This is a genomic window from Aquabacter sp., from assembly GCF_965279295.1.
Classification (GTDB): Bacteria; Pseudomonadota; Alphaproteobacteria; order Rhizobiales; family Xanthobacteraceae; genus Aquabacter.
Genome location: NZ_CBDIHQ010000017.1, coordinates 629,275 through 686,522, shown reverse-complemented (window position 1 = coordinate 686,522; position 57,248 = coordinate 629,275). Strand labels below are relative to the sequence as shown.

At 63.2% G+C, this 57,248-nt stretch carries 51 protein-coding genes and 1 pseudogene (2 of these 52 only partly in view); 27 read left to right on the top strand and 25 right to left on the bottom strand.

Annotated features, from left to right (window positions below; genetic code table 11):
• Both ADADO0_RS17755 and ADADO0_RS17750 read right to left on the bottom strand, forming a co-directional pair.
• Nucleotides 1–35, bottom strand: partial view of a CobW family GTP-binding protein gene (locus tag ADADO0_RS17755; RefSeq protein WP_511306518.1) — the 5' end (the start) only. Its footprint begins 1,021 nt before the window's first position; the window shows 35 of its 1,056 coding nt (coding positions 1–35); the start codon lies at nt 33–35; the stop codon falls past the left edge of the window.
• A 37-nt stretch (nt 36–72) separates the two neighbouring features.
• Nucleotides 73–1,044 (bottom strand): ABC transporter substrate-binding protein, encoded by a 972-nt coding sequence (locus tag ADADO0_RS17750; protein ID WP_511306517.1) that lies wholly within the window; start codon nt 1,042–1,044, stop codon nt 73–75.
• A 157-nt stretch (nt 1,045–1,201) separates the two neighbouring features.
• Between ADADO0_RS17750 and ADADO0_RS17745 the strand changes: the two genes are divergently transcribed.
• A complete protein-coding gene (locus tag ADADO0_RS17745; protein ID WP_511306516.1) occupies nt 1,202–1,960 on the top strand; it encodes an IclR family transcriptional regulator in 759 nt (252 codons plus the stop codon).
• A 94-nt stretch (nt 1,961–2,054) separates the two neighbouring features.
• Here ADADO0_RS17745 and ADADO0_RS17740 read toward each other — a convergent pair.
• Together ADADO0_RS17740 and ADADO0_RS17735 are read right to left on the bottom strand one after the other, a co-directional pair.
• Nucleotides 2,055–2,263 (bottom strand): annotated as a pseudogene (locus tag ADADO0_RS17740) (IS5/IS1182 family transposase); the annotation flags it as partial.
• Between the two features lie 95 nt (nt 2,264–2,358).
• Nucleotides 2,359–3,243, bottom strand: a complete 885-nt coding sequence (locus ADADO0_RS17735) for a LysR family transcriptional regulator (RefSeq protein WP_511306515.1) — start codon at nt 3,241–3,243, stop codon at nt 2,359–2,361.
• 97 nt (nt 3,244–3,340) lie between these two features.
• Here ADADO0_RS17735 and ADADO0_RS17730 point away from each other — a divergent pair, with 97 nt between their 5' ends.
• A complete protein-coding gene (locus tag ADADO0_RS17730) occupies nt 3,341–3,748 on the top strand; it encodes a tautomerase family protein (RefSeq protein WP_511306514.1) in 408 nt (135 codons plus the stop codon).
• A 265-nt stretch (nt 3,749–4,013) separates the two neighbouring features.
• Here ADADO0_RS17730 and ADADO0_RS17725 read toward each other — a convergent pair whose 3' ends face one another.
• From ADADO0_RS17725 to ADADO0_RS17700, 6 genes are all read right to left on the bottom strand, one after another.
• The gene (locus tag ADADO0_RS17725; RefSeq protein ID WP_511306513.1) at nt 4,014–5,516 is read right to left on the bottom strand and encodes an MFS transporter; all 1,503 of its coding nucleotides are present in this window, start codon (nt 5,514–5,516) and stop codon (nt 4,014–4,016) included.
• Between the two features lie 181 nt (nt 5,517–5,697).
• Nucleotides 5,698–6,234: a hypothetical protein gene (locus tag ADADO0_RS17720; protein WP_511304659.1), complete on the bottom strand. Its 537-nt coding sequence runs from the start codon at nt 6,232–6,234 to the stop codon at nt 5,698–5,700.
• 390 nt (nt 6,235–6,624) lie between these two features.
• Nucleotides 6,625–6,981 (bottom strand): circadian clock KaiB family protein, encoded by a 357-nt coding sequence (locus ADADO0_RS17715; protein WP_511306512.1) that lies wholly within the window; start codon nt 6,979–6,981, stop codon nt 6,625–6,627.
• Entirely contained in the window at nt 6,965–8,734 is a 1,770-nt protein-coding gene (gene kaiC, locus ADADO0_RS17710; protein ID WP_511306511.1) for a circadian clock protein KaiC, read from the bottom strand. The genes ADADO0_RS17715 and kaiC overlap by 17 nt, the downstream gene beginning before the upstream one ends.
• Nucleotides 8,731–10,923: a putative bifunctional diguanylate cyclase/phosphodiesterase gene (locus tag ADADO0_RS17705; protein ID WP_511306554.1), complete on the bottom strand. Its 2,193-nt coding sequence runs from the start codon at nt 10,921–10,923 to the stop codon at nt 8,731–8,733. The genes kaiC and ADADO0_RS17705 overlap by 4 nt, the downstream gene beginning before the upstream one ends.
• A 411-nt stretch (nt 10,924–11,334) precedes the next feature.
• On the bottom strand, nt 11,335–12,018 hold the full coding sequence (locus ADADO0_RS17700) for an aspartate/glutamate racemase family protein (RefSeq protein ID WP_511306510.1): 684 nt from the start codon (nt 12,016–12,018) through the stop codon (nt 11,335–11,337).
• 285 nt (nt 12,019–12,303) lie between these two features.
• Between ADADO0_RS17700 and ADADO0_RS17695 the strand changes: the two genes are divergently transcribed.
• The 9 genes from ADADO0_RS17695 to ADADO0_RS17655 all read left to right on the top strand — a co-directional run bounded on the left by ADADO0_RS17695 (nt 12,304) and on the right by ADADO0_RS17655 (nt 21,551).
• On the top strand, nt 12,304–13,956 hold the full coding sequence (locus ADADO0_RS17695) for an ABC transporter substrate-binding protein (protein ID WP_511306509.1): 1,653 nt from the start codon (nt 12,304–12,306) through the stop codon (nt 13,954–13,956).
• A 54-nt stretch (nt 13,957–14,010) separates the two neighbouring features.
• Entirely contained in the window at nt 14,011–14,955 is a 945-nt protein-coding gene (locus ADADO0_RS17690) for an ABC transporter permease (protein ID WP_511306508.1), read from the top strand.
• A 3-nt stretch (nt 14,956–14,958) separates the two neighbouring features.
• Complete coding sequence (locus ADADO0_RS17685) at nt 14,959–15,846, top strand: ABC transporter permease (RefSeq protein ID WP_511306507.1); 888 nt, start codon at nt 14,959–14,961, stop codon at nt 15,844–15,846.
• A complete protein-coding gene (locus tag ADADO0_RS17680; protein ID WP_511306506.1) occupies nt 15,846–16,886 on the top strand; it encodes an ABC transporter ATP-binding protein in 1,041 nt (346 codons plus the stop codon). Before ADADO0_RS17685 ends, ADADO0_RS17680 begins: the two co-directional genes overlap by 1 nt.
• Nucleotides 16,887–17,121: 235 nt before the next feature.
• The gene (locus tag ADADO0_RS17675) at nt 17,122–17,322 is read left to right on the top strand and encodes a hypothetical protein (RefSeq protein ID WP_511306505.1); all 201 of its coding nucleotides are present in this window, start codon (nt 17,122–17,124) and stop codon (nt 17,320–17,322) included.
• The gene (locus ADADO0_RS17670; protein WP_511306504.1) at nt 17,319–18,746 is read left to right on the top strand and encodes an amidase; all 1,428 of its coding nucleotides are present in this window, start codon (nt 17,319–17,321) and stop codon (nt 18,744–18,746) included. The genes ADADO0_RS17675 and ADADO0_RS17670 overlap by 4 nt, the downstream gene beginning before the upstream one ends.
• On the top strand, nt 18,746–19,762 hold the full coding sequence (locus ADADO0_RS17665) for an ABC transporter ATP-binding protein (RefSeq protein ID WP_511306503.1): 1,017 nt from the start codon (nt 18,746–18,748) through the stop codon (nt 19,760–19,762). Before ADADO0_RS17670 ends, ADADO0_RS17665 begins: the two co-directional genes overlap by 1 nt.
• Nucleotides 19,759–21,012 (top strand): Zn-dependent hydrolase, encoded by a 1,254-nt coding sequence (locus tag ADADO0_RS17660; RefSeq protein WP_511306502.1) that lies wholly within the window; start codon nt 19,759–19,761, stop codon nt 21,010–21,012. The genes ADADO0_RS17665 and ADADO0_RS17660 overlap by 4 nt, the downstream gene beginning before the upstream one ends.
• Nucleotides 21,009–21,551, top strand: coding sequence for an ureidoglycolate lyase (locus tag ADADO0_RS17655; RefSeq protein WP_511306501.1), 543 nt, complete (start codon nt 21,009–21,011; stop codon nt 21,549–21,551). The genes ADADO0_RS17660 and ADADO0_RS17655 overlap by 4 nt, the downstream gene beginning before the upstream one ends.
• A 40-nt stretch (nt 21,552–21,591) precedes the next feature.
• On the opposite strand, the gene ADADO0_RS17650 is transcribed toward ADADO0_RS17655, so the two are convergent.
• The 6 genes from ADADO0_RS17650 to ADADO0_RS17625 are packed head-to-tail and all read right to left on the bottom strand — an operon-like array spanning nt 21,592 to nt 27,064.
• A complete protein-coding gene (locus ADADO0_RS17650; RefSeq protein ID WP_511306500.1) occupies nt 21,592–23,001 on the bottom strand; it encodes an amidase in 1,410 nt (469 codons plus the stop codon).
• A complete protein-coding gene (locus ADADO0_RS17645) occupies nt 22,998–23,207 on the bottom strand; it encodes a hypothetical protein (protein WP_511306499.1) in 210 nt (69 codons plus the stop codon). Before ADADO0_RS17645 ends, ADADO0_RS17650 begins: the two co-directional genes overlap by 4 nt.
• Nucleotides 23,208–23,221: 14 nt before the next feature.
• Nucleotides 23,222–24,337 carry an ABC transporter ATP-binding protein gene (locus tag ADADO0_RS17640; protein WP_511306498.1) on the bottom strand — a complete coding sequence of 372 codons (1,116 nt, stop codon included), beginning with the start codon at nt 24,335–24,337 and terminating at the stop codon, nt 23,222–23,224.
• A gap of 5 nt (nt 24,338–24,342) precedes the next feature.
• A complete protein-coding gene (locus ADADO0_RS17635; RefSeq protein ID WP_511306497.1) occupies nt 24,343–25,119 on the bottom strand; it encodes an ABC transporter permease in 777 nt (258 codons plus the stop codon).
• Nucleotides 25,119–25,997: an ABC transporter permease gene (locus ADADO0_RS17630; protein ID WP_511306495.1), complete on the bottom strand. Its 879-nt coding sequence runs from the start codon at nt 25,995–25,997 to the stop codon at nt 25,119–25,121. The genes ADADO0_RS17635 and ADADO0_RS17630 overlap by 1 nt, the downstream gene beginning before the upstream one ends.
• An 8-nt stretch (nt 25,998–26,005) precedes the next feature.
• Nucleotides 26,006–27,064 (bottom strand): ABC transporter substrate-binding protein, encoded by a 1,059-nt coding sequence (locus ADADO0_RS17625; protein WP_511306494.1) that lies wholly within the window; start codon nt 27,062–27,064, stop codon nt 26,006–26,008.
• A gap of 379 nt (nt 27,065–27,443) precedes the next feature.
• Between ADADO0_RS17625 and ADADO0_RS17620 the strand changes: the two genes are divergently transcribed.
• Nucleotides 27,444–28,130, top strand: coding sequence for a GntR family transcriptional regulator (locus tag ADADO0_RS17620; RefSeq protein WP_511306493.1), 687 nt, complete (start codon nt 27,444–27,446; stop codon nt 28,128–28,130).
• 28 nt (nt 28,131–28,158) lie between these two features.
• The gene (gene hydA, locus ADADO0_RS17615; RefSeq protein WP_511306492.1) at nt 28,159–29,580 is read left to right on the top strand and encodes a dihydropyrimidinase; all 1,422 of its coding nucleotides are present in this window, start codon (nt 28,159–28,161) and stop codon (nt 29,578–29,580) included.
• 278 nt (nt 29,581–29,858) lie between these two features.
• Here the strand turns inward: hydA and ADADO0_RS17610 are convergent, their stop codons facing one another.
• Nucleotides 29,859–30,632 (bottom strand): SDR family NAD(P)-dependent oxidoreductase, encoded by a 774-nt coding sequence (locus ADADO0_RS17610; protein ID WP_511306491.1) that lies wholly within the window; start codon nt 30,630–30,632, stop codon nt 29,859–29,861.
• Nucleotides 30,629–30,832 (bottom strand): tautomerase family protein, encoded by a 204-nt coding sequence (locus ADADO0_RS17605; protein ID WP_511306490.1) that lies wholly within the window; start codon nt 30,830–30,832, stop codon nt 30,629–30,631. The genes ADADO0_RS17610 and ADADO0_RS17605 overlap by 4 nt, the downstream gene beginning before the upstream one ends.
• 210 nt (nt 30,833–31,042) lie before the next feature.
• On the opposite strand from ADADO0_RS17605, the gene pxpA reads away from it, so the two are divergent.
• Genes pxpA through ADADO0_RS17580 form a run of 5 tightly spaced genes read left to right on the top strand, consistent with a single transcriptional unit; the run spans nt 31,043 to nt 35,262 of the window.
• Complete coding sequence (gene pxpA / locus ADADO0_RS17600; protein WP_511306489.1) at nt 31,043–31,774, top strand: 5-oxoprolinase subunit PxpA; 732 nt, start codon at nt 31,043–31,045, stop codon at nt 31,772–31,774.
• Between the two features lie 17 nt (nt 31,775–31,791).
• The gene (locus ADADO0_RS17595; RefSeq protein WP_511306488.1) at nt 31,792–33,183 is read left to right on the top strand and encodes an acetyl-CoA carboxylase biotin carboxylase subunit; all 1,392 of its coding nucleotides are present in this window, start codon (nt 31,792–31,794) and stop codon (nt 33,181–33,183) included.
• A complete protein-coding gene (locus ADADO0_RS17590; RefSeq protein WP_511306487.1) occupies nt 33,180–34,049 on the top strand; it encodes a 5-oxoprolinase subunit B family protein in 870 nt (289 codons plus the stop codon). The genes ADADO0_RS17595 and ADADO0_RS17590 overlap by 4 nt, the downstream gene beginning before the upstream one ends.
• Nucleotides 34,050–34,059: 10 nt before the next feature.
• Nucleotides 34,060–35,034 (top strand): 5-oxoprolinase subunit C family protein, encoded by a 975-nt coding sequence (locus ADADO0_RS17585; protein ID WP_511306486.1) that lies wholly within the window; start codon nt 34,060–34,062, stop codon nt 35,032–35,034.
• 12 nt (nt 35,035–35,046) lie between these two features.
• The gene (locus ADADO0_RS17580) at nt 35,047–35,262 is read left to right on the top strand and encodes an acyl-CoA carboxylase biotin carboxyl carrier protein subunit (RefSeq protein WP_511306485.1); all 216 of its coding nucleotides are present in this window, start codon (nt 35,047–35,049) and stop codon (nt 35,260–35,262) included.
• 51 nt (nt 35,263–35,313) lie between these two features.
• On the opposite strand, the gene ADADO0_RS17575 is transcribed toward ADADO0_RS17580, so the two are convergent.
• The 5 genes from ADADO0_RS17575 to ADADO0_RS17555 form a co-directional block, all read right to left on the bottom strand.
• A complete protein-coding gene (locus tag ADADO0_RS17575; protein WP_511306484.1) occupies nt 35,314–36,069 on the bottom strand; it encodes an SDR family NAD(P)-dependent oxidoreductase in 756 nt (251 codons plus the stop codon).
• An 89-nt stretch (nt 36,070–36,158) separates the two neighbouring features.
• Nucleotides 36,159–37,394 carry an LVIVD repeat-containing protein gene (locus tag ADADO0_RS17570; RefSeq protein ID WP_511306483.1) on the bottom strand — a complete coding sequence of 412 codons (1,236 nt, stop codon included), beginning with the start codon at nt 37,392–37,394 and terminating at the stop codon, nt 36,159–36,161.
• 63 nt (nt 37,395–37,457) lie between these two features.
• Entirely contained in the window at nt 37,458–38,516 is a 1,059-nt protein-coding gene (locus tag ADADO0_RS17565) for an ABC transporter substrate-binding protein (RefSeq protein WP_511306482.1), read from the bottom strand.
• Between the two features lie 137 nt (nt 38,517–38,653).
• A complete protein-coding gene (locus ADADO0_RS17560; RefSeq protein ID WP_511306481.1) occupies nt 38,654–39,421 on the bottom strand; it encodes an ABC transporter permease in 768 nt (255 codons plus the stop codon).
• Entirely contained in the window at nt 39,418–40,272 is an 855-nt protein-coding gene (locus ADADO0_RS17555) for an ABC transporter ATP-binding protein (protein ID WP_511306480.1), read from the bottom strand. The genes ADADO0_RS17560 and ADADO0_RS17555 overlap by 4 nt, the downstream gene beginning before the upstream one ends.
• A gap of 262 nt (nt 40,273–40,534) precedes the next feature.
• Between ADADO0_RS17555 and ADADO0_RS17550 the strand changes: the two genes are divergently transcribed.
• The 9 genes from ADADO0_RS17550 (at nt 40,535) to ADADO0_RS17510 (ending at nt 49,742) form a co-directional block, all read left to right on the top strand.
• Complete coding sequence (locus ADADO0_RS17550; protein WP_511306479.1) at nt 40,535–41,455, top strand: IclR family transcriptional regulator; 921 nt, start codon at nt 40,535–40,537, stop codon at nt 41,453–41,455.
• Between the two features lie 71 nt (nt 41,456–41,526).
• A complete protein-coding gene (locus ADADO0_RS17545) occupies nt 41,527–42,564 on the top strand; it encodes a CobW family GTP-binding protein (protein ID WP_511306478.1) in 1,038 nt (345 codons plus the stop codon).
• 305 nt (nt 42,565–42,869) lie between these two features.
• A complete protein-coding gene (locus ADADO0_RS17540; protein ID WP_511306477.1) occupies nt 42,870–43,346 on the top strand; it encodes a GAF domain-containing protein in 477 nt (158 codons plus the stop codon).
• A 150-nt stretch (nt 43,347–43,496) separates the two neighbouring features.
• Nucleotides 43,497–44,192: a TetR/AcrR family transcriptional regulator gene (locus ADADO0_RS17535; RefSeq protein WP_511306476.1), complete on the top strand. Its 696-nt coding sequence runs from the start codon at nt 43,497–43,499 to the stop codon at nt 44,190–44,192.
• 534 nt (nt 44,193–44,726) lie between these two features.
• Nucleotides 44,727–45,539, top strand: a complete 813-nt coding sequence (locus ADADO0_RS17530; RefSeq protein WP_511306475.1) for an ABC transporter substrate-binding protein — start codon at nt 44,727–44,729, stop codon at nt 45,537–45,539.
• A 17-nt stretch (nt 45,540–45,556) separates the two neighbouring features.
• Nucleotides 45,557–46,300, top strand: a complete 744-nt coding sequence (locus ADADO0_RS17525) for an ABC transporter permease (protein WP_511306474.1) — start codon at nt 45,557–45,559, stop codon at nt 46,298–46,300.
• Nucleotides 46,297–47,067: an ABC transporter ATP-binding protein gene (locus ADADO0_RS17520; protein WP_511306473.1), complete on the top strand. Its 771-nt coding sequence runs from the start codon at nt 46,297–46,299 to the stop codon at nt 47,065–47,067. Before ADADO0_RS17525 ends, ADADO0_RS17520 begins: the two co-directional genes overlap by 4 nt.
• Before the next feature lie 39 nt (nt 47,068–47,106).
• Entirely contained in the window at nt 47,107–47,706 is a 600-nt protein-coding gene (locus ADADO0_RS17515) for a GAF domain-containing protein (protein WP_511306472.1), read from the top strand.
• Between the two features lie 806 nt (nt 47,707–48,512).
• Nucleotides 48,513–49,742: a CaiB/BaiF CoA transferase family protein gene (locus ADADO0_RS17510; protein WP_511306471.1), complete on the top strand. Its 1,230-nt coding sequence runs from the start codon at nt 48,513–48,515 to the stop codon at nt 49,740–49,742.
• A gap of 44 nt (nt 49,743–49,786) precedes the next feature.
• On the opposite strand, the gene ADADO0_RS17505 is transcribed toward ADADO0_RS17510, so the two are convergent.
• Nucleotides 49,787–50,914, bottom strand: a complete 1,128-nt coding sequence (locus ADADO0_RS17505) for a TIGR03032 family protein (RefSeq protein WP_511306470.1) — start codon at nt 50,912–50,914, stop codon at nt 49,787–49,789.
• Nucleotides 50,914–57,248: the 3' portion of a hypothetical protein gene (locus ADADO0_RS17500; RefSeq protein WP_511306469.1), read on the bottom strand. Its footprint extends 5,350 nt past the window's final position; the window shows 6,335 of its 11,685 coding nt (coding positions 5,351–11,685); its start codon lies off the right edge, out of view; it ends in the stop codon at nt 50,914–50,916. The genes ADADO0_RS17505 and ADADO0_RS17500 overlap by 1 nt, the downstream gene beginning before the upstream one ends.

Genomic DNA, 57,248 nt, shown 5'->3' with positions numbered 1-57,248 from the left:
GTCACCGGCGTCCGCATGTCGCTGAAGTGGGCCATGGGTCAGGCCTTTCTGTTGAGCGTGTCGCTCAGCCGCTCACTTTCCGGCGAGGAAGCTGGGATCGTAATAGCGGTTGAGCACGAAGGCCTGGGCCGGGGGCTCGCCGCCCACCGCCGCATCGATCTTGAACAGGTTCTCAAGCCCGGCTGCGGGCACCGAGAGGTCGGCCGGGATCGCCTTCTGCTCGTCGACGATGAAGGCATAGGAATCCACACAGACGTCGCGCGGCGTCTTGGTGTAGCTGGCGAGGACGTCGATGGCGGCGTCCTTGTTGGCGGGATCGGAGATGAAGGCCGCGGCCTCTTTCAGCGCCTGCGTCAGCGCCACGGCCGTCGGGCGGGTCGCGGGGGCGTTCGCCCAGGTCTTGTTGAGCACCAGGGGGGTCTGAACGTAGGGCTCGCGATAGACGTCGAGCAGCACCGCGCCTTCCTGGCCGGCCAGCGTATCGAACGGCGCGATCAGGAGCGCGCCGGCCACCTGGCCGTTGCCCATGGCGATGATGCGGTCGCGCGAATTGGCGATGGACACCATCTGCACGCCGGCCGGGTCCACGCCGGCCTGGAGCAGTTGGTACTTCAGGAGGTTTGCGGTCCCGCCCTTCACCGCTCCGGCGGTGAGCGGCTTGCCGGCGAGGTCCTTGATGGATTTCGTGCCCTTCGCGCCGTAGAGGCGCAGGATGGTCTTTTCCAGCATCGCGCCCGAGATCACCACCGGGGCGCCCTTATCCACCGCGCGCACCGCAAGGTCGCCCAGCGAAACGCCGGCGTCCGCGCTGCCGGATGCCACCGCCTGGAGCAGCGCCGGGCTGTCGGACGCGCGCAGTTCGCGCACATTGAGATTGCGCTTCTCGTAGAAGCCCTTCTGCTCGGCGATGGCGTGCAGCCATAGCAGCGCGCTCGGCGCCAGGACCGCGAGCTTGACCTCGGTCTTCGGGGCCTGCGCGGACGCGGACGCGAACGGGGCCGCCGCCAGCGCCAATGCGCACAACAAGGTGCTGATCCGTTTCATGGGGACTGTCTCCGGAAGAAGGGGAGAGGCGCATCTGCGTGCGCCTTTGCGAAAAAGATAAATCCTGTTCACCGGGCAGTTCAAGCAGTATTATCACCTATTGCGAATTTTGATATTTTCTCTCATTGAGACAATATATCAATAAGGGGAGGCGGGTTTGGCCAGTCGCGTGCTCAAGGTTCTGGGGCTGTTTCGAGATCGGCAGGGTCCCTGGACCGTGGAGGAGATCGCCCGCGAGACCGGCGTGTCGCAAAGCTCCGCCTATCGCGATGTGCAGGACCTCTATGGCGCGGGCTTTCTCGATCCGGTCATCGGCGCGGGCTACGTGCTGGGGCCCGCTTTCATCGAATACGACCGCCTCTTGCGGCAGGGCGACACGCTGATCCCGCTCGCGTCGCAGGCGCTGAAGACGCTACTGGACGAGACAACCCAGGAGGCCACCGCCATCCTCTGCCGGCGCTACCGGGACACGGTGATGTGCGTGCACCAGGAGCACGGCACGGCGCCGCATCCCATCACCACCTATGAGCGCGGGGTGGCTATGCCGTTGTTCGCCGGTGCCTCTTCCAAGGTGGTTCTGGCGCATCTCGACGACCGGGCGCTGAAGCGGGTCTATCTCGACAATGAGGACACCATCCGCGCCCGGCTGGGCCACGGCGACTGGAAGGCGTTCAAGGCCGAAGTGCGGGCCATTCGCAAGGCCGGCATCGTCGAAACCGTCTCCGAAGTCGCCCCCGGCCGCGCCGGCATCGCGGCGCCGGTGCTGGTGGACAAGCAGGTGATCGCCGGGGTCAGCCTGGTGCTGGGCGAGGACGCCCTGAAAGGCGAAGCGGCCCGCTTCCGCGATGCCGTGATCCGCGCCGGACGCACCATCTCGGCCGCCATCGCCCGCAGCGGAACCTGGGTCGCCCGCTAAGGCTTTCGCAGAGCCCTCATCGTCTTCATGCGTGAGCGAGAGGGCGGGCTTCAGACCCGGCAACGCGCCGCGCCGCCAATGGCTCCGCTGTTGCCAGCGTCCGCCAGCCGCACCCCGAAGGGCACCAGAAGCGCACGACGCTGATCACATCCGGAACTCACCCTCCCGGGGTCGACCGCGACGCCGGGGAGCCGGCATCAGCGGCGCCGTCCGCTCCCTTTCCTCATCCGTCAGATCCGACGGATCGCGCTTCGTTTTCCGGGCGATCCTGGCCATTCGGCCACGGTGCTCTGGTGTCCACATCCAGAGCTTGAATCATAATACGGGCGTCTCTTGAATCCTACGGCGTCCGAGTTTCAAAACAGACGCTTAGGCCGCCGCAGTATAAACATCGCTAATTACTGCTCTGGAAACGCAGCGATTGCTTCTTTCAGCCACTTGACGAAATGCTCTGTCTTGCGACGACCAGGGCGAGCTACCTTTACGACATACCGATAATCGCTATACAGGAATCCATAAGGCGCGATCAACCGACCGGATGCTACGTCTCCCGCGACCAGATGCCATGGCGCTATTGCGGCACCGAGGCCACTCAGAGCAGCCTCGATAGTGAGGTGATAGTGGTCAAAAATTCTGGTTGCGGAGGGCATATCCGGCTCATCCTGCCGCGTGAGGCGCGACCACTCATGCCAGATGAGAGGGCGTGTTCGAGTTTCCAGTCGAGGATAATTGACAGTATAAGCTCTGCGTCCATTCACATTTGCTTCAGCAACTGACGGCGCAACGATCACCCCCAATTTCTCCTGAAACAAGAGGGAGGCATTATCCGGTATTGGATCGCCTGGCGATAGAACCGATATATGAACATCGATCTGCGTGCGTGGGGGGCGATCATCAGTTGCAAGGCGCACATCATACTGCGGATACTTCGCGGCAAAATCGTAAAGGCGCGGAATAAGCCACCGCATGGCGAAAGTGCTGAGGCATGCCACATCCAGAATGTGGTCATCACCCTTCCCTACAATGCGGAGCGCGTCCTCTATCTGGTCGAACGCTGCAGTTAGTGCGAAGCCGAACACGCGGCCTTCCGCCGTCAGTTTCGGGCGATTGCGAGCACCCTCGAAAAGCTGCGTGCCGATGAATGCCTCAAGATGGCTGACATGCCGGCTGATCGCCCCATGGGTCACGGCGAGTTCCTCGGCGGCTGCCGTAAGCTGGCCATGGCGCGCAGCGGCTTCAAAGGCGCGGAGCGCTGCGACAGGTATGTTCTTGCGACTTCTCATGTGAGTTATAGTCACAATAAAGCTGCCAATATGTCAATATATTCAGTGGTTTGTACGTGATAAACGGCACCATCGTCAAAGACGCCGAGGTGGAACCATGCCATTTGTTAGAACCGCATTGCCCCAAGGAACTGAGCCCGCCCGCAAGATGAATATTGTACAAGGCATTCATGACGCTCTGGTCGAAAACATCGGGATGCCCAAGGACGAACTGTTCAACCTCGTGACCGAGTATCGGGAGGGAGAGTTCTTTTTTGACCGCGGTTTCAACGGAATCGCTCGTTCAAGTGAGTTGATCACCGTGGAGATCACCATGCGCAGAGGGAGAAGCGATGCCATGAAGCGCTCCCTCTATGCCGCGATTGCGAGGAACCTGGAGGCGAATGCAGCCGTGTCCCCCAAGGACATTTTCATTTTCATGCACGAAAATGACTATTCGGACTGGAGCGTTGGAAACGGCGTATTCGCCATGGCCCTCGCCCAGCAACGCGGCACAGACGGCTGATCCCAACCCTATTGCCTGACAATAGAAAGTTGTTTGTATTCCCGTGGCGATGGCTCGCTGACAACGCTGATCATGAAGAAACCCCGCTCGGCCGAGCGGGGTTTCTTGAGGTGCCCGGTCTCAGTCCGCTGCGGCGGCGGGACCAGATGAGATTATGGCCTTCGCCGCCCTCTCCCGTGGTGGTGCTCCCACTTTTTCAACAACATCGGTGCAACACAAGTCCTATCAAACGCCACCCAATTGCCCGACCCCTTGCATTGATCGATCAGCCAACCTTGGCGGACGTCGCCTTGGGGCGCCTGTCGAGACACGCCATCTTCCGTGCGGCAAACCACGCTGCCACGCCGGCCAGCACAACAATGCCTGCGAGCAGCGGCAGGGTGTGGCGGACCGCGATGACCATGTCGGTGCCGCTGGAAGAAAGCCATGTGCGTGGTGCCCCATCGGCGCTGTCCAGATTCAACGCCAGCATGGTCGCGCCGCCGGCAACGCCGAGACTGGTTCCCAACGCGCGCATGAGGTTGAGCAGCGAACCGGCGGGGCCCGACAAGGCCGGCGGTACAGCCGCAATCGCCACCTGATTGTTGGGGGCGATGAAGAGGCCGATGCCGGCGCCGAACAGTGCATAGGCCATGCCGTCGAAAAGACGGTGATCCTCGACCCGTCCGAGCGTGCAAAACAGCAGAGCAATCGCCATGAAGCTCAGCGTCATGCCCGCCAGACCGACCCAGCGCCCCCCTAGTCGCTCCTTCACCATGTTGCTGAACGGAGCGGTCAGCCCGATGGAGACTGGAATGATGGCCAGGTGCAGGCCGGCCGTACCGGGAGGCTCGCCGAAGCCGTGTCCCTGCGCGAAGGACATGAGAAAGAACATGCCGAACAGCAGCGCGTAGCCAAGCGTCACCCCGGCCGCAGCGCTGCAAAACGACCAGCTCCGGAACAGGGCAGGATCGATCAGCGGCGCGGCGAAGGTGCGCTCGCGCCGCACCAGCAGCCCGAGCAACAGGGCGGCCATGGCGAGGCTACCGAGCGTCGCGGGGGAGCCCAGCCCCCAGGTGGAGACATAGTTGAGCACAGTCACGGTCAGGATCAGAGCCGGCCCGATCAGCAGGGACCCACCCCAGTCGAAGGCGCGGTTCGGCTGCGTGTCGGTGCTACGAGGCAGGGCCAGCCAGCCAAGGACAACGGCCAGCGCGCCGAAAGGCACGGTGAGCCAGAAGATCCATTGCCATCCGAGCGTCGCGAGCAGAAGCCCGCCCAGTACCGGGCCCGCGCTCATGCCCACCGCCTGAGCCGCCGCAAACAAGCCAAGTGCCCGTCCTCGCTGCGCCGGCGAGACCGTTTTAACCAGGATCGAAATGCTGTTGGCGCCGAGGAGCGACCCGCCCACCCCCTGCAGAAAGCGGAAGATCACCAGTTGCTCAAAACTGGACGCAAAGCCGCACAGGGCGCTGGCGGCGATGAAGATAAGGTACCCGAAGATATACAGCGTCTTGCGGCCAAACATTTCGCACAGGCGGCCGCAGATCGGCAGAAAGGCAACGAAGGCCGCGAGATACGAAAGCGCGATCCAGCTCACATGCTGAAGCGACACATCGAACTGGTGCCCAAGAGTTGGCAAGGCGAGTTGGACGATCGTGGCGTCGAGTTGCCCGATAAATGCGCCCATAGAGACGAGGCCGACGACAAGCCAGATATGCCAGGACCGACGTTCAAGCCAGGCGAGTGGAGCGGGCTCTGTCATCAGCCGGGCCATGAGACGAGACATTCAGGTTCCGAATGACTGGGAGACGGCATCTGTGCCGGCCGATCACGTTCGATCCGGTCGGCAGGCCACTGTGGGGTCCGTCGGAGCATCCTGCGAGAATGATGCACGCGCCTGCATGGACTGAAGCAGAAAGGCCCGCCTCACCCGAGGGGGAGGCGGGGCCGCCGCCGCAGGGAAGCAATCAGCGTTTCGTCACATCGTTGCAGGTCGCGACGGCCGGCTTATCATTGACCTGCCGGGCGCCGGCCTGAAGATAACAATAGGAAAGCGTGGTGCCGGACAGGTCACCGAGAAAATAGCCGTCCGTGTCCGTCATCATCACCCTGTCGCCACCTTTTGAGAGGGTTCCGATGAAGGGTTCTGACGTCACCGCGCCGCCCGAGGCCGCGTCGCCGGCAATGACGCTCTCGCCCCAGAAGCGGCGGTCGTCCTGACCGACAATGCGGAGCGTGATGTCCCGCTGCGCCAGCAAAGGCTTTGCCCATGTGCCCTTGCTGTCCGGCCAGTGCGGGCCACCCACGCCGGCGACGATCGTATTGGTCTTGCCGACCCAATCACCTTTCATGTCGGGCGCCTGAGCGGAGGCGACAGAAATGGTCATGGCATTGCAGAGCAAAATCAAACTCAGCGTTTTCATCGTGTCGGTGCCTATTGTTCGTTCTTGAAATCGAACGGAGTTGTATCGCAACGACACATTGACGGGAATGACAAACCACATGGCCGCGTCGTCGCGAACCGCGCGGCACGATGCTGTGGGCGCCGATAGGGCCGTGCCGACCCTGACCGCCCAACTCCGGTCGCGCGCAACATCGGCGGCACCATCGAATTCGCTCGCCTGACCTAGGGCATGCCAACACCGATCGAACATTTGAGATCGCCGGAAGCCCCCGACACCGGCGTCACCAGTGTACGCAAAACTTGGATACCGCATTGGCAGCGGCGGCTAGGCGCCGAGAACCGCTGCGTGGTGCCAGCGACAGCCTTCTCAGAATATGGATAGGGATAGGCCCCGCCGCCAAGCGTGAGCCGCTCTATTGGTTCGGTCTGATTATCGCGGCCATTCTTTCTGACGTATTGGGCTTCATAGCCGGCACCACGATGTAAAATATTACTGTTTTAAATCCTGGATGAAACACCTTATTTGTGCGTGATCGCCGAGGTCTCCCATCAATACAACCCGCTTATTGAGATTAAAGCCGATAAGTGTGGGTGTAACGACGACGCCATCTTTAATCGCGCGCTTTGGATGCAAGAAGACGTCGATGATCTCCACCGTTGGCGGAGCAACGCCATCTCCCAGACTCTCCATTATCACTGATAAATTATGCTCAGCGCGGACCGAGTTTGGGGTCGCGCGCGCGACATATAGCCGAAGGCTAGGGGGCCTCGCTCCGCCGTTAGAAGTCGCGGACGCAGCGGCGGCAGAAGTGAGGGGGGCGGGTTCCACGCTATCGTCCGCCTGCATCTGGCGTCAAAAGCGGATCAAACGCCGGGTGGTCGTCGCCGACACGCCTCAGGTTCAGCCGCTGCCTTGCCGCGACCCGCCCACCTTCGAGGCGGCTTTTCTGTGCGGTCTTCGCCAGTTCGACCTCGCGCTGTTTCCAACCGAGTTCCAGCGTCGCCGCCTCCACCTCAGCACGGGCCTGCGACAATTCCCGCTCAAGATTGAGTGCCTGCCGTTCCGCCGCGATCTCCTCTGCGGCATGAAGGCGTTCAGCCTCCGCTTCCTTCTGTGACCGCGCGCTGCCCATGAGCACTTCGCCCTCCACCACATACACGTCGACAAGATCGATGCCCGATGAATTCAGCACCAACTCGCGGACCTGATTGGAATGACCGGTGCCGCGAGACTTGATGATGGTGAGGGCACGGTTTCGTTCGCCGTCCCGCGCCACATAGGACACATGCAGCCAAGTGTCCGCGATTGTTGAAACCTCACTGGCCGAAAGCTCGGCGTTGCCGCTGACGTGGTCCAGCAAGGAGGTGCAAACAACCGTGGTTCCTTGAGACTTCGCCATGTCGAGGAGATTCTCGCAGATCATTCCGGAGAACGGATAATCGGCCTTCATCAAGGCAGAAATCGGATCCACCACGAGACAATCCGGCCGCTCCACCTTCATCAGGTTTCGGATGTTGGTGAGATGCTCTTCCGGACTGCGCCCGGCAGACAGCAGAGAGGCAATGGTGAGGAGCCCGGATTTGAGATGCGGCGCCAGATCGATCCCTATGGATCGCATGTTCGCGACGATCTGCGAGACGCTCTCGTCAAAGCTAACCAGCAGCGCCCGTTCGCCGCGGGCGCAGGCCGTGGTCGCGAAACTCACGCCCAGGCTGGTCTTCGAGGTGCCCGGGGAGCCGGAAATCAACGTGCTGCTGCCGCGGATGTATCCACCGTTGAGAAGCGCATCCAGCCGCCCGACGCCGGTGGAGAGGCGGTCCTCAAAGGTGGGATAGCCGATGCGCGCGGCCTTGAAGGCGATGACGTCGATACCCGACTCTCCGATCACCACCGGCACGGGGTTGGCCGCGAAGCCGGACCCGCGATATTTCGCGATGCGGATTGTCCGGGACGACCCCGTGGCGGTGACGGTCTCCACCAGGATGACCGAGCAGTCCGTCATGTATTGCAGGAAGTCGGCGCGAGCCTGATCCCGGTCGCCGGTCCCGAAGCTCTTGACCGTCACGATCGCCGACACATCTGATCGTTGGATCCAGGCATCCAGACGGAGCAACTCCTGCCGCTCCAGCCGCTCGTCGCGCAAGCTGCTCAGCAGCATATCGATGCCGTCGAAAACGATGTTGCGCGCGCCGATCTCGTCCTTCAGCGCCGTCAGCCCGGCCAGCAGGCCCAGCAAATCGAATGCCCCCGCGACAACCGCATCTTCTGGGACGCGCGCGTCAATGAAATAAAAGCGATCCTCGTCCAGGGCTTCCGCCGGCCAGTCGAACGATGTGACATTGGCACGGATGCGGCCGACCGGCTCCTCGAAGGTGACAAAGATGCAGGGCTCGCCGAGGTGCGCGAGCCGATTGGCGAGAGTCTGTAAGGCGAAGACCGTCTTGCCCGCGCCGGGGGCGCCGATAATTGCCGTCAGCCGGCCGCGTGGAAGCCCGCCGCGGCTGATCTCGTCGAACCCCTCGATGCCGGTGATCACCTTGGGGATCGCCTGACTTCGGACCGTGGGCTGGGGATGGTCGCTGGATGCCAGGGCACTCATGCTGTCTCCGCTCCCAATTCTTCCCGCATTCCCAAGTCTTCCCTCATCCGCGTGTCTTCCCTCGTTTCCTCGCCTCTTTCCGCAGGGGGGTATTGCGCAGGCCCGCGCAACGGGAGGCGGAGTTTGTTGGCAAGCATCCAGGTAAAGTCCTCCGCGACGAGGGGCATGCTGAAGAAATAGCCCTGACCGATCGGGCAACCCTCTTGGTGGAGGAAATCGCGTTGCGGCTCGGTTTCGATGCCCTCGGCAACGAACCCTATTCCCATGCTACGCGCCAATGAGATGACAGCCCGGATGATCAAAGCATCTGCGGATTCCAGCACCAGCTTTCGGACGAAAACCTGATCAAGTTTGACCTTATCGACCGGAAAGTCGCGCAGATATCTGAACGACGCATGCCCGCTGCCGAAATCGTCGATGGTGATGGTGAAACCCATGCTGCGCAGAGCGTGAAGCGATGCCAGGATCGGTGGAGACGGCTCGATCAGAAGCCCCTCCGTCAGCTCGAGTTCAAAATCGCTGGCTCTCGCGCCGATGGCGTTCAACGCGTCCTCAACGGTGGCTGCGAACCCCGGCTCGATCAGTTGATTGCCCGATACGTTGATCGAAATGGGCGGAGGCGACAGCCCGGCGTCGTGCCACGCCTTGTGCTGCCGCAAGGCCTGCTCAAGCACCCACCGGCCCAGCGGCACGATCAACCCCTGCTTTTCCGCCATTGGAATGAACAGATCGGGCCGTTGCATCCCTAAGGTCGGATGCTTCCATCGGACCAAGGCCTCGGCGGCGACGACGCGGCCGGAGGCAAGATCGACGAGAGGCTGATAATGGAGTTCGAGCTGATCGCTCTCGATGGCATTTTTAAGCGAGCGGGCCAGGATGGCCTGATTTTGAAAGCGGTCGTCCCGCTCGGGTGTATACAGAACAAGAGACCCGCTGCCTTCCTGTTTCGCCAGGCGCAACGCAAGCTCAGCTTGCGCGTTCAGTTCGCTCGCAATGTCGGTGTCGGATGCGTCGTTGATCTCGCTGTAGGAATAGACGGTACCGCCTATGCAGGTGCTGATGGCGATGCTCTCGCCGTCGACCCCGATGGGGTGGCCCAGTATCTCGCCAGAAGACTGGGCAAGAAGAGAAAGCGCGTCGTTTCCCGTGCAGCCAGGGACCAATAGTGCGAATTCGTCTCCCGCGAGACGGGCAGAAATGCCGGCCACGGATTCGGCGATCGTGGCGAGCCTGTGCGCGGCTTCACGCAAAATCTCGTCTCCGGCGCGGGCGCCAAGTCTCGCGTTGAGTTCGTGGAAAGCGACGATATCGATATAGAGCACGCCGCACTGCCGGGAGGCGCCAACGCCGCCACAGAGTTGCATCGCAATCGCTTGCCGCCAGGTCTGCCGCGTCAGAAGGCCTGTCAGATGATCGCGCAAAGCAAGGTTAGCGATTTCGCTTTCCCATTTTTTTTCGGCGCTGAACTCGATAGCCAGGCCATCCCAAAAGACCTCACCGTTTGCCATTCGCCGAGGCGGCGCATCGCTGCGAAGCCAATGCACGGTACCGTCGGATGAAATGAGCCGGAACTCTTCCCGGAATATCGACATATTTGCCGCCGAACTTCGAATGGCGGCGAGTAACGCAGCGCGATCGTCGGGATGGACATGCTCATAGACCAAGCGCGAGACATCGGGCGCCTCGATACCAAGGAGCTTGCCGATCGACGGGCTGCAATAGACCAGTTCGACGGTGCCATCGGTCCGCATGACACGCCGATAGAGATAGCCGGGAATATGGTCGGCGATGCTTTCGAGGCGGATTTCCGCTTCGGCCTTTTCCTCCATCGCCACATGGACGGCGTCCGACCGGTGCTGGATACCTATGAAACCGGTCACTCGACCTGCCGCGTCCTTGATGGGATCAATGGTCAGATCGTTCCAGAACGGCGTCCCGTCCTTGCAATAGTTGAGTATTTCGCGCCGGATTCCTTCGCCAGCTTCAATCGCGAGACGGATTTCCGCTTTTGTCGCGGGGTTGGTATCCGGGCCCTGGAGGAAACGGCAGTTTCGTCCGACGATCTCCGCCATATCGTAGCCAAACAGAGCGCTGAAGGCTGCGTTCGCATATGTTATCGGATTATCCGATTGGGTCGCATCCGTCAGCAGAACGGGGCACGAGGTCGCTGCCAGCGCATTCCAACTCATATGGAGTGAGGGGTCTATCACGGTGCCGGTCGTGGGCAGGCGGTCTTGGCGGCTCCAAGCCGGGCGATATGGCAAGATCTATGCCTCGCGCTGCTCATGATAGTTGCCGCTCAAAATGTTGGAAAATAAGTGAAGTCCCAGGCCAGCGAGGTCATCGACCGACCATCAGTCGCCGGCTACCAAAAACCCCATCAGTGATAATAAATGCTAGGCGATTTATTTTAGCAACGCAAACTTCCTGCGAATGAAGAGCTGATTGGATCAGAAATCGCCGGCGACAGGAAAACTTTTTATGAATTCGAGAATGAGTTGAGATAGCATTTAGGTGAAATGGCGGAGTGACACAAACCAATGGACTCCAGTGAACCCGGGGCGGTTCACTTAGCTGGTTTTTAGGCAGTGCTCGTTGGTTCAATTGAACCTTCTCAGCCGCCCCAGGGCCAGCGCCTGTTCGAACCCTGCTATAAGCGAATCCAGGACGGGAACCGACAGTTCTCCCGACAGGACCTGGGCATGACCGGCAAGGGCGGCGCCTGCCACGATCACCACATCCGGCCCCTGAGCGGCGAGCACATGCCCCACCACCGCCCGCACCGCCTGCGTGCCCTGCTCCCGGCTGCCCGCCAGCGAAAGCGCCTCTCCAGGCACGACCGCGATGCCGGCACAGCGCGCGTCCAGGGCCAGTCGCCGCATCAGATCGCGCAGCATGGCCGGCCAGGCCGCACCCACCGTGACGATGGAAAACCGCGCGCCGAGCTGGAGGGCCGTGAGAATGGAGGCCTCCGCCATGCCGACGACAGGAAAACCCGCCACCTCCCGCAGTGATTCGATGCCCGGCTCGCCGAAGCAGGCGTAAAAGCACACGTCGAACGGCGCGCGCCCGGCAACCCTCTCCTGTTCCACTGCCGCCCGCATCGCTTCCAGCGATGCATGTGCGGCGACCGCGACCGTGGCGGGGGTGGCGATATAAGGCGCGCCGAAGGGCGCCGTCGCGCCAAGCACCTGCACATCCGGCGGGCAGCGGGCGCGTACCAATTCCACCATCCGCTCGGTGACGCTTGCAGTGATATTGCCGTTAAGAAGTAGGACTTTCAAGGACGCCCTTTCTCCATCCGCTACATCGGGGGCTTAGAGAAGCATGCGCAACGGCCCGCCGGAAGACCGCTTCACCCTCAGCGCAGATTAGATTGCATACAAAATGAGCAGTTAATAGAATTCGATGACGAAATACCGACGTTTCGTAGCGGACATTCCGTAGGGAAAATCAGCACAGACGGTGTGGGGAAGCGTGGCACGGCAGTTGCTAGACAACTTCGCCGTGCTCACAAGGGATGCCCCGAGATGCCGCTTCTCCCATTTTCGCTTCGCTCTGGATCGCGCATGAAGGCCGCCGCGCTGTTGCTTGCAACCTCCGCCGCCTTCGCCGCGCCGGCCCTCGCGCTTCCAGGCGCGGCCTTGGCCCAGAGCACCTTGCGTATCGGCATGACCGCTGCGGACATCCCCCGAACGCTCGGTCAACCCGACCAGGGCTTCGAGGGCAACCGCTTCACCGGCCTCACCATGTACGACCCGCTGGTGAATTGGGATCTGTCCTCCGCGACGAAGCCCAGCGTGCTCATTCCAGGCCTTGCCACCGAGTGGAAGGTGGACGACGCCGACAAGACCAAATGGACCTTCAAGCTGCGCCCCGGCGTCACCTTCCATGACGGCTCGCCGTTCACCGCAGATGCGGTGGTGTGGAACGTGGACAAGGTGCTGAACAAGGAGGCGCCTCAGTTCGACGCCAGCCAGGTGGGCGTCACCGCCTCGCGCATGCCCACGCTGGTCTCCGCTAAGAAGATCGACGATTTCACGGTCGAACTCACCACCAAGGAGCCGGACAGCTTCCTGCCCTACAATCTCACCAACCTATTCATGGCGAGCCCGGCCAAGTGGCAGGCGCTCTATGACAAGGCAGACGGCGCCGACGCAAAGGCCAAGGCTGCCGCCGCATGGACGGCCTTCGCCTCCGACGCCTCCGGCACCGGGCCTTGGAAGATGACCAAGCTCTCGCCGCGCGAGCGGCTTGAGCTGGCGAAGAACGATGGCTATTGGGACAAGGCGCGGGTCCCCAAAACCGACAAGATGGTCCTCCTGCCGATGCCAGAGGCCAACGCCCGCACCGCAGCCCTTCTCTCAGGGCAGGTGGATTGGATCGAGGCGCCCGCACCCGATGCGCTGCCGCAGATCAAATCGCGCGGCTTCCAACTGTATCAGAACGAGCAGCCGCACGTCTGGCCCTGGCAGTTCTCCCGCGTCGAAGGCTCGCCCTGGAACGACATCCGGGCACGCAAAGCAGCGAACCTCTGCGTGGACCGCGAAAGCATGAAGGATGGCCTGCTCGGCGGCCTCATGGTGCCAGCCACCGGCACGTTCGAGCCCGGCCATCCCTGGCGCGGCGATGTAAAATTCCAGATCAAATATGATCAGGCTGCAGGACAGAAGCTGATGAAGGAGGCCGGCTTTGGCCCCGACAAGAAGCTGAAGGTGAAGATCCAGACCTCGGCCTCCGGCTCCGGCCAGATGCTGCCGCTGCCGATGAACGAGTATCTCCAGCAGGCGCTGGGCGAGTGCTATTTTGACGTTCAGTTGGACGTTATCGAGTGGAACACGCTCTTCACCAACTGGCGACGCGGCGCGAAAGACCCCACCGCCAACGGCTCCAACGCAATCAACGTCACCTACGCAGCCATGGATCCGTTCTTCGCCATGGTGCGCTTTCTCCAGTCCGGCATGGCACCGCCGGTCTCAAACAACTGGGGCTTCAACAACAATCCGCAGTTCGATGAACTGGTGAAAAAGGCCCGTTCCACCTTCGATCCTGAAGCCCGCGACAAAGCGCTGGCCGAACTTCATGCAGCGTCCGTGGACGATGCCGCCTTCCTCTATGTCGCCCATGACGTCGGGCCGCGTGCCATGAGCCCGAAGGTGAAAGGCGTGATCCAGCCCAAGAGTTGGTTCATCGACTTCTCGCCCATCACCATCACGCCCTGAGCGTTACCGCGCGGGGCGCCCTGCCCCGCGCGTTCCCCTGTTTCAAGGTGGCCCGTGCTCGTCTACGTCGCCCGACGCATCGTCTATGTGATCCCGATCGTGATCTCGGTCGCTTTGGTGTGCTTCCTGCTGGTGCACATCACCCCCGGAGATCCTCTGGTGGCGGTGCTGCCGCCGGACGCCTCGCAGGAACTGGCCGCCCAGCTTCGGGCTGCCTATGGCTTCGACCGGCCGCTGCCTGTGCAATTCGGGCTGTGGATGTGGAAGGCGGTGCACGGCGATCTCGGGACCTCCATTGCCACCGGGCGTCCGGTGTTCACCGAGGTGATGCGGGCGGTGGGAAACACCTTCATCCTCGCTTGCACCGCCTCGCTCATCGGCTTCGTTCTGGGCGTCTTCTTCGGCCTGGTGGCCGGTTATTTCCGCAACACCTGGGTGGATAAGCTTGCCACATCTATCGCCGTTACCGGCGTCTCCGTGCCCCATTACTGGCTCGGCATGGTTCTGGTCATCATCTTCTCCGTGACGCTTAATTGGCTGCCGGCTGTGGGCGCCGGCCCTGGAGGCTGGGCATGGGACTGGGAGCATATTCGCTTCCTGATCCTACCCGCCGTCACCATGTCGGTGATCCCCATGGGCATCGTTACCCGCACCGTGCGGGCACTGACGGGCGACATCCTCTCGCAGGATTTCGTCGAAGCGCTGCGCTCCAAGGGCCTGCGGGAACGGCAGGTGTTCCGCCACATCGTAAAGAATGCCGCCCCCACGGCGGTGGCCGTGATGGGCCTGCAGCTCGGCTATCTCTTGGGCGGGTCGATCCTGATCGAGACAGTGTTCTCCTGGCCGGGCACCGGATTCCTGCTCAACTCTGCAATCTTCCAGCGCGACCTGCCGCTGCTGCAGGGCACGATCCTGGTGCTGGCGCTGTTCTTCGTCTTCCTCAATCTCATCGTGGACGTGGCCCAGGCGGCCATTGATCCGCGCATCAAGCGGAGCTGAGGCATGAGCGCTGTATCAGACGCCAGCCTCCAGGCGGCCCCCGTGCACAAGGCCCGCGGCTATTGGGCGACGGTGGGACGCCGCATTTCGCGAGATCCCGTCAGCATGGTGTGCGCGGCGATCCTGCTGCTGATCCTCCTTGCGGCAATCTTCGCGCCCTATCTCGGCCTGGCAAGCCCCTACCAGGGCTCCATGGTCCGCCGGCTGCGCCATATCGGTACCCCGGGCTACCTTCTCGGCAGTGATGAACTCGGCCGCGATATGCTCTCACGGCTGGTCTACGGCGGGCGCCTTTCGCTGCTCATCGGCATCCTGCCGGTGGTCCTCGCTTTCTGCATCGGCACCACGCTGGGGCTGGTGGCGGGGTATGTCGGCGGCTGGGTGAATACCATCATCATGCGCACCATCGACGTGTTCTACGCCTTTCCCTCAGTGCTGCTGGCCATCGCCATCTCGGGCGTCCTGGGCGCCGGCGTCGTAAATTCCATCGTATCGCTGACCATTGTCTTCATCCCGCAGATCACGCGCGTCGCGGAGAGTGTGACCACCGGCGTGCGCAATCTCGACTTCGTGGATGCCGCGCGCGCCTCGGGGGCGGGGCCGATCACCATCATGCGCGTGCACATGCTGGGCAACGTACTCGGCCCGATCTTCGTCTATTCGACGGGGCTCATCTCGGTCTCCATGATCCTGGCGGCCGGGCTCTCGTTTCTTGGTCTCGGGACAAAGCCGCCGGAGCCGGAGTGGGGCCTCATGCTGAACACCCTGCGCACGGCCATCTACGTCAATCCGGGCGTTGCGGCACTGCCCGGCGTGATGATCTTCGCCGTCTCCATCTGCTTCAATATGCTCAGCGACGGGCTGCGCAGTGCCATGGACATCCGCAATTGATGAGCCTTGAGCCGATCCCAGACCTCGGAGGCGCCGCCCAGCCTCTGCTGGACGTCAAAAACCTCACCAAACACTTCCCCATCGGCGGCGGTCTGTTTGCTGAGAAGAAGATCGTGCGGGCGGTGGACGATGTGTCCTTCGCCGTGGGCAAGGGCGAGACGGTGGGCATCGTGGGCGAAAGCGGCTGTGGCAAGTCCACCACCGCGCGACTGCTCATGCACCTGATGCCGCGCAATTCCGGCGACATCCTTTTTGACGGGCAGCTGGTGGGCGAAAACCTCAGTCTGCGCGAGCTTCGGCGCGGCATGCAGATGGTGTTTCAGGACAGCTATGCGTCGCTGAACCCGCGCCTCACCATCGAGGATTCCATCGCCTTCGGCCCGAAGGTGCACGGCATCGCGGACCAGGCCGCGCGTGATCTCGCCCGCGAACTGCTCAGCAAGGTCGGCCTGCGCCCCGAGGTGTTCGCAAACCGCTATCCCCACGAGGTCTCCGGCGGCCAGCGCCAGCGCGTCAATATCGCCCGCGCGCTCGCCCTCAAGCCGCGCCTCGTCATTCTGGACGAGGCCGTGTCCGCGCTGGACAAGTCAGTGGAGGCGCAGGTTCTCAACCTGCTCAGCGACCTGAAGCGCGACCTCGGCCTCACCTATCTCTTCATCAGCCACGACCTGAACGTGGTGCGCTACATCTCGGACCGCGTGCTGGTCATGTATCTCGGGCAGGTGGTGGAGTTGGGGCCGGTGGATGCGGTCTATGACGCGCCTGCCCACCCCTATACCCGCGCCCTGCTCGCGGCCATGCCGGCGATGGACCCGAGCAATCGCACCATGGTTCCGCCCATCTCAGGCGACCCGCCCAACCCCATCGACCCGCCCTCCGGCTGCCGCTTCCACACCCGCTGCCCTTTCGCAGAGCCGGTGTGCGCGCAGACTGCTCCGGCACTGTCACCGGTCTATGCCGCAGGGCACAGGGCGGCATGCTTCATGGTGATCCCGAACTCCGGCCACAGCCAGGCCCCGCAGATGGGGGCGGTGGCGTGAGAGGGCGCGCGCTGCTGAAAGAAACTCCGTGCCGTCATGCCCGGGCTTGTCCCGGGTATCCACGCCCATCCCTTAAGCACAATCCCAGCGGAGCCGCGTGGATGGCCGGGACAAGCCCGGCCATGACGGCATTCAAAACGCTCCGCCATTTTCGCAAAAAACGTCCCGTTTGCCTTGCCCATCCCCCGTCGGCGAGGACTGGCGTGCACCTCGCCGAAACTCGGGAGCATCGCCCATGACCACCGCCCCCACCCCTGAATCTGTGGCATCCACCGCGCGGACCGCCGGCCTGGACCTTACGCCCGAGAAGGGCGCGCGCATTGCCACCGCCATCGGCCCCGCCTTCACAGGGTTCGCGGCCATCTCCGGAACGCTGCCGCTCGACCTCGAACCCGCCACCTTCCAGGTCGTGCAAATGCGCGAGGTGCACAGGTGAGCGTGCCGACCAAAATCGACAACCCAGCCCTGTTGACACTTACTGAGGTCGCTGACGCGATCGCCACGCGCCGCGTGTCGTCCCGCGAAGTAACCCAGGCATGCCTTGCACGCATCGAGGCCGCCCAGCCGCGCCTCAACGCCTTCATTTCCATTGAGGCAGAAACGGCGCTGACAGCCGCTGACGCTGCCGATGCAGCGCTTGCGCGGGGCAAGAGCCGGGGTCCGCTCCACGGCGTACCGCTTGCGCACAAGGACATGTATTACGACACCGGCCATGTGGTGACGTGTGGCTCGGACATCCGCCGCCATTGGGTCGCCACAACCACGGCGACCGCGCTACAGCGCATCAAGGATGCCGGCACGGTGCGGCTCGGGTCGCTGCACATGGTGGAGTTTGCCTATGGCCCCACCGGCCACAACCCACATTTTGGCCCGGCCCGTAATGCCTGGAACCCGGAGCATGTGACGGGCGGCTCATCGTCCGGCTCGGGCACGGCCGTTGCGGCGCGCCTGACCTACGCCGCCTTGGGTTCGGATACCGGCGGCTCGATCCGCCTGCCGGCGCATTTCTGCGGCGTCTCGGGCCTGAAGACAACGGTCGGCCGCATCAGCCGCGCGGGCGCCATGCCGCTCTCCCAATCCCTCGACACAGTCGGGCCCCTCGCCCGCACAGTGGAGGATTGCGCCCTGCTTCTCGGCCTGATGGCCGGCCCAGACCCTGCCGATCCAACCGCCATTGGCGGAGCGGTGCCGGATTATCTTGCCGCCACCCGCCTCCCCCTCGCCGGGCGGGTTATCGGCATCCCCACGGCATTCTACGTTGACGACCTCGACCCCGATGTGGCCGAGGCCATGGATGCGGCGATGATCACGCTGGCGAGGGCCGGCGCGCGCATCGTTCCCGTCTCCCTCCCCGATCAGGCACGGCTTTCGGCGGCCTCCCAGATCGTGCTGGCCGCCGAGGCGGCGGCTCATCACGCCCAGTGGCTGAAGGAACGCCCCGACGATTATGGCGCTCAGGTGCGCGCCCGCCTGGAAAACGGCTTCGCCGTACCGGCGGTGAGCTATCTCGAAGCCATGCGCTGGCGTGGTCCCGCGCTGGCCGCGCATCTCGACGCGGTTGAGGGCATCGATGCCGTTCTGGCTCCTGGCGCGCCCATGCCCGCCCCGACCATCATCGAGAGCGACGTGGGCGGCGCGCCCGATGCGGAAGCCATGATCCAGCGCCTGACCCGCTTCACCCGGCCGGTGAACTATCTTGGTCTGCCCGCCGTCTCGATCCCGGCCGGCTTTACCACATCGGGTCTGCCGGTCGGCCTCCAACTCATCGGCCGCCCGTTCGAGGAAGCGATGATTCTGTCCATCGGCGCCGCGTTCCAGCGCGAAACCGACTTCCACGCTCGCATGCCGCAGGAGCCGTGATGGCGCAGCCCTCTCCCGCCCCCGACCTTTCGCCGTCGTCGCCCATGGTGGAGGTCAACAACCTCAACATCCGCTTCACCGGCGAACGCACCGTCCACGCGGTCAACGGCGTTTCGCTGGCACTAGGCCAGGGCGAGGTGCTGGGGCTGCTGGGGGAATCCGGCTCTGGCAAGAGCGTGACATTGCGCGCGCTCATGCGCCTGCTGCCGAAGAAGCGCACGGTTATATCAGGCACCGTGAAGGTGGCAGGACATGATGTGCTCGCCATGAACGATGCCGCGCTCTCTGATTTTCGCGGACGCACTGTCGCGATGATTTTCCAGGAGCCCGCGCTGGCGCTCGATCCGGTTTATACGATCGGACACCAGATCGCCGAATCCGTAATGCGCCACGAGGGCAAGAGCGCCGCAGAGTGCAAGGCGCGGGCGCTGGAAATGCTGGAGTTGGTGCGCATTCCCTCCGCGAAGCGCCGGCTCGATGCCTATCCCCACGAAATGTCCGGCGGCATGCGCCAGCGCGCCATGATCGCGCTGGCGCTGGCCTGCAAGCCGAAAGTACTTCTCGCGGACGAGCCGACCACCGCGCTCGATGCCACCGTGCAGATCCAGATCCTCCTGTTGTTGCGGGAGCTTCAGCGCGAGATGGGCATGTCGGTGATCTTCGTGACCCATGACATCGGGGTTGCCATCGAAATCTGCGACAAGGTCGCGGTGATGTATGCCGGGCAGATCGTCGAGAGCGGTTCGCTGTCGGATATTGTGCGCCGCGCGGTTCATCCCTATCCGCGCGGGCTGCTGGCATCTACGGTGCATGGCGCCAAGCGCGGAGCACGGCTCGAGACTATTCCCGGCACGCCTCCCTCGCTCGATAAGGCGCCGATCAATTGCTCGTTCGCGCCGCGCTGCGGCTTCGTCCAGCCGCGCTGCCTGGAAGCGCCGCCGCCCCGCGTCGAACTTTCGCAAGGACGGGTGGTCCGGTGCATCCTGGCCGAACAATCCGTGCCGGAGACTGCATGACCGCCTCGCTTCCCAATCTGCGTATCGACGCCGACCGCCTTTGGGACACCATCATGGAGACCGCCCGCTTTGGCGCGACCCCCAAGGGTGGCGTCCGGCGCCTCACGCTGTCGCCAGAGGACAAGCAGGTGCGCGACTGGTTTCGCGCGGCCTGCGAACAGGCCGGCCTGAGCGTGCGCGTTGATACTCTTGGCAACATGTTCGCCCTTCGGGCCGGACGCGACATGACAAAGGCGCCGCTCGGCTTCGGCTCACACCTTGATACCCAGCCCACCGGCGGCAAATTTGACGGCATTCTCGGCACGCTGGCCGCCCTGGAGGTGGTCCGCACGCTCAACGATGCGGGCATCGAGACCGAGACGTCGCTGTGCGTGTGCAATTGGACCAACGAAGAAGGCTCGCGCTTCGCACCCGCACTGATGGGTTCGCTGGCTCATGTGGGCGACTTCACCGTCGAGCAGATCCTCGCCCGGAAGGATGCAGAGGGCATCAGCGTCGGTGCGGCTCTGGACGCCATCGGCTATCGCGGCGACGCCCCCGTGGGCGCCCAGCCCCTCTCAGGCTTCGTCGAACTGCATATCGAGCAGGGACCGATCCTGGAGGCTGAGGGCGACACCATCGGTGTGGTGGAACATGGGCAGGGCATCATCTGGTATGATGGTCGCATTACCGGCTTTGAGAGCCACGCTGGCTCGACGCCCATGCGGCTACGGCGCGACGCGCTTGCGGCCCTCTCCGAACTCGTGCTCGCCATCGAAGGGCTTGCCGTCACACACGGCCCCAATGCGGTGGGTACCGTGGGCGAAGCGGTGATCGCCACGCCTTCGCGCAATGTGATCCCCGGCGAAATCGCCTTCTCCGCCGAATTCCGCAGCCCAGACGCCGAGATTCTGGAAACTCTGCACCAACATCTTCAGGAGGTCGTGGTGGAGATCGCGGCACGGCGCCGCGTCGATATCGCGCTCGATCTCAACTGGCGCAAGGCGCCGACCCATTTCGACGCGGCGATCATCTCGGCGGTGCGCGGTGCGGCGCAGGCGCTGGGCTTAAGCAACCGGACGATGGTCTCAGGCGCCGGGCACGATTCCTTCTCGCTAGCGCCCCATGTTCCCACTGCCATGATCTTCGTGCCCTGCAAGGATGGGGTCAGCCATAACGAACTGGAATCGACAGAAAAATCGGACTGCTCAGCCGGCGCCGACGTGCTGCTCCACACCGTGCTGTCGCTTGCCGGGGCATACGTGCGGTGAGCGGACGAATCATCGCCCGCCCCCTCACCGCAGCAGCATTCGCGCCGTATGGCGAAATATTGCGGCTGCCCGAAGCCGTGGGGCGACGCGACTATTTCGACACCGCGCTGGCGAACTTGCGCACGGCGGCCCACGCCAGCCTGTCCCTGGTCCTGGCAGCACACAGCCCTGAGGTCGCGGAAAGCACGGCCAATGCTGTTGAAGCCGGTATTGAGGACATTCAAAGCCTCGTTGAGGTCTCTCAATTCGAGCGCCACGCGTTTTCCTCGCAGAGCTTCATCCCCATGGCCGCGTGCCGCTGGGTGGTCGTCGTCGCACCCCACGCGCCCGCGGGCGGCCCGGATATGGCACGAGCCAGCGCCTTCCTGCCTGCCCCTGACTCGGGCGTGACGCTCCACGGCGATGTCTGGCATGCCCCGCTGACGGTGCTGGATGCGCCCGCGCCTTTCGCCATTCTGATGTGGCGCGACGGGGGATCGGGGGATGAGGAATTTGCGCCCATTACTCCCTTCTTCGTGGATGTAGGCACAACCTGCTGATCCCGCTTTGGAAGCACTTCCTTCGAAGCGCAAGAGCCATTCAGTTCGGCTCTCTGAGATGCCAGTCGGTCGCCATCTGATAGGCGTGAGATGCCTTCAGCAGATTGGGTTCGCTCAGCGGGCGGCCGATGAGTTGGAACGAGGTCGGCAGGCCATTGCCGGTGAAGCCGCACGGGACGCTGATCGCCGGAAATCCCAGATAATTGACCACTTTGGTGTTGCGGGTCAGCGAGACTACCATGTCGAGATAGTCCTTTCCCTGCTTGGCCATCGTGTCTGCAATCCGCGGCACCGGCGTTCCCAAAGTGGGGGTCATGAGCAGGTCGACTTTGGAAAAAACGCTCGCCGCGAATGACCGGGCATAGGCTGCACGAAGCTTCAAAGCGCGCAGATAAGCGGTCGCCGGAATGAAGAAGCCGGCCTGGAGGCGCCGTCCCACTTCGGGCGTGTAGAGATCCATGGCATCGCGCATGTCGCTCATGTGATTGGCGGCGCCTTCCGCCTTCATGACCAGCGGGTGCAACTCTGCCGCTTCGCAGAGAAGGTCGATGGGGACGTCGACAATTTCCACACTCATGCCAAGGCCGGATAGGGTGTCCGCCGCGGCAGCGATTGCAGCCTCCACCTCCGGGTGCAGCCCGTCGTCGAAATAGCCCCTCGCCAGTCCGATGCGAGGCAGGGGCGCGTCGCCGTCAAGGAAGGCTTCGTAGTCCGGCACAGGTGCCGACAGGCTGGTCCCGTCCTCGGGATCCTGGCCGGCAATCACGTTCATCATGCGGGCGCAATCCCGCGCTGTGCGCGCGAGAGGGCCGAGGGCATCGAGAGAGAAGGACATCGGCATGGTGCCGTGCCGACTGACGCGGCCATAGGTGGGAAGAAGCCCAACCACCCCGGACACCGATGCCGGACAGCGGATGGACCCGCCGGTGTCCGAGCCCATGGAGCCATGGACGAGGCGCGCCGCAACGGCAACGCCAGAGCCGCTGGACGAGCCGCACGGGATATAATCTGGGTTCCAGGCGTTGCGGCAGACGGGGTAATTGGCGTTATAGCCATGCGGCCCCATGGCAAATTCCACCATGACGAGGCGCCCCATCTCGACCGCCCCTGCGGCGTCAAAGCGTGAAAGGACCGTCGACTGCGCTGTCTGCGGTCCATCCCGAAGGCGGGATCCGCAATGGGAGACCTCGCCGGGTCGGTAGTACATGTCCTTGTGAGCGAGGGGGACGCCATGGAGCGCGCCGAGCGGACCTCCGCTTTTCTGCGCGGCATCCGCGGCATCCGCGGCGGCTCGTGCCTTATCCACGTCGAGTTCGACGAAGCACGCAAGACGGTCTGCCACGCTCGATGCGCGGTCGAGGCACGCTTCCATGACCTCACGCGACCGCACCTGTCCTGCGGCGATCGCGTCGGCCGTATCAACCAAAGTTGCCGTTGCCCAATCGGTCATGATCCCTGCTCCCCGGCGAGTGCCAGAAGTGCGGCCTGGAAGTTCGATGGCTCGCTGTCGAAATCCACCTTCCCCGCGACGCCCTCGATGGCGGCGCGCAGCTGCTCCAGTTCGATCGTCAGCTCTTCCATCCGTTCGTCGGTCAGCGCCAATCCCGCGCCGGTTTCATTGGTGGCGCGCACATGCGCCCCGGTGATCGGTGCCATGGTATTCCTCCAGGTTATGATGAGCGGGAGCCGCTACGGGGGTCGGCGCGTAGCACCACGACGGCATCGCGATCCCACTGCGCGGTCACGAAGCTGCCGGGGGCGAAGGCGCCGGTGCCGACCGGGCTGGTCTTGGCGTGGCGGCACACCAGCACGCCGCCACTCGGAAGGCGGATTGTGAGGGCAAGGAATGCGCCTTGGTCGATGCGGGCGCAGACCTCTCCGCTCGCCACATTCGGGCCGGTGCCGCTGCCCTCTGCGGAGGTCAGGCGGATCAGTTCCGGCCGCAACGCCAGGGCGACCGGCTGGGTGCTGGACAGCCAGTAATCGGCCGGCGCGCGGGCCGTCATATTTATACCCTCCCAGTCGAGCATCAGGCTGTCGCCGGCCTGTTCCAGCAGCCGCGCATTGAGGATGTTTCCGATCCCCATGAAGTCGGCTGCGAACGGGGTTTCCGGGCGGGCGTAAACGTCGTCCGGGGTGCCGACCTGCTCGATCCGGCCGGCATTCATCAGCACCACCTTGTCGCTGAGGGTCAGTGCCTCTTCCTGATCGTGGGTGACGAAGATGGCGGTGATGCCGACGCGCCGTGTCAGCTCGCGCAACTCCATCTGCATCTCCTGCCGGAGCTTTCGGTCGAGCGCCGCGAACGGCTCGTCCATCAGCAGGACGGCGGGATTGATGACCAAAGCACGGGCGATGGCGACACGCTGCTGCTGGCCGCCGGAGAGTTGATGGGGAAAGCGATCGCCAAACGACCCGAGCCGCACGAGGTCCAGCGCGTCGGCGACGCGCTGCTTGCGCGCGGCACCGCCGATCCCGCGCATCCTCAGCCCGAAGCCGACGTTGTCCGCGACGCTCATGTGGGGAAACAGGGCGTGGTTCTGGAACACCATGCCGATGTTGCGGCGGTGGATCGGCAGGTGTGTCACATCCCTCTCGCCCATCAGGATGCGGCCGCTGTCGATGGAGGTGAGACCCGCCACGGCCCGCAGCGTCGTGCTTTTCCCGCATCCGCTCGGGCCAAGGAGGGTCGCGAATTCGCCCGCCGCGATCTCGAGGCAGATCTCGTTGAGGGCGAGGCTGCCGGCGAAGCGTTTGGTGATCTGATCGATGACGACACGGGACATGGATTTCACCCGATGGCGCGCCGCAGGCCAACCAGCCGCTCCAGCCCGAGGGCCAGCGCGAGGGACCCGACGGTGACGAGGGAGGACATGGCCGCCACGGAGGGGTCCACGCTGTATTCGAGGTAGGACATGATCGCGAGCGGCAGCGTGTTGTTGCGCGCGTCGGTCAGGAACAGCGAGATCGGCACGTCGCCGAAGGACTGGAGGAAGCCGAAGATCACGCCCGCGATGATGCCGGGCCGGGCCAGCGGCAAGGTGATGTGCAGGAAGGCGCGCCAATTGTCGGCCCCCAGCGTCCAGGCGGCCTCGGATAGCGTGCCGTCGAGCCGGGCAAGGCTGGCGTGAATGGTCCGCAGGCAATAGGGAAACGCAATCAGCACATGGGCGACCACCAGCCGAAGCTGGACATCGCGCATCTGGAGCATGCTGGACGACAGCAGCAGCGAGATGCCGATGACGATGCCAGGCACCACCAGCGGGGCGAGAAGCAGCCCTTCGACGGTCGCCTTGCCGCGAAACCGCGCGCGAGACAAGGCGACGGCCGATGCGAGGGCAAGCGGGGTGGCGATGGCGGTCGCCACCGTGGCGAGCCACAGGCTGGTCCACAGCGCGTTGGTGAACGCCGCCGTCTCGATGGCGCGGACATACCAGCGTAGCGACCAGGATTCGATCGGCAGCGAAGCGACCGTTCCGGCGTTGAAGGACACCACCACGACGACAAGCAGCGGCGCGAAGATGAAGCCGTAGAGCGCCGCGATGATGAGGACGAACACCGCGCGCATCATCGCCCCCGAACCAGATGGCGATAGCGCCGGCCGAGGGCGCCGAACACCAGCACCAGGGAGAGGGCGGTGAAGGCGAGGAGGATGGCGGCAAGCGCCGCGCCGCGGGGCCAATTGAACATGGAAACGAACTGCTGATAGAGCAGCGTCGCCGCATATTTCGCACCCGACGGGCCCATCAGGGCGGGGGTGACGTAGGACGACATGGCGACGCAGAACACCAGCACCCCGCCGGCCAGGATGCCCGGCATGCTGAGCGGAAAGGCGATGAGGACGATCGCCTTCAGGCGGCTGGCGCCAAGGGTTTGCGCCGCTTCCACCAGATTGTCGGGGACGCGCTCCAGGGCCGCCAGAACCGAGAGCACAACGAACGGCATCAGCACATGGGTGAGGCCGATAATAACCGCGAGATCGGTGAACATCAGCTTGACCGGTGCTTTGACCAGCCCGAGGCTCATCAAGGCCGTGTTCAGCACCCCGGTATCCCCAAGGATGACCATCCAGCCGTAATTGCGCACCGGAATGCTCACCAGCAGCGGCGCCACCACCGCCAGGGTCAGCAGCGATTTGAACCGTGCCGGGGCGTGCCACAGGAAATAGGCGAGCGGCCAGCCCACCACGATGCTCCACAGGGTGGTCAGCAGGCTCATCCAGATGGTCTTGGCGATGATGGAGAGGTAGAAGCCATCAGCCAGAAGCTCCTGGTAATTCTCCAGCGTCAGCCCGTCGGTGAAGTCCGCGCGCGTCGAGCCGCCCGGCGCGAGGCTGTAGGACAGCAGCAGACCGAGCGGGCCGGCGAGAAGAATCCCCACCACCAGAACGGCGGGCGCCAGAAGCGCCAGCCGCCAGGCCGGGGACAGCCGATCTTCGCTTTCCATGCGCCGCCTCAGCCGGTGATTTCGCGGTTCCAGCGGTCGATCCACTTTGGCGCGTAGCGCACGATCTTGTACCAGTCCGGAAAGATGATGCTGTCGAGCTTGGGTACGCGCGTCAGCGCAGGCTCGGAGAGCACGGCCTTGGTATTGGTTGGACCGGCGGTGATGGCGTTGCAGAAGCCCTCATTGGCTTCCTTGGAGATCGCGAAGTCCACGAACTTCTTGCAGAGGTCGAGGTGCTTGGTCTTCGGCGCGATGTGCAGCGAGACCATGCCGACCAGCGCGCCTTCCTTCGGCACCGTCCAGCGGATCGGCTTGCCGGCGTCGGTCATGTACCAGGTGGCGTTGTCGTACATCGCCCCCACCACGGCGTCGCCCCGCTCCATGAGCTGCCCGGCCTCGGGGTTGGACAGGTAGAACTTCCGGATGCTCGGCTTCAGGCGCTTGATGGCCTCGAAGCCAGGGTCGATATTGTCCTCGCTGCCGCCGTGCAGCTTCGCCATCATCACCAGCGTCTGGAAGCCGCCTGAGGACGTGAGGTTGGGCAGGATGACCTTGCCGGCATATTCCGGCTTGAACAGATCGAGCCAGGACGTCGGTGCGGGAATGCCGCTGTCGGTCCGGTAGGACAGACCCCAGCTCGCATAGTCGAGCCCGACCGCCTGCTTCTTGTAGCCATCGTACCAGACCGGGGCGAGGTTCGCGACGTTCGGCACATCCTCGGGGGTGATGACCATGCCGAGGCCCTCGTTCACCGCGCGGATGGAATCGGGATAGGCAAGGAAAATGACGTCGATCTCGGGGGCCTCGCGATTCAGCAGCGAATTCGCCACCCATTCGCTCGACGTGCCGTACTTCAGCAGGACCTCGGCATTGTACTTCTTCTGGAACGGCTCGACGACGTGCTTGCGATACGCCGCCTCGAACGCGCCGCCGAAGATCGTGGACACGATGGTCGCCTGCTGGGCGAACACCGGCTTGGGAAGGGCGACGGTGATGGTCGCGCCCGCCGCACCTGCAATGAAACTCCGCCGCGATATCGACGGCCCCTGTGTGCGCCCCTTGGTCATGACCCAAAATCCTTCTAAAGTGAAAACATAACTGTCGACACTTATGCAAACGATATGCCAATCTGCAAGCCTGCTTCCGATGCGCAATTTTCTCCGGCAAAGGCTTGCAGAACCAAGGGGGGCCGCAGCGTTTGCCAAAGCTCCGCGACCTGGGTGATCGATCCGGCGTTGAACAAATAGCTGCTGATGTGATGAAGGTTTGGGCACCATGAGGTTCGAAGGCTGGGGTAAGCATCCCTTCGGTGCGTGCATCGCCTGCGCGCCACCTGATGACGGTGGAGCAATGAAACGGTCGAGTTTGAAGTCGGCACCTTCAAATGTGCCGGATGGGGTGTCGCGGACGCGCGGGGCAAGCGCGCCCGAGGAAGACGAGGCCGCCGTGGCGCCCGCGCTGCGTGGCCCAGCGCCGGAGGAAGATGAGATCTACCGCATCATCACCGATGCGATCTTTGCCAAACAGTTGCGGCCCGGCAGCCGGCTGAAGGAATCGGCACTTGCGACGCAATTCGGTGTCAGCCGCTCGCGGGTCCGGCGTGTGTTCCAGCGCCTGGCGGAGTTGGACATCGTCGAGTTCAAGCTCAACCATGGCGCCCTGATCCGCCGGCCGAGCCCCAATGAAGCCCGCGCGGTGTTTGCGACGCGCCGTGTGCTGGAGGCGGAAGCCGTGCGCGCGACGATAGCGGCGGCCTCCAAAGGCGATATGCGCCGCCTCCGCAAGATCGTCCAGCAGGAGCACATGGCCTATGCGGCGCCCAGGGGCGGCCTCGCGCCGTTGAGCAGCGAATTCCACCTTGTGCTGGGCCAGCTCTGCCGCAACCCGGTGCTCAGCCGCATCCTCAACCAGCTGATTCATCAGTGCGTGCTGATCCAGTCGCTCTACGAGCGCGAGAGCCAACACACCATCTGTCTCATTCATGAGCACATGGAGATCGTCGACCTCATGGAGAGGCGGGACGCGGACGCTGCGGTCCGGGTGATGGCGGCGCACATGGATCATATCGAGCAGAGCCTCGACTACGAGAAGCTGCCCGCGCTCGACGACCGCCTGGCCCGCGCGATCGGGTGACGGGCTTCCTGATACCAAGGGACTAGCAATGATGTTCGACACCATCATCAAGGGCGGCACCGTGGTCACGGGCAGCGACCGCGTCCGGTGTGATATCGGCATTTCAGGCGGCCGGATCACCGCACTCGGAGCGGATCTCTCGGAGGCGCGCGACATCATCGATGCCACCGACATGCTGGTGCTCCCCGGCGGCGTGGATGCCCATGTGCATGTGGCGCAGCCTTCGGGCGAGGGCATCGTCATGGCCGACGATTTCGAGAGCGGCACCCGCTCCGCGGCCCTGGGCGGCACCACCACCATCCTGCCCTTCTGCCTCCAGGAAAAAGGCGTGCCGCTGCGCGAGACGCTGCGTGCCTACCATGCGAAGGCCGAGGGCGAATGTCATGTCGATGTCAGCTTCCACCTCATCATCAACGAACCCACGCCCCAGTTGCTTGGACAGGACTTGCCGGCGCTGGCGCAGGATGGCTACACCTCCTTCAAGGTCTTCATGACCTACGAAGGCCTGGCGCTCAACGACCGCGAGATTTTGGAGGTGATGGCGTCGGCGCGCGATTGCGGCGCCCTCGTCATGGTCCATGCCGAGAATTACGACGCCATCCGCTTCATGACCGAGCAATTGGAGAAGGCGGGCCGCACGGCCCCTCGCTTCCACGCCACCTCCCGTCCCATCGTTGTCGAGCGGGAGGCCACCCACCGGGCGATTTCCCTGGCCGAACTCAGCGACGTGCCCCTCATGGTGGTCCATGTCTCGAACCGCGAGGCCATGGAACAGATCCGCTGGGCGCAGCAGAAGGGCCTGAAGATCCTCGGCGAGACCTGCCCGCAATATCTCGTTCTCACCGAGCGGGATCTCGATGGCCTTGGCATGGAGGGCGCGAAATATGTCTGTTCTCCCCCGCCCCGCGACACCGCCAGCCAGGAGGCCTGCTGGGAGGGGTTGCGCACCGGCGTGTTCACCGTGTTCTCCTCGGACCATTGCCCGTTTCGCTATGAGGACGAGGCCGGCAAGCTCGCGCCCCGCGGCCGCACCAGCTTCAGGTGGGTCCCCAACGGCATTCCCGGCGTCGGCGCGCGGCTCCCGATCCTGTTCTCGGAGGGCGTGATGGGGGGACGCATCGATCTGGAAACGTTCGTGCGGGTGACGGCGACCAACCCGGCCAAGATCTATGGCCTGTATCCGCAAAAGGGCACCATCGCGGTGGGAAGCGACGCCGACATCGTGATCTGGGACCCGACGCGGCAACAGCGCATGGCGCATGATCTGATCCGAGACGGGTCGGACTACACCCCTTACGAAGGCATCGCGATTACCGGCTGGCCGATCCGAACACTGGTGCGTGGTTTGACAGTTGTCGATGACGGTTTGGTCGTTGGCGGCAAGAGCCATGGAAAATACATCGTTCGCTCAAAGTCATCTGAAATTGAAAAGCCCTCAACCATGAAGTAAAATCAGCAAGTCTTAAAATTAGTAAGCTGATATGTGCCCGGTAGTCGCCTTTCTAACGGCCCATGATCCGCGAGATTTGCCTGACCTTCTCACCCTTGGCTCTCATACGAGCGGTTAGGGAGGAGTTGCACACACGCTCACGCTTCGGCGCGAGCGGGTTTGTGCGCCATGCAACCCCGTACGGCCCTGCCCTATATTCCGATATTCTTCGCTCATCTCCTGATGATCGGCTTGTTTAATTCGGGATGTCATTCCCGCATGCGCGCGTGAAGCGCTTGTCAGTGAATGGTATATCCGCCGTCGACCACGAGGTTGTGGCCCTGGATGTATGTTGAAGTCGTCGACGCGAGGAACACGACCGCCTCTGCGACCTCATCAGGCGTTCCGAGACGCTTTGCGGGTACGGCAGCGAGGCGGCGCGTGAGCAAGTCGGGCTCTTCTTCGATGCGCTGGAGGTAATAGTCGGTACCGATCGGACCGGGGCTGACGGCATTTACCAGGATATTTTCCAGCGAAAGCTCCAACGCCATGACGCGGGTCAAGTGAATGAGAGCGGCTTTGCTCATTCCGTAGAGAGCTGCACCGGGGTCGGCGACCATGCCGAGCTGGCTGGCCATATGGATGATACGGCCACCACCCACTTCCCTCATGAAGGGAAGCACGGCTTGGCTCAGCAGGACGACCGCGCGAAGATTGATCGCAAACAGCAGATCGAAATCGTCACTCGAAAACGTACCGAATGGCTGCCGGATACGGATGCCGGCGTTGTTCACGAGCACATCGATCCGGCCCATGGTTTCCCGGGCGCTGGAGGCGATGCGAAGGGCGCTTGAAGGGTCTGCGAGGTCGAAGATTCCAAAGTGGCAGCTGCCCCCGTCAGGGTGCGCCTTTTCACACGCCGCCGTCACGGCGCGCAGTTCATCTTCGGTGCCCTCCGCAACCAGAAATACACGGAAGCCCGCCTTGGCGAGGGAGATCGCACAGGCGGCGCCGATGCCCCGCGATGCGCCGGTTACAATGGCGACCTTTGATGATGTCATGGTGCTGCTCACGACTTTGCTGCCGCGCGTTGGTCTTCAACGCTTTGCGCACCGATATACCATTCAGCGGCCGGGATATCTTCGAATGTGATCCAGATAAAATTGCCGGGGATCTGCGTCTCCTCGGAGATCACCGATGTGATGCGACGCGCAATCGCATCCTTGCGTTCCTTCGAGTGACCCTCAACGATCCGGATGCTGACAAATGGCATCGCATTCTCCTGTGCCCCCGCAACTCCGCAGGGCTCATCGCGCGCGTTTCTACGTTGATATTATATCAACATTGTTGCGTTTGAAACCGCGCAAAGATAGATAGTTAGGTAGGATTTTTCGGCTTTCGCTTGCGTGTGGCGCATCGCTCGGCAAGGCGCGGATCGATGGCCGCAATGCCTAGTGGATCAACCTCGTTGGGGGCTCGTGGTATGACCGCGAAGGTGACCATCAACTGCGATATGGGAGAGAGCTTCGGCCTCTTTAAGATGGGCGATGACGACGCGATCATGCCGTTCATCACGGAGGCCAATCTCGCGTGTGGCTTTCATGCCGCCGACCCTTCAGTGATGCACCGCGCGGTGCGCGCCGCCAAACAGGCCGGCATTCGCATTGGCGCCCATCCCTCACTGCCCGATCTTCAAGGTTTCGGGCGCCGTGAGATGAAGGTGGAGCCGGAGGAACTCGCCGATATCTTCATCTATCAGATCGGGGCGCTTAAGGCGTTTCTTGATGCCGAAGGCGTTGCGCTGAACCATATCAAGCCCCATGGGGCGGTCTATGGCATGGCTGCCCGGTCTCTGCCTCTCGCGCACGCCTTCTGCGATGCGGCAGCGTTGTTCAAGGTGCCGCTTTACGGTCTGCCAGGCACCGCGCATGAGACAGCGTGCCTGGAGCGGGGCCTTCCGTTTGTGGCCGAATTCTTCTCCGACCTCGCCTATGACGACGACGGCAATCTCGTTATCACGCGGGTTCATCATGCTGTCGATCCCGTGGACGCCGCCAATCGCTGTGTTCGCGCGATCCAGGAAGGCAAAACGCGCGCGATCAGCGGGCGCGACGTCCCCGTCCGGGCCGATACGATCTGCGTGCACTCGGACACCCCTGGGGCCATCGACCTTGCCAAGGCGGTGCATTCCGCGCTTCGCCCGTATCTCGCGTGAAGAGAGCACCGCCTCCGATGTCAAAGCTTCTCATTGCCAACCGCGGTGAGATTGCCTGCCGGATCATCCGGTCCGCACATGCCTTGGGTCTATCGACGGTTGCGGTTCATTCGGCTGCGGACGCGCAGGCCCTGCATGTCTCGCTTGCCGATGAGGCGGTCGACATCGGTGCAAGTCCGGCCCGCGAAAGCTATCTGGTCGGCGAGAAGATCATCGCTGCGTGCAAATCGACCGGCGCCGGCCTGGTCCATCCCGGCTATGGGTTTCTCGCGGAGAACAGCGACTTTGCGCGGGCTGTCGCGGCTGAAGGGCTGACGTTTGTCGGCCCTGATGCAGATACCATCGAGAGGATGGGCGATAAGGCGCGGGCGCGCGAGGCGGCGCAACGGGCTGGGGTGCCGGTGCTTCCCGGGAGCCGAAGGTTCCCATACGGAGAACTTGAAGGAATCGAAGCTGCGGCTGCCGACATCGGGTTCCCCTTACTTGTAAAGGCGGCGGCCGGTGGGGGCGGCATCGGCATGCGGCGCGTTGATGCCGCCGATCAACTCATTGCCGCGGCAAAGGCGACGCAAGAGCTTGCATCACGCGCCTTCGGCGATGGCGCGATCTATCTCGAGCATTATGTCGCCTGTGCGCGCCACGTCGAAGTTCAGGTATTCGGCTTCGGCGATGGACGGGCCGTGCATCTTCACGAGCGCGATTGTTCATTGCAACGACGGTTTCAGAAGGTGGTGGAGGAAAGCCCCGCGCCTGTGCTGTCGACCTCGGCGCGTGACGGGATGCGACAGTCCGCGATCGATCTTGCATGCGCGGTTCAATATCGGGGCGCAGGAACGGTCGAGTTCATAGTCGATGCCGTCACTCACGCATTCTTCTTCCTGGAGATGAACACCCGCATCCAGGTGGAGCACCCGGTGACCGAGATGGTCACCGGCCTCGATTTGGTCGCCCTTCAGCTCAAGCAGGCGCTGGGCGGTCTCCAGGTGAATGATCTGCCCGATCCAATCCCGCAGCATGGCCACGCCATCGAGTGTCGCATTTACGCTGAGGACCCGAGCCGTAACTTTCTGCCCTCCCCTGGGCGGTTGACCGTATTCCGCATGCCGCAGGAAACAGCCGATGTGCGCGTCGATACCGGGGTGCGGGAGAACGACGCCATCACGCCTTTCTATGACCCGATGATCGCGAAGATCATCTGCCGGGGCGCCGATCGTACAGCGGCCTTGGCGACCGCAACGCGGGCGCTCGACCAGGTGGAGATATCAGGCGTGCGCACCAATGTCGCATTCCTGAAAGCGATCCTCGGGCATCCCGCGTTTCGAGCGGGTGACGTTCATACGGGCTTTCTGGCGCAGCATGCGAACGACCTCCTGGCCGCATCCGCCCAGCACCTGGAGGTGCGCGCATGATCTACGAGGTTCCCAGTTTCCGGCCTGCCGGCGACCGCTATGTGCTGATCGAGTTGGGCGACGAGATGAATCTCGCCCTCAACTTCAAGGCGCAAGGGCTGGCTTCGGCGCTGCGGGTCGCGGGCACGGCCGGAGTGATCGAAACAGCACCATGCTTCGCCTCTCTGCTGGTGCATTACGATCCTGAACAAATCGGCTTCGAAGACCTGCGGACCGAGGTGATCCGGCTCAGTTCACAACTTGGACCTACCCACGCACTGGAACTGGACAGCCGCCTCTTCATCCTTCCAGCCATGTATTTCGATCCCTGGACCAAGGCGGCCATCGATGAGTATGTCGCCAAGATCGGGCCGAAAACCTACGACCCCGATCTCGTTGCGCAGGCAAATGGCCTGGCCGATTTGAACGCCTTACAGCGGACGCATTCGGCCACCGAATATTGGGTTTCGGCGCTGGGGTTTTGGCCGGGGCTTCCTTTCATGATGGCGCTCGATCCACGCTGTGTGTTGTCGGCGCCAAAGTACAACCCGCCGCGCACGTCCACCCCCCAAGGTGCATTGGGACTGGGAGGAGCATCGAACTCGATCTATCCGGTCGACACGCCTGGCGGCTACCAAATCCTTGGCCGCACGCCCGCGCCGATCTGGGATGCCACGGGTCGGCACGAAGCGTTCGCCGGCAGCGCCTGCCTGTTTCGGCCTGGCGACAGGGTTCGCTACGTGCCGATCGGGCTTGAGGAATTTCAGGCAACCGAGGCGGCGGTCAGGGAAGGCCGCTACGTCTACAACATTATCGAATACCAGCGGTTTTCGGTGAAGAACTACAGCGACTGGTCGGCCTCCATCGACCGTTCCGAACGCTTTTGAGGAGGGCGATATGCTGCTGTGCCTCAAGCCAGGCCTGGAAACATCGGTGCAGGATTATCCCGGCCGGATTGGCTTCCTCGACCAGGGATTGCCGCCGTCCGGACCGATGGACAGTTGGTCCTTCAGGCTTGCCAATCTTCTGGTCGGCAATCCTTGCGGCGCGGCGGCGCTGGAATGCCAGTATCTCGGCCCAACTTTGCGCTTTGATGTTGAGGCCTGGATCGCAATCTGCGGCAGCGATATGCAGCCGCGCCTGGATGGCAGTCCAGTTGAGATGTGGACGACCCTGCGGGTCCGTGCCGGGCAGACCCTGGAGATGGGTGCAGCACGCACTGGCGCGCGCGCTTATCTGGCGATCGCGGGGTCCATCGACGTGCCGGAGACAATGGGCTCGCGTTCGACTTTTCACAAAGCGTCGATCGGCGGCGTTGCGGGACGTGCCTTGAAGGCAGGTCAAGTTTTGAACGTCAAACCATCAACCACGCCGGCGCCAATGCGCGTGAGGGGGGACAGCCGGCCGGTATTGTCTTCTGACAAGAGGTGGACCATCGAGGTTGTCGCCGGCCCGAATGACGATTGGATCGATGCGGAGGGCCACCATCGCTTTTTGTCGAGCGATTGGAAGCTGACGGCCAAAAGCGACCGGACCGGCTTTCGCCTTGAGGGGCCGGAATGGACCTTCAGCCGCAAAGCTTACGACAAGGCGCCGGAGAACGGGGCCGAGCCGTCGAACATCATCGACCACGGCTACCCATTGGGCGCCATCAATCTGGCCGGACAGACCCCGATCATCCTGATGCACGACGGCCCCAGCATGGGCGGCTTCATCAATCCCTACACGGTGCCCTCAGCCGCGCTTTGGAAGCTCGGCCAAAGCCGTCCGGGAGATTTCTACCGCTTTCAAGCGATCTCCGTGGCGGATGCTCAGGCTCTGGCCAAGGCGCAAACCGCGGCCTGCGCAGCGGCAAACCTCGAACCCATCTGAATTGGAGGCTCTATGGCCGAAAACATCGCAACCCAGGTGGCGGGGAATGTCTGGCGGGTGATGGTCTCAGTGGGCGATCAGGTAAAGGCCGGCGACACGCTCTTCATCCTGGAACTCATGAAGACCGAGGTGCCGCATTTGGCTACCTCTGATGGCAGGGTCACGCGCGTCGCGATCTCTGAAGGCGACGATGTCGAAGCGGACCAGGATGCCGTAATTTTGGAATAGCAGATGCATGGAGCCCGCTCCTGGGCTCCATGCATCCCAATGGTTTGCGGTTCAGTAGTGGCCGACCTGAAGGCCGCCATCGACGACGAGAATCTGCCCCGTCAGGTAGCGCGCCGCCGGAGAGGCAAGGAACAGAATGACGTCAGCGATGTCTTCGGGCACGCCGCAGCGCCCGAGCGGCACGATCTCCCCGACCCGTTCCAGCCCATCAGGTCCGATCGAATTCTCCACCGACAGGGTTTGCGCCGACCGGATGTATCCGGGGGATATCCCATTTGCACGGATGCCGGAGCGCCCGAGTTCCACCGCCAGCCCGCGCACCAGCCCGGTGACGCCGGCCTTAGCCGCGCTGTAGTGCGTGCGCTCGTCCCAGCCGTAGATCGGCCCCATCATTGACGACAGCGCGATAATGCTGCCGCTGCCACGCTTGACCATCCCAGGCGCGGCCGCGCGCACAAGCCTGAAGATGCCCTTCAGATCGACTTCATGCGTATTGTCCCACTTCTCATCCGTCATTTCGGCGATCGGTGAACGATGGGCAATGCCGGCGTTGCCGACAAGCACGTCAGGCGTCCCGATGCGGCTCTCGATGTCGGCCATAACGGCATTTGTCGCCTCGGTGGAGCGCACATCGAGGAAATGGAACTCGGCGCTTCCGCCATCCGAATTGATCTTCTGCACGACTTCCTTGCCTTCGGCTTCCAACACGTCAGTTACCACGACGTGATAGCCGGCATTTGCGAAGGCGATGGCTGTGGCGCGCCCAATTCCAATGCCCGCGCCCGTGATGATGACGGATTTTTCCATGATTGTTTCCTCATTTTCAGACAATACGACGGCATGCGCGCAAACGCGTTGCTTGCACGGGGACAGATGACGAACCAATAGGTGGGGGGCTAGAAGTCCATCTCGAGGATGTAGAGCCCACCTGAATGACGGTCGACCGTGTAGACAATCTGGCGTTCGTCGACGAACACGTCGTTGAGGGAGATGGCGCCAGTTGCGGACAATGGAGGCGCGGGCGGCAGGAAGATCCCGATCTCGCGCGGCTGAAACGCATTGGAAATGTCGTAGGCGCGCAGGCCGGACGCGAAGAAGGTGCCTATGACGATCTGATCCGACTGCCAGGAATACGGGGTCGGCACGTTCTCATGGATGTTGTGCACACCCACGCGCCGGCTCTTTGGAGAAAACGCATCGGGCCCCGGGATAGGGCACGTCGACACTGGCACAGGATTTCGTTCGTCACGCCCATCGACAACCCAAAGTAGTTTTGGCCAATCGCTGCCATCCTCCCAGATGGCTTCATCGGTCACCAAGAAAAGCTCGCGGTCAAAGAGCGGGAGGACGGTGTGCGTGAAACCATCGAATGGCGGGGAATTGTCCCACCTCGAGATCATTTTCGGCGCGCTCTTGTCCGAAATATCGAGGATGATCATCCCGCCGTCGATGTATCCCAGGTACGCCCGGTCCGGCCGCTGTGGATAGACATTCGTATTGTGGGCGCGAAAGCCGGTGTCGGCCTTTCCTTCATGGCGCACCGGGGGAGCATGTCCGTCGCCGACGCGCGTACCCGGCAGCCACCACCGGCCCACCTCGATTGGCTTTGACGGGCTTCGCACATCGACAATGCGATAAAACTGGTCGTCGCGCAGGTCGGTCGGCGTGAAATCTTCCGCGCCGGCGGACATATGAACGTATTCTCCGTCGCAGAACCACAACTGGTGGACGCCTCTGGAGTTCGGCCCCGACGCATCGAAGAAACCAATAGAGCGCGGCGTTTCCGGCACCGATACGTCGAACAGCTCGAAGCCGGCTGGCTGAAGCCCGTGCCGCTGAACCTGGTAGGCGACGGCCATGATATCGCCCGACACCTCGAGTGAGTTCGACCGCATCTGTTGGTGCGGCAGGTCGGTCTGCACAACCACCCGAGGGCGACGCGGGTCACTGACGTCGACGCCGGTGAAATTCTTTGGCGCGCTTTCGTGAGCAAGCCAAAGTATTCTTCGTCCATCCTTCGCGACCTGGATAGACATGCCTTCGCCCATTCCCCCGAACCCATTCAGCTCATGATGGGCGAGAAGGTTGAAGTTCCATGTGGTCGGCTGAATGCCGGCGGACGAACGGGTCATCTGGGCTCGCAAAGATTATTGTGATCGGGTGATGGAGCGGGGACGCACCCCGCTCCAGAGAGATCAGCTCTTGCAGGCACCGAGCTTGGGCGGCATCCGGTCGGCCTTCGGCGGCAGGAATTCAGCGGTATAGACCGAGTTCGCGGGGATCTCGTCCTTGTAGCCGAACACCCGTCGAATTTCCTCGATGGACGCTTGAAGTCTCTTAGGATCAACCGATGAGAGACCCTCCTTGTTGAAATCGGGCGTGGTGGAGAGGTCCAGGGCGATCAACAACCGCTTACATTCGACTTCGAGATTGAGCAGGCCATCGCGTGGCTTGAGGGTTGCCACGGCCGCATCCGGTTCCGCAATCGCGTCCTTCAGTGCTTGGTTATAAGCGCGCACAACAGCCGCAACCGTCTTGGGGTTGTTCTTTACGAACTCGGCCTTTGCCCACAGCACCGTTCCATATTGGCTCAGGCCAAAGTCGTTGTAGTTCATGATGACGATGTCTTCCTGGGGAATTCCGAGTTCCACCAGGCTCATGACGCTCGACGTCATGAAACCGCCAACGCCATCGACCTCCTTGCGGACCAGCATCGGCTCGCGCAGCGCGCCGCTCACCATTTTCCACTGAACCTTTGCCGGGTCGATCCCGACCTTCTCCGCGAACAGCGGGAACATGGCATTGGCGGCGCTTCCGGCGGTGGAGCCGAGAGTCTTACCTTCCAAGTCCTTCGGCACGGCCACCCCGCGGCCCTTCACGGCCATCACCGAGTTCGCCGATTTATCGCCGGACATGTAGATGCCGATGAGCGGCGTTTGCGGGTTGGTTGCGTTGTATTTGACCATGGTCGGGAAGTCCGCCCAGCCAAAGTCATATGCGCCGGACGCAACGCGCACGACGGTTTCGTTGGTGCCGGACGCACGATCGATCGTGGCGCTGATACCTTCACGCTTGAAGTAGCCGCGCAGGTCGGCGAGCGTAAAGACGGACTGCGGCCCCTGGAAGGCCCAATCCAGCGTGATCTTTATGTCCTTCTTCTCGACCTGCGCAGATGCGGGTGCGGAGACGCACAGGATCGCCGCTAGGATTGCGCCTCCTGTGAGGGAGCGGCGGCTGCGAAGCATGCGTGCCATGGTTGGATCCTTCTCTGAAAGGTAGTTTCTGCCGGTCCCGTTTTTGTGGTGTTTTGGCAGGGCGATGGTCTTTCAACTTTCCGGCGGCAACAGCACCAGACGGTGAGATCAATATCAGGATCCAACCGCCGGACCCGTCAGGTGACGATCTCGTTGCCGCGAATGGCCCAGAACGTCACACGCCGCTCCAGGGCCGCGAACAGTTCGTACATTCCGACCCCCATCAGGGCTATCACGAACAAACCTCCGAACACGAGCGGCACATCAAAGCGCGCACTTGCCGTCATCATCAGAAATCCGATGCCGTTGTTCGACGCCATCGTTTCCGACACGACGGACCCAATGAAGGCCATGCCGATGGCGACCTTCAATGACGCAAAGAAGTATGGCATTGAGCGTGGCACGCCGACCTTCCAAACAATGTGCGACTTGCGGGCGCCCAGGGATCGCAGCACGTCCCTCAGTTCCGGCTCCATTGTTGCCAAGCCGGTCGCGACATTCACCATGATCGGGAAGAACGCGATGCTGAAGGCGGTGAGCACGGCTGGGACAGCGCCGATGCCAAACCAGATCACGAGAATGGGGACGATTGCCACCTTCGGGATTGAGTTCAGCCCCACCATGATCGGATAGATGCCCTGATAGACGCTCGGCGAAGCCCCCACCAACATTCCAAGAAAGAGCCCTACCGCCACCGCGAGGCCGAACCCGATTATCGTTGTCATAAACGTCTGAAACGAATTTTCCAGGATGATCGCATGGTGCTTCCACATCGATGCAAATATCACGCTGGGCCGGGGGAGGATGAAGACATCGATCTTCAGCGCCCAACACGCGAATTCCCAGAACAGGAAAAAGCCTATTGTAATCAGCAGGGGAACAAGATGCTGTTTGCGGATCTTCATGCTTCGGGCCTTGCGATCTGCGTCCTCAATCCGTTCACCAAGTCCTGGAAGCCCTGGTCGAATGTCGTCGCGAGGCTGCGGGGGCGGGGAATATCGATGACCGTGCGCGAAATCACATTGCCTGGGCGCGGACTGAACATGAAGACGGTGTCTGCAAGAAACACCGCTTCTCGCAGATCATGCGTCACCAATATCACGGTTGGCTTAAGCTCGAACCAGAGTTTCTGAAGCACATTCCACAAGTCCTCGCGCGTGAACGCGTCGAGTGCGCCGAACGGCTCGTCCAACAACAGCATGCGCGGCTTGTGAACCAGGGCACGGCACAGCGATACCCGCTGTTGCATGCCGCCGGACAATTCCCAGGGATATTTCGAGACGAAATCCTTCAGGCCAACAAGGGTTAGAAGCTCCATCGCCATGTCTCTGAACTCGTGCCGCCGCCGGCGATACTCGGCCTCATAAAGGGGAGAAATCTCCAGAGACAAGAGGACATTATCCAGCGCAGTCCGCCACGGCAGCAGCGTCGCGTTCTGGAAGGCCATGCCGCAGATTTTCAAAGGCCTGACGACCTCGACGCCTTCCACACGCACCGACCCCCTGCGGATCGGATGAAGGCCGGAGACCACCTTAAGCAGCGAAGATTTTCCGCACCCGCTGGGTCCAACAACCGCAATGAACTCCCCTTCACGGATGGAGAGCGAGGCCCCGCTGACGGCAAGAACCTTCTTGTCTCCGTCGCCATAGACGACGTCGATATCTTCGATCGCGATAAATTCGGAAGCTTGGTTACTTTCTACCACGATTGGACTTCCCCGCTCAGCGATGTCGAGACAGCTTGCCGCGCCGCCCATACTCGGCGGAACCATAGAATGCGATCAGCGACCTTAAGGAAGCTACCACTGCAACTTGCAGGGCATACCTACAACGACGTTGATATATAGGCAACATTTTTTGTGCCTGTTTTAGCAGCACCTGTAGTATCGACACGCCCAAACCGCGATCCATGCTTGACATGTCAGGCCGTGGGGACGATGCAGATTTTAATACCATCGCTTATAGCGTATGCGAGATTTGAGCCGCATTGTGGAGAATAGTGAAACGCCGCGAGGGTTCATGGAAAACGCGCCTCCCCGCACACGCACGCGCAAGAAGACCTTGATGCCATCGGCGGAGCCGGTCGCCCTGATGGTGAAGCTGGGGGACAACGAGGTTCGCCAGAAGGCAATCGTCGGCTCACTCGCAAAAGGTCTGAATATTCTGGAATACGTTACCTCTTCCCCAGGTCGCGTACGGCTTCGATCGGTTGCCGCACATTTCAGCATGGACCGCAGCGCCGCGTTTCGCTTTCTCGCGACACTCGAACAGTTCGGCTACGTCACGAAAGATCCAGAGACCAAGGCCTATGCGCCAGGGCCCGGCTTGGCGCGCCTGAAGCGCCTTGCTCGGCCGCGAAGCGAACTCATCGAATGCGCAAACCCGTACGTCCGCAAACTCAGCGAGCAAACGGGCCAGACCGGCTATCTTGCAATGCTGGAAAACGACCGCGCCTTGCTGATTGAGGTGGCGCCGGGCAACAATGTGGTTTCCGTCCGTCATTACGTCGGGCAGTTGGAGCCGCTGTATTGCACGGCTGTCGGCAAGGCGATCCTCGCCGCGCTTCCGGTCTCGGAACAGTCCGATATCTTGCGCTCACTCAAGCTCGTGAAGAATACCGACCGGACCATATCGAGCAAGGCGGTCCTGCGGTCACAATTGGCTGAAATCCGCGATGAGGGTATCGCATTCGACGAGTGCGAATGGCGTGAGGAAATCTGCTGCATCGGTGCAGCGATCCTGGACGAGGCCGGCTATCCGGTTGCAGCCGTCGGCCTTTCCATGGTCGACGCCTTGGTCAAGGGCGGGCCCCGGTCCAAGACCGAATGGATCGGCTTGGTGAAGCAGGCGGCACAAGGTGTTGCCGATGCGCTTTCGGGCTCAAAAACGACCGTTATTTCATCGGTTGAGGCTCGGTCGATAAAAGCGGGTGCGATTTAGATGTCACTTGGCCGCGGGGGCGCGTCGGTGACGCCGCCCATGCCATTCGACCAGACCTAAGAGCTGTGAACTTGCGTGATGGGCCTCCTCGGTTTGGCCGCCGCTTACGTCGTCCTGACAGCGGCAAAATCCCCGTTACTGTTTTCACCGGCTTTTTGGGAGCCGGTAAGACAACCCTCATCCAGCGCCTCATCGCGACCCCGGAGGGCAAGGGATCGGCGATCCTCGTAAAGGAATTCTCGAATATCGGTATCGACCAGGCGGTCCTGGCCACCGGTGGAGAGACGACCACCCTGCTCTCGAATGGCTGCCTGTGCTGCGCATTTCGAACAGATTTGCAAGAAGCGCTACGGTCTCTATTTGCCGCTCGGAAGCGGGGAGAGTCAGACTTTAAGCGTGTCATCATCGAAGCCAGCGGCCTTTCCGATCCGGCCGGTCTTCTACAATCTCTCTCAAGTGATCGCGCGTTGATGCACGCGTTTCATCTAACGGCTTTAGTGGCTGTTGTCGACGGATGCACCTCCATCCAGACGCTGGCCGAGCATGATCTGGCCCGGAAGCAAATTGTGCTGTCTGACCGTGTCGTGGTCTCAAAAGGGGATATGATCTCGCCAGAGCAACTCGACCATGTTTGCGCGGCCATTCGCGGGATGACGCGGGGTCGGCCGCTCGCAGTCATGACCGAGTTTAAGCTCGATCCGGACTTCATCTTGCGCGAAGACATGGATCTTGATGCGCGTAAGATGGCCTTCTATGCCGATGAGCCGTTGAACGAGGGTCAAATCGACACCTTTCCGATCTTCTTCGACGGGCCGTTGGCCTGGGAGGAAGTTGCGCTGGCGATGCGCACGCTCATCGAATTACGTGGCAGCGATCTTCTGCGCGTGAAGGGTTTGCTGTCGATAATCGGGTGTAAAGGTCCGGTTCTGTTCCATGCGTCTCAGAACGTCATGCATGACCCAGTCGAACTTCAAGCGTGGCCTGATGCCGATCAACGCTCCCGCCTCGTTTTCATCACGCGCGACCTGCGGCACGCAACCGTTGAACGCTTGTTCGCTCTGATGCGCGAGATCGCGGCAAGGTCTGAGCTTGAATCATCAAACATCTAAAATTCTCAGCAAGTGGAACTGCGCTTCTTCGCGGAAGGCCACCGCCAAAAAAGGCGACGCCGGAGCGTCGCCCTTAGCCCGCAGAGACCGTGGTCCAGCGGCAACCTCCGCAGCCTCACCAAAACTCAACACCGCCGGCACCGCGCATGCCACCCCCGCGGAACATTCGTCTAGGGCCGAAGTCCGCGCCTCTGTCCCAGGCGAAACGTCGCCAATGCGGCGCGCTTGATTGAATGTAAATAATTACTTACTTGTGTTTGGTGCTTCGGCTCCATCACGCCGGGCCATGCCGCAGGAAGCCTTTCATGCTTGAGAATGCCGCGAGCCTCGCCCGCAGCCTGGAGCCGATTCTGGCAGGATTGTTGAGCCGCACCAAAGCCATGCGATGCACGATTCGCATCGACCACCCGGCGCTGGGGCTGAGCGTGAACACGCCATGCGCTGAAGTTCTCGCGCCGGGGGCTGCGTCCATGATGCTCGATAGCTCTATTGATCACCGGCGGGCGAAGTCTGTCCGATCGGTGGAGAAAACGCGGAAAATGCTCATCCAGGGAGACGTCTTCGCGGACCCTTTGCTCGCTCCGCCCCAGGCATTGGTTCGCCTCTTTGGAACGCGATCCCAGCTCGTCGCGCCGCTGATCGGCGAGGACGATTATCTCTTCGGCTGGCTTTCCGCCCATTTCTCCGAGGGTCCACGCGCATATTCGGCCGACCAGTTGGCTATGATGGAGCACACGGTGCAGGTCGTTCTGTCGGTGCCCGGAATGCCCCTTCGCATCTGATCCGGTTGGGCTCGTCCGCATGGCCCCTCGACGCGCGCACCAAACTCGCCAGCGTTCTTAAGCTTACGGATCGAGCCGTCATTTGCCCCACAGCGATCATTGTTGCCAATATTGCACCGGCCCGGAGACCGACCAGGAGATGGAATTTCTGTGACCACCAAACTCGCTGCCCGGCGTCCCGTGAAGGATGCATCAGAACGTCCTGTCCAACACAAGCGCGATGCAGCGGCGACCCGTCAGCGCATTCTTCAGGCTGCCTGCAAGGCGTTTGCGGTGGAGGGCTTCACAGGCGCCCGCATCGACCAGATCGCCAAGGCTGCTGAAGCGAACGTCCAAATGATCTACCGCTATTTCGGCGGCAAGGAGGAGCTTTACCTTGCTGCGCTGGAGGCGACCTACGCCCATGTGAGGTCGCGGGAAAGGGAACTGGATCTCGCGGCGCTGGGGCCCGAAGAAGGCATGCGGCGGCTCATTGAATTCACCTTCGATTATCTGCGCGACAATCCGGATTTCGTCGCGATCGTGCGGAACGAAAACATGATCGGCGGCCGTTTCGTGCGCCAATTGCCCATGGTGTCGGACACCACTTTTCCCCTCGCCGAGGCGATCAGCGACCTGCTGGCGCGCGGGCGCAAGGCCGACGTCTTCAAGGCCGCGACCGATGCGACGAACCTTTATGTGACGATCCTATCTCTTTGCATCACCCACCTGGCGCAGAAGGATACGCTCTCGGTCATGTTCAGCCAGGATCTCGGTAGCCAGAGCTGGCTTCACGCCAGACGCAACCATGTGATTTCAGTGGTCCTCAGCTTCCTCACCGCCCCGTACCAAGAGCCTGCCCAGTAATTGAACGGTCGGAAAGCCCGCAGCTGCGCTTTAGCTCGAGAGTGCCCAAAACACGGGCGGAACCGGCCTAACATTTGGTCGCTCAACCATGTTGATCCCGTCAGAAACTCATGCAAGTATCTACTTGCTTGCAAAATAAGTGGTTGATCTGAAAGGACATCTCTGGCTTGCCGCGAGCTTGGCAATCAGGTCAAGGGGGTCGGTCTGCGCGGTGATATTGCCCCCGCCCCTACCCCGCCATTAGAGCTGCAATGGATCCAGGGCTTTGAGTAACGCGCGCATGTTCGGGGAGCAGGTGAAGCGTTTATTTGACGATAGACGGCGCGCACCAAGCCAAATCAGAACAAATATTCCAGAAAAAAGACAATAGGCCTGTCAACACATTCAATCCGGTGGGGTGATGCTATGATTATTACGCGTCGCAATCTCATGTTGCTCGGGGCCGGCGCGATCGCCGCACCCTATCTGTCGCGCACGGCGGGCGCCCAGGGCGCCGCCGCGGTGAAGGTCGGGACCGTGCTCGCGGGCACCACAATGGCCGCGCAGCTTCTGCCGAAATATCTCGGACAGGTCGGCATCAAGGTCGATGTGGTGCCATTCACCAATCTTACGCAACTGATGCAGGCCATCGCCTCCGACGACATTCAGCTCGGTTACGGGGGCATCAACGCCGCGATTTCAATTGCTGGACGCGGCATGCCCATCTCACTCCTCGCCAATGCATGTGAGGGCGGATGGCGGCTTGTCGGCAAGCCCGACATCAAGGACCTCAATGGATTGAAGGGGAAGAAGGTTGCCGTGCAGGCGGGCAACATGTGCCACGTCGCACTGGGGTGGAAGCTGAAGAGCCTGGGAATCGACAAGGACGTCGAGCTGGTGTTCATGAGCAACAGTGACATGCCGATCCCGATGCAGCAGGGACAGGTCGATGCGATCTTCGGCATCGAACCCTATCCAAGCTTTGCGGTCGCCAACGGATGGGCCCATGAAATATGGCAGGGCTACGACACGCCGGTGGGCAAGGTGAACCTCGGTTTTGTCGGCTCCTCGACTTTTGTTCAGAAGAATACCGATCTGGCCCGCGCGGTTGTCCGCGCCCACGAGCAGGCAACCGCAGAACTCAAGGCCGACAAGACCGTCGCTATCGAATTCACCGCGAAATTCCTGAACATGAAGCGCGAGATCGTCGCAACGGCGATGGAGAACATGTTCTTCACCACCGAAGTTTCCGGGGCCTTCATCGAGAAGGTCAAAATTCTAGGCGACATGATGATCTCCGCGAAGTTCGCTCAGAAGCTTCCCGAATGGGGCGACTTCATCAATACAAGCCTCGTATCGAAGGCCTGAGAATGCGCAGGTCGCCCTTGATCGGGATCGTTCCACTGGTCGCTCTGGTTCTGATCTGGCAAATTGCGCATCAGAGCGGCGTGTATTCAACGGCACTGTTTCCCAGCCCTGCCGAGGTCTACAACGTCTTTGTAGAGGACTATAGGGAACTAGCCCGCCACGCCCAAGCCAGTGTTGGCCGGGTCGTGGTGGGTGTGGGCATCGCCTTCGTCTTTTCGGTCCCGGCCGGGTTGCTGATCGGGCGCTTTCCGACGCTTGATCGGTTGTTCGACTGGTCGATCCAGATGTTCCGCTCGTTTCCGGTCATCGCGCTGATTCCGCTCGCCATCCTGTTTTTCGGGATTGGCGAGCGGCCGGCGGTGGTGCTGATCACGGTGGCGGCCTTCTGGCCGCTGTTGATCAGCACGATCTTCGGCGTCAAAAGCGTGGACCGGATGCTTCTGAAAGTCGCGCAGGCATCGGGCGCGTCGGAACGGCTGGTGCTGACGGACATCCTGCTGCCGTCCGCTTTGCCCGCGATCTTGACCGGCCTTCGCCTGGCGCTGGGGTCGGGATGGCTGACAGTGGTTGCGGCCGAGATGATGGCCGTGAAATCCGGCCTCGGCTACATGATCATGTATGCCCAGGTGATCTTCAGGCCGGATCTGATCTTCGCTGGAATCCTGATCATAGGTGGTATCGGGCTTCTCTTCGATCAAGTCGTGCGTCAAGCGCGCACCCTGCTCTGCCGCTGGCAGGACGGACTGGTGGCTAGCTCATGAGCTTTCTCAACATCGACCATGTTTCCAAGACGTATGGCACGGGGGCGCAAGCAACTCTTGCCCTCGATACTGTCGCCATCAAGGCCGAACTCGGGGAATTTATCTGCCTTCTCGGGGTATCCGGCTGCGGCAAGTCCACGCTGCTCCAGATCATAGCCGGGCTGGAGCGGCCTTCGGCAGGCCAGATCCTGGTGGGCGACGAAGTCGTGGACGGCAAGACCCATCCGAGTGCGAGCGTGGTCTTCCAGGACCACGGCCTGTTCCCATGGATGGACGTGACCAGCAACGTCGCCTTCAACCTGAAAGCCCGCGGCGTAGGCCGGGCGGCGCGCACGCGCACGGCGCTTGAATATATCGAGATGGTCGGCCTTTCGGCTTTCGCCACGAAGTATCCGCACCAGCTCTCGGGCGGCATGCGTCAGAGGGTTGGGATCGCGCGCGCACTATCCACGGGGCCTAAACTTCTGCTCATGGACGAGCCATTCGGGGCGCTCGACGCGCAGACCCGTTCGACTATGCAGATGGAGCTGCTCCGGCTTTGGAGCCGCCTTCAGGCCACTGTGATTTTCGTGACGCACGGCATCGACGAGGCGGTCATGCTGGCTGATCGCGTCGTCGTCATGTCGCCGCGTCCCGGCCGTGTGCGGCAGATTTTCGAGATCGACCTGCCCCGCCCGCGCGATCCCACGAGTCACCAGTTCATCGGCTTCGTGCGCGAGATGCTGGTGGCGATCCACGACGACATGCGGCGGCTCAACATCGCCTGACCAAATCCAGGCCAATCGACCTTTCCCAGGGAGTTCGCAATGACACGGGCAACGGACTTTTTCGAGAATGCCGTATTCACGCTGGACGAGGCCATCACAGCGAGCGGGTCAGAGACCGACCCGGAGGCGGCCGTCCGTCACTTCACCCGTGCGACGCGACGCATCCTCGGCCACAGCGATGCGCTGGAGCGCGAAGGCGCTCTGAAGCCGGGCGAGACGCAACTCGTGGTCTCCGGCGTGTTCTTCATTGCGCCCTCGCGCGACAATATGATCCTGTTCGCCGATAACGGCTTCCCGGAGGAGCAGCGGCACGCCCGCATCGGCGTCACGGACAGTCGTCCCGGCAATGCCGTCCAAACCCGTCAGGCGGCGGTCGTTCCCAACACCGACACGGACCCCATCTTCCGGCAAATCCTGAGTTCGGCGCGGGTGGGATGTTCGATCTATGTCCCAGTCATGTGGGGCGGCGATGTCATAGGGATGTTCAATACCGCCGCGCAGTCCCGCTACATCTATGACGAGGCCGACATGCGGGTGCAGAAACTCTTCGCCAATGCCGCCGCCGCAAGCTGGATGGCGCTCGGCGGGCCGGCCCTGGTGGCACGCGTCTCGGCCGATCTCGGCCCCTGGACGACGTGATGGGCACTGCTGTGGTGCCCCTAAAAGGGATACCACCTGCCCTGGGCTGATTGATTGCTTATATGTTAGCCGAGCCGCTGCTTGTAGCGTTATCGCTTTTTCGTCGACTTTATTGGCATCCATTTCTGCACGTCAGCGTATTAGGCAGATGAAGACCATAAAAAAAGAGAGCGCTAACAAAAAAGGCCTCGCTGAGACAGCGAGGCCCTTTTACACGCCGGGCTCTATCGAAAGAATACGAGCCAGAGAATGATAACAATCGGAAGCGGGATACCAATCAGCCACAACAGAATAGCAGGCATTTTAGGGTTCCTCCTGACAGAGTTGATGGATAAACGCCCTGCCTGCGTCTCGGTTCCAGCTTAACCTCAAGAGCTGCATTGCCGGTCACATTTAACCTGCTCGGACTGCTGTCTCGCCGTGAATATTACCGGCGTTCGCTGCCGAAATGCGCAGCACCACGGGGGCCACCGAGAGCGTCCCATCCCGTAGGTGATGGCATTCGTGCGACAGGCGGGAGCCTTGCGCGTTGGAGGCGGCTGGCGTGGAGATCATTCTGAGCAGTGCACTGTTGGTCTGAATGCTCGGCTCGCTGTCCTGTTGGGGATCGGCCTTGGGGCCGATCCATTCCTGAGGCAGACGGCCACACACACCGCCTCACGTAAAGATTTCCCAGTCCGCAATCGCCCGAGTAAGCTTTCCCGACTCCAGAGCAGCCATTTGACACCTCTTAAAAGAATGCATTATGCACAATATGCCGATGATGGAGCGTCTCGCAGGCTGTCGGGCGAGGACGGAGGGTGGAAATGAAACGCGATATATTGGCCGGCAAGACGGTTCTGGAAATCGGCACAATGCTGGCCGCACCCTTCGCGGCCCATATTCTATCGCAGCTCGGCGCGGACGTCATAAAGCTGGAATCACCCATCGGAGACCCCACGCGTAGCCTGGTCCGGGGTGGCCCGAGCGGCACCTACATCGCCTATAGCCGGGGCAAGAGAAGCCTCTGCGTCGATCTCGCCTCGCCCCAGGGCAGTGAGATTTTGGATCGGCTGATCCCGACCGTGGACATCATCGTGCACAATCTGGCGCCCGGCGCGACGCGGCGGCTGGGCATGACCTACGAGGCCTGCGCGCGCCTTAACCCCGAAATCGTCTACTGCCATATCCGGGGCTACAATGACGGGCCGCAGGCCAACGACCTCGCCTCCAACCCGATCGCGGAAGCCGCCACCGGCATCATGGACACCCACCGGGTTAACGGTCGCCCCAGCCGCATGGGGCCGTCCTATCACGACCAGTTCGCCGGATGTTACGCCGTCATTGGCATCCTCTCGGCCCTGATGGATACCGAGATCAATCCGGAGCGCCGCAAGATCGAGGTGGGCCTTTACGAGACCGGGCTTCATGTCGCAGCACGCGACTATGCCGGCGCCCAGTTGAAGATGCACCTGACCGGCCGGCCCGATCCCGAGCCCTCGGGCGAGTTCAGCATGCCCGGCTATGGCGCCTATGAGACCTCGGATGGGCGGTGGATCTACCTCGTCATGCTGACGGACCGGCACTGGGCGGATTTCTGGCGGGCCATGGGCCAACCGATCGATCCCGCCCTTGCTAAACTGCGGGAGCGCAAGAAGCAGCGCGACGATGTCGAGGCGCTGATGCGCGCGGTTGTGCGCCCCTTCACCTATGACGCGCTGGCCACGCGCCTCGGCGCGGCGCAGTTCGGCTTCACCGAGGTGCTGCCCATGGAGCGGGTGCTGGATGCGCCCCAGGCGAAGCACGGCAAGAAGGTGGCCCATCTCACCTTCCAGGATTTCGCATTCGACCTGCCCGACCTGCCGTTCGAGGCCGAGCCGGCGCAAGGCGTGGAACTGCCGCCGCCGCTGCTTGGCGAACATACCCGCGAGATGCTGCGGACGCTCGGCTTCACCGGGGAGGAATGCGATGCACTTATCGCCGCCCGAGCGGTGATCGTGCCGACCCCCGGTGCGCCGGTCTGGGCGCCTTCAGTGAAGGCTTTGTCGAACGCGTGAGATCCAGCCGGCCCGAAATTCTCTCCCGGCCGGGGCGGCGTTCTTCAAACCCACCCGGCTTCGTCCATCGGGCGAACCGGGGCCTCAAGGGTGATGAGATTGGCGAGGTCCGGCCCCTGGAGCGGCGCAGCCATGGGGCAGGCGACCCCCGGCATGACGGTCACGTCGAACAGTTCGCGGATCGTGCCGTCCAGGCGGATCCACTCGACGATGTCGCCGCTGGCGAGATTGATGATTTGTATCCCGCACCAGGGCTGGCCACCCCGCTTGGCGATCTCCTCGTCCAGCGGCAGGCCTTTGAAGTTCAGGTGGCGCGGCAGCGAGAGGGTGACGATAGCGTGCCCGTTGTGGAATGCCAGTCCGCGCATGAAGCCGGGGCAGAAGGCCACGTCCTGCTTGGCGCCGGTGGCGGGGTCGATCCGCACCAGATAGCCGCGCCCGGAATCCAGCATCCAGAGCGCGCCGTTATAGACGCGCGGTGAATGGGGCATGGAGAAGCCATCCGCCACCACAGCATCGTCTTCCACCCGGATCACCACGCCGCCGCCGACCTTGCCTTCGCGCCAGCCGTCCACCACGTCGGTGCGGCTCACCGCCGTGACATAAGCGACCTTGCCGTTTTCCAGGCACACGCCATTGAGATGGCAGCGGTCTTCGCCGGCCAGCTTGGAGATGAATTTCGGCTTCCAGAGCGGCTGGAAGGAGTGCGAGAGGCTGAAGGTGGCGAGGCAGGAGAATTTGGTGTTCACGAACACCACTCGCCCGCTCGCCTCCACCACCATCTCATGAGCATCGATGTCGCCGGTGATGCGTGCCGCGCGCGGCACGAACAATTGGTCGAAATGCTCGTTCGCGCGCTCTTGCGGTCCGAGCACGTTTTCCAGGCGCCAGACTTGCACCATGGAGGCAAGGAACAGCCGTCCCGGCTCGTACCACAGGCCCATGGCGCGCTCGAAATCGCGCTGGTGGAATGAGACCGAGCCGTTGGGAAAACGCCCCACCAGGAACATCTGCCCGGTCTGATACGACGAAAAGGCGATGCTCAATTGGTGCTGCTCAAGCCACCGCCCGAAGCCGCGCGAGCAGCTCAGATCGGTGGTTCCGGCGGCGGGCGGCACCTCGGTCGGCGCGACCTCAGGGGGGGCGACTTCAGGGCTTTCGAGAACACTCATCAGAAGTGATACGCAATTCGAGCCATGCCGGCCTGGGAGGTGTAATCGTCGCCCAAGCTGAGGTTGTAGTCGAGCTTGATTTCCCAGTTGTTCACGAACCGCACCTGCATGCCGAGATCCAGATTGCCCAGGAAGCTCGGCATATAGCTGACGGTGTCGAACGTGCCGGTGCCGACCGGCGCGCCGATCAGGCTGGCGGTCGTCACCCAACTGTCGTTGGACATGAAGGAGGCGCCGATGGTCGCATAGGGCCGCAGCACGGTGCCATCAGCCAGGTCGTAGCGGCCGCCGAGTTCGATCGCCGGGCTGATGATGAAGGTGGTCTGATCGGCGCCCTTGATCGCGAGTTCCGAGCCGCTGTTGCCGCTCTCCGTGTAGGCCGGAACGTTCAGGTAGGAGACGTCGAAGTCCACATACGGCCGTAAGTAGAAGTCCTTGAAGGTGATGTCGTAGGCGACCCGCAGGCGCCCGGTCAGGCTGTAGGTGTCGGATGAGCTTGCCGGCGAGGCCCCCATGAACGAGACCGCGCGCGTGCTGTCGGAATTCATCCAACCGAAGTCGACGGCCGCTGCGAACAGCCAGGGTCCGACCTGATGCTTCAGGGCGGCGGTGACGTCGAAGCCCGTGCCATTGGTCCAGCTGCTGTTGCCGGCGCCCGTGGTCCAGGCTTGCTGATAGGCGGCCGAAAGGGCGGTGAACCAGTTCGGCGCCACCTCCACCTGAACGCCGGTCTGGGCGGTCACGGTATCGGTGGAGAAGCCCTGGTTCTGGGTCGTGCTGGTCTGGGTGGTCCGGCCGAAGATCACCCGGGCCCAGGCGCACTGGTCTTCCTGAAGCAGAGTGGTGCCGTCGGCGAACACCGGGCAGCTCATGGTGCGGTTCATCACCGCGCGCCCTTCTGCGACGCGCGTCGTCGCCGAGGCCGAGAGCAGTTCGGGCGAGAGATCGGTGAGCGCCGCCTGATATTGCGCAGAGGTCGAGGCACCGGCCACGGAGTTGAACACGTTGTTCGTGGCGCCCGATCCGCCTGCCGCCCAGGCCGCCTGGAGATGCTGCGCGGCGGCGCTGTTGTTGCTGGAGAGATTGACGCTTGAAGGCGCGAAGTTCGCCACCGGCGACAGCACGAGCGTGGTGTTCCCGCCCGAGGTTCCCAGCGTCGGCGCCCATTGGAAGGCGAGTGAATTGCTCGCCGTCTGGCCGGTGAACGCCAGCGTCGGTGCCGACACCACGGTGAAGCTGGTGTTGGGTGCGAAGTTGAGCCCGTTGCCGTAGACGAGACCCGAGATCGTCGCGGCACCCGTGGCGATGATGAGATCGGACGTCTTGGTCGCCGCGTTCAAATCCATCGAGAGGGTGCCGGTGGAATTGAGCGAGCCGGCGATGGTGGTGGTTCCGATCTTGCCGACACCGGCCGGAGCAATGGTGCCGCTGTTTGTGAACACACCGCCGCCGAGGCCGACGCTTGCGCCGGAGTTGAACATGCCGCCCGCGAGATTGTCGAAGGCATTGGCGCCGATGCCGAGGTTCACATTGCCGGAAATCGTGCCGGCATTGGAGACCGCCACGTTGCCGTCTGTCACCGAGATGGCGTTGCCGCTCAGGGCCTGGAGGCTCGCGCCTGCGGCCAGCGAGATGGAATTGCCGCTGCCGCCGGCCAGCACGATGCCCGCCGTGCTGCCCTTGCCGCCGGTCACGCTCGCGCCGCCGAGAAGATTGATCTCGATGGCGCCGAGATCGACCGATCCGGTGCTGATGGCATAGATGCCGGGTGCATTTTCGCCGCTGGCGGAGACCGTGCCGCCGACGGTGAGCGCGATGTCGCCGGACGATCCGACGCCCCCTGCCGTGCCGACCACCGCGCCAGCGCCGGACTGAACCGTGCCGCCGCCGCCGCCGATGGACTGGAGGTTGACCGCCGCCGCGTTGGCGCCGTGCGTGGCGACGGTACCATTGACGGTGACGTTGATGTCGCCGCCATCGCCATTGCCGCCATTGGTGCCGACCGAGGTGCTGGTGGAACCGAACAAGGTTCCGGAGGTATCCCCGCCGATACCGCCGCCGCCGCCGATCGACTGGGTAAAGATGCCGCTGGCGCCGGCGCCGAGGGTCTGGATCGTGCCGTCGAGGGTGAAGTTTACGGTGCCGCCGGAGCTGGCACTCCCGCCGGCGCCGGCGAAGGTGACGCCCACAAGCGCGGTTGATGTGGCGGTTCCGACCACGCCGCCACCGCCGCCGATGGATTGCAGCAGCACACCGTGGGCATTCTTGCCCGAGGTGGCGAGCAGCGCGCCGGTCGCGACGGTGGCGCTCACGGTGCCCCCGTTGTTGCCGGAGCCGCCGGTGCCGCCAAGCGCGAGGGCGAGCGAGGCCGAGCTTTCCGACGCCGCCGAGGTGGCGAGCACATTGCCGCCGCCGCCGCCGATGGATTGCGCAAGCAGGCCGTCCGCGTTCGCGCCGCTGGTGGCGATGGTGCCGTTGATGGTGACATTGACCGCGCCGCCGGTATTCCCGGAGCCGCCGGACCCGCCGATCGCCAGCGCGCCGGTGACGGTGCCGCCGGTGCCGGAATTCGCCGTGACGCTGGACGCCCGGCCGCCGCCGCCGCCGATGGACTGCGCCACAACGCCGTTCGCGCCCTCGCCGCCGGTGGCGATGATGCCCCATTGGGTGAAGTTCACGATGCCGCCGGAGCCTGCCGTGCCGCCGGACCCGCCGAGTGCCACGGAGAGCGTGACATCGCTGTTGTCGGTCTTGCCTATGCTGTTGGCGAGCACCGCGTTGCCGCCGCCGCCGCCGATGGATTGCAGCAGCACACCGTCCGAGCCCGCGCCTGACGTGGAGATGGTGGTGTTGATGGTGACGTTGACCTCACCGCCATCGCCGCCTGCCCCGCCGGTTCCGCCCACCGACGCGGTCAGGGCGACCTTGGAGCTACCGGCGGAGGCCGAGGAGGCCGCGCCGCCCTTGCCGCCGCCGCCGCCAATCGCCTGGGCGACGATGCCGGCGGCTTCACTGCCGGTGGTGCCGATGAGGGTGCCGGCCGTGCTCGACGTGCCCACATTGACCTGTACCGCGCCTGCCGATCCTCCCGCGCCGCCGCCGCCACCGACGCTGACCCCGAGGCTCACATCGCTGCCGGAGGCGCCGTCCGCCTTGTCGTTGCCGGTGGCGCCGAGGCCGCCCGATCCGCCGATGGACTGGACCAGGATCGCGTCCGCGCGATTGCCGGCCGTGGTGATGGTGCCTGTGCCGGAGGCGTTGAACGCCGCAAGGCCGCCCGCGCCGCCGGCCCCGCCGCCGCCGCCCACGGCGCCACCGATTGATATGTTGCTGGTGGCCGCATTGTTGCTGCCCCCCGCCGTGCCGCCGCCGCCGCCGATGGCCTGCACCAGGATCGCGGTGGCGCCCGAGCCGGTGGTGGCCACGGAGCCGGTGTTGTCGACGCTGGCCTGGCCGGCATCACCGCCCGTGCCGCCGTCGCCACCGAGTCCGAACGCCACGGATGCCTTGCCGCCCGCGCCGGTCTCGCTGCCGGCCGCCGCATTGCCGCCGCCGCCGCCGATGGACTGGGCGAGAATGCCGATGCTGAGCGCGCCATGGGTGACGATGGTGCCGGAGTTTTCCACGCCCACATTGCCACCATAGGCGCCGCTGCCGCCGGACCCGCCCAGGGTGACGGCAATGTTGACGTCGCTTTTCTGGTCCTTGGCGATGCTGGACGACATGACCGTGCTGCCACCGCCGCCGCCCACCGACTGGGCGAGAATGCCGTCTGAATGGTCGCCGCTGGTGATGATGGTGCTGGCGTTGGTGACTAAGACTTCGCCGCCGACGCCGCCCGTCCCGCCACTGCCGCCGAGGCTGGCCGACAATGCCGCCGCCCCGCTGCCGCCGGTGGTCGAGGATGCAGCGCCGCCCTTGCCGCCGCCGCCGCCGATGGATTGAGCGACGATGCCGTTGGAGCCGTTGCCTGAGGTGGAGATGGCGGGACCGCCGGCCAGCAGGCTGACCGTCACGCTGCCGCCGTCGGCTCCGGTGCCGCCCGAGCCACCCAGAGCGAGGTCCAGGCTGAGCCCGTTGCCGCCCGCACCATCGGCCTTGCCGCTGCCCGAACCGGCATTGCCGCCGCCGCCGCCGATGGATTGGGCGAGAACCGCATCCGCCGCATCGCCGAGGGTCACGATCTTGCCGGACTGGCTGAGTGTGACCTGGACCGTGCCGCCGACACCGCCCTGGCCGCCGCTGCCGCCGAGGTCCGCGCCGAGCGCAATCTTGCTGGTGCTGGCGTTTTGCGAACTGCCGGCATTTCCGCCGCCGCCGCCGATCGACTGCGCGAGGATCGCCGTCGCGGCGTGGCCGGAGGTGTACACCGAGCCGCTATTGTTGACCTGCACGGCGCCGCCCGACGAGCCGGTCCCACCACTGCCGCCGAGGCCGAAGGTCACTGCCACCTTGCCGCCGTCGCCCACATCGCTGGTGGCGCCCGCGTTACCACCGCCGCCGCCAATGGATTGGGCGACGATGCCCATACCGAACGCGCCCTTGGTCACGAGGGTCGCGAGGTTGGTCACATTGACCTGCCCGCCCTGCGAGCCCGCACCGCCGCTGCCGCCGAGCGAAGCGGAAACGTCCGCATCCGCCTTGGCGTCTGCGCTGTGGCTCATCGCCAGCACCGCATTGCCGCCGCTGCCGCCGATGGATTGCGCCACGATGGCATCGGAATGGGCGCCGGCGGTGTGGATCGCGCCGTTATTGACGATCGTCACCGCGCCGCCCTGGGAGCCGGTGCCCCCTGCCCCGCCCAGCGACGCGCTCAGCGAGACTGCGCCTGAGCCGCCTGATGTGGATGAAGACGCGCCGCCGCGACCGCCGCCGCCGCCGATGGACTGCGCGACGAGACCATTGGCGTGGTCGCCGCTGGTCTGGATGCTGGCCGACAAAGCAAGCGAAGCACCATTGGTGATGGTGACGCTGCCGCCGACGCCGCCCTGCCCGCCGCTGCCGCCCAAGGTGACATCCAAGCTGCCGCCCTGGCCGCCCGCGCCGTCCGCCTTGCCGCTGCCGGACGAGGCATTGCCGCCACCGCCGGCGATCGACTGCGCCAGCACCGCATCCGCGCCGAGGCCCGAGGTGACGATGGCCGATCCCGTGATGCCGCCGAGCATCACCTGGACATCGCCGCCATTGCCGCCGACACCACCGCCGCCGCCGATGGAACCGCCGAGCGCGATCTTGCTGGTGGCTGCGTTGTTGGAACTACCGCCGTTGCCGCCGCCGCCGCCGATCGACTGTGCCAGGATGCCGACGGCATGAGCGCCGGATGTGCCGACGCTGCCGCTCGACTGCACGGAAACCTCGCCGCCGTCGCCACCGCTGCCGCCGGAGCCGCCGAGACCTAGCGAAACGGCAACCTTGCCGCCCGCCGCCGTCTCCTGACTTGCCGCCGCATTGCCGCCGCCGCCGCCGATGGACTGGATGAGAATGCCGATGCCCGAGGCTCCCTCGGTGACGACGGTGCCCGCGTTCAAGATTGTGACGTGACCGCCGAAGCCACCATTGCCGCCGGTGCCGCCGAGCGTGGCCGAGACGTTGGCGTCGGCCTTCGCGTCGGCCGCCGTGGTGCTCGCGACGCTGGCGTTGCCGCCGCCGCCGCCGATGGACTGCACCAGGATGCCGGAGGAGCTGTTCCCCAGAACCTTGATCGCCCCGTAATTCGTGACCTGGACGACACCGCCCGAGCCGCCGTAGCCGCCCGAGCCGCCCAGCGCCGCAGACACAGCCGCGACGCCCGAGCCGTCGGTGGAGCTGGAGGACGCGCCGCCGCGCCCGCCGCCGCCGCCGATGGACTGGGCGACGATGCCGCTCGACATAATGCCGGTGGTGTAGAGGGTGGCGGACGTCGCGCTGCCGTCGCCATTGTTCACCGTGACATAGCCGCCATTGCCGCCGCCACCGCCACCGCCGCCCATGCTGAGGGCGACGCCCGCGCCTTGGTTGCCGGCGCCGGCCACCTTGCTGGAGGCAGACGACGCATTGCCGCCGCCGCCGCCCACGGACTGGGCGAGGATCGCGTCGGCATGACCGCCGGTGGTGACGATATGGGTCGTGATGGCGCCGGCGCTGGTCACCTTGACCTGCACGCCGCCGCCATTCCCACCGCCGCCGCCGCTGCCGGAGAGGGTGGCACCCACCGCGATTTTGCTTGAGGCGGAATCCGAGGCGCTGCCGGAATTGCCGCCGCCGCCGCCGATGGACTGCGCCAGGATGGCAATGCCGCCCTGGCCGCCGGTGTAGATGCTGCCGGAATTGAAGACCTGGACATTGCCGCCGTAAG

Excerpts from the sequence above, each read along its gene's own strand:
- ADADO0_RS17750 (WP_511306517.1), bottom strand. The coding sequence starts at position 1,044 with ATGAAACGGATCAGCACCTTGTTGTGCGCATTGGCGCTGGCGGCGGCC.
- ADADO0_RS17735 (WP_511306515.1), bottom strand. The coding sequence starts at position 3,243 with ATGAGAAGTCGCAAGAACATACCTGTCGCAGCGCTCCGCGCCTTTGAA.
- ADADO0_RS17730 (WP_511306514.1), top strand. The coding sequence starts at position 3,341 with ATGCCATTTGTTAGAACCGCATTGCCCCAAGGAACTGAGCCCGCCCGC.
- ADADO0_RS17725 (WP_511306513.1), bottom strand. The coding sequence starts at position 5,516 with ATGTCTCGTCTCATGGCCCGGCTGATGACAGAGCCCGCTCCACTCGCC.
- ADADO0_RS17720 (WP_511304659.1), bottom strand. The coding sequence starts at position 6,234 with ATGTGGTTTGTCATTCCCGTCAATGTGTCGTTGCGATACAACTCCGTT.
- ADADO0_RS17715 (WP_511306512.1), bottom strand. The coding sequence starts at position 6,981 with ATGCAGGCGGACGATAGCGTGGAACCCGCCCCCCTCACTTCTGCCGCC.
- kaiC (WP_511306511.1), bottom strand. The coding sequence starts at position 8,734 with ATGAGTGCCCTGGCATCCAGCGACCATCCCCAGCCCACGGTCCGAAGT.
- ADADO0_RS17705 (WP_511306554.1), bottom strand. The coding sequence starts at position 10,923 with ATGAGTTGGAATGCGCTGGCAGCGACCTCGTGCCCCGTTCTGCTGACG.
- ADADO0_RS17695 (WP_511306509.1), top strand. The coding sequence starts at position 12,304 with ATGAAGGCCGCCGCGCTGTTGCTTGCAACCTCCGCCGCCTTCGCCGCG.
- ADADO0_RS17685 (WP_511306507.1), top strand. The coding sequence starts at position 14,959 with ATGAGCGCTGTATCAGACGCCAGCCTCCAGGCGGCCCCCGTGCACAAG.
- ADADO0_RS17680 (WP_511306506.1), top strand. The coding sequence starts at position 15,846 with ATGAGCCTTGAGCCGATCCCAGACCTCGGAGGCGCCGCCCAGCCTCTG.
- ADADO0_RS17675 (WP_511306505.1), top strand. The coding sequence starts at position 17,122 with ATGACCACCGCCCCCACCCCTGAATCTGTGGCATCCACCGCGCGGACC.
- ADADO0_RS17665 (WP_511306503.1), top strand. The coding sequence starts at position 18,746 with ATGGCGCAGCCCTCTCCCGCCCCCGACCTTTCGCCGTCGTCGCCCATG.
- ADADO0_RS17660 (WP_511306502.1), top strand. The coding sequence starts at position 19,759 with ATGACCGCCTCGCTTCCCAATCTGCGTATCGACGCCGACCGCCTTTGG.
- ADADO0_RS17650 (WP_511306500.1), bottom strand. The coding sequence starts at position 23,001 with ATGACCGATTGGGCAACGGCAACTTTGGTTGATACGGCCGACGCGATC.
- ADADO0_RS17645 (WP_511306499.1), bottom strand. The coding sequence starts at position 23,207 with ATGGCACCGATCACCGGGGCGCATGTGCGCGCCACCAATGAAACCGGC.
- ADADO0_RS17640 (WP_511306498.1), bottom strand. The coding sequence starts at position 24,337 with ATGTCCCGTGTCGTCATCGATCAGATCACCAAACGCTTCGCCGGCAGC.
- ADADO0_RS17635 (WP_511306497.1), bottom strand. The coding sequence starts at position 25,119 with ATGCGCGCGGTGTTCGTCCTCATCATCGCGGCGCTCTACGGCTTCATC.
- ADADO0_RS17630 (WP_511306495.1), bottom strand. The coding sequence starts at position 25,997 with ATGGAAAGCGAAGATCGGCTGTCCCCGGCCTGGCGGCTGGCGCTTCTG.
- ADADO0_RS17625 (WP_511306494.1), bottom strand. The coding sequence starts at position 27,064 with ATGACCAAGGGGCGCACACAGGGGCCGTCGATATCGCGGCGGAGTTTC.
- hydA (WP_511306492.1), top strand. The coding sequence starts at position 28,159 with ATGATGTTCGACACCATCATCAAGGGCGGCACCGTGGTCACGGGCAGC.
- ADADO0_RS17605 (WP_511306490.1), bottom strand. The coding sequence starts at position 30,832 with ATGCCATTTGTCAGCATCCGGATCGTTGAGGGTCACTCGAAGGAACGC.
- pxpA (WP_511306489.1), top strand. The coding sequence starts at position 31,043 with ATGACCGCGAAGGTGACCATCAACTGCGATATGGGAGAGAGCTTCGGC.
- ADADO0_RS17595 (WP_511306488.1), top strand. The coding sequence starts at position 31,792 with ATGTCAAAGCTTCTCATTGCCAACCGCGGTGAGATTGCCTGCCGGATC.
- ADADO0_RS17590 (WP_511306487.1), top strand. The coding sequence starts at position 33,180 with ATGATCTACGAGGTTCCCAGTTTCCGGCCTGCCGGCGACCGCTATGTG.
- ADADO0_RS17585 (WP_511306486.1), top strand. The coding sequence starts at position 34,060 with ATGCTGCTGTGCCTCAAGCCAGGCCTGGAAACATCGGTGCAGGATTAT.
- ADADO0_RS17580 (WP_511306485.1), top strand. The coding sequence starts at position 35,047 with ATGGCCGAAAACATCGCAACCCAGGTGGCGGGGAATGTCTGGCGGGTG.
- ADADO0_RS17575 (WP_511306484.1), bottom strand. The coding sequence starts at position 36,069 with ATGGAAAAATCCGTCATCATCACGGGCGCGGGCATTGGAATTGGGCGC.
- ADADO0_RS17570 (WP_511306483.1), bottom strand. The coding sequence starts at position 37,394 with ATGACCCGTTCGTCCGCCGGCATTCAGCCGACCACATGGAACTTCAAC.
- ADADO0_RS17565 (WP_511306482.1), bottom strand. The coding sequence starts at position 38,516 with ATGGCACGCATGCTTCGCAGCCGCCGCTCCCTCACAGGAGGCGCAATC.
- ADADO0_RS17560 (WP_511306481.1), bottom strand. The coding sequence starts at position 39,421 with ATGAAGATCCGCAAACAGCATCTTGTTCCCCTGCTGATTACAATAGGC.
- ADADO0_RS17555 (WP_511306480.1), bottom strand. The coding sequence starts at position 40,272 with ATGGGCGGCGCGGCAAGCTGTCTCGACATCGCTGAGCGGGGAAGTCCA.
- ADADO0_RS17550 (WP_511306479.1), top strand. The coding sequence starts at position 40,535 with ATGGAAAACGCGCCTCCCCGCACACGCACGCGCAAGAAGACCTTGATG.
- ADADO0_RS17540 (WP_511306477.1), top strand. The coding sequence starts at position 42,870 with ATGCTTGAGAATGCCGCGAGCCTCGCCCGCAGCCTGGAGCCGATTCTG.
- ADADO0_RS17530 (WP_511306475.1), top strand. The coding sequence starts at position 44,727 with ATGGCCGCGCAGCTTCTGCCGAAATATCTCGGACAGGTCGGCATCAAG.
- ADADO0_RS17520 (WP_511306473.1), top strand. The coding sequence starts at position 46,297 with ATGAGCTTTCTCAACATCGACCATGTTTCCAAGACGTATGGCACGGGG.
- ADADO0_RS17515 (WP_511306472.1), top strand. The coding sequence starts at position 47,107 with ATGACACGGGCAACGGACTTTTTCGAGAATGCCGTATTCACGCTGGAC.
- ADADO0_RS17510 (WP_511306471.1), top strand. The coding sequence starts at position 48,513 with ATGAAACGCGATATATTGGCCGGCAAGACGGTTCTGGAAATCGGCACA.
- ADADO0_RS17505 (WP_511306470.1), bottom strand. The coding sequence starts at position 50,914 with ATGAGTGTTCTCGAAAGCCCTGAAGTCGCCCCCCCTGAGGTCGCGCCG.